Source organism: Tychonema sp. LEGE 06208 (genome assembly GCF_015207505.1).
In the GTDB taxonomy this organism is placed as follows: domain Bacteria; phylum Cyanobacteriota; class Cyanobacteriia; order Cyanobacteriales; family Microcoleaceae; genus Microcoleus.
In genome coordinates this window covers 1-47,164 of record NZ_JADEWT010000043.1, presented here as the reverse complement: position 1 = coordinate 47,164, position 47,164 = coordinate 1, and the positions used below count along the sequence as shown (strand labels likewise).

The window sequence follows — 47,164 nt, the reverse complement described above, 5'->3', positions numbered from 1 at the left end:
TGCCCTATGCCCTATGCCCCATGCCCCATGCCCGATGCCCCATGCCCCATATCGTGTTCTAAAAGCACAGAAGGCCAAATATGAGTTCCGGCAAAATACCAAAATAGGAAAGTTAAAGCCGATATCGCCATAACCCCATATACAAAATATCCGGCGACAGTATCAGCTAAATTTTGAATCGGCGCTTTGCGAGTTTGGGCTGCTTGCACCAAAGCCACCATTTGAGCTACAGTTGTTTCTTGACCGGTGCGAGTTGCGCGCATCACAATTGCGCCGGATTTATTGATAGTTCCCGCTGCGACTGTATCTCCTGGTTGTTTCAAAACAGGCATCGATTCGCCAGTCAACATCGATTCATCTACAGTTGTTTTACCTTCGCAGACTTCGCCGTCTACGGGAATTTTTTCCCCTGGTAAAACTTGCAGCCATTCTCCGACTCGGACGCGATCGGCTGGAATTTCAATGTATTGTGGATTGTAGAGTTGAGATGTCGAGTTTGGGGGCAATTCTTCCGAGTCTAAATTTAAAATCGGCAGTTTAAAATCAACTAAGCGGGCTGTTGCCGGCTGCAATGCGATTAAAGCTTGCAAAGCTGATGCAGCGCGCCGTCTGGCTTGCTGTTCGAGAGTTTTACCCAACAAAATAAAGCCCAGCAGCATCACTGGTTCGTCAAAAAAGCACTCCCATCCCATCTGCGGAAACAGCAGCGCCGCGTTGCTAGCGGTGTAAGCTGTGACAGCGCCTAAAGCTACTAAAGTATTCATGTTGGGTGCGTTTCGCCACAAACTGCGGCAGCCGTCAACGATAATCGGGCGGCCAGGTAGCAGCAATGCGAGGGTGGCGAGTCCCCAGTGAAACCAGATGTTGCTGAGAATTGGGGCTTTGGTGCCGAGTATGTGACCTAAACCGGATAGAATAATTAGGATAAGGGCGATCGACAATTGATTGATTTGCTGTCGAATTTCTTGCCGCCGCCGTTCAACTGTTGCCGCTTCGGCTTCTTGCTGATTTCCACCTAACCGAGACACAGAGGGAAATCCATTATCAGTCAACTTTTTTGCTAAAGCTTCTGCATCGACAGCCCCCGGTTGGCATTCAACCGTTGCAACTTCTACTGCTAAGTTAACGCAAGCTGAAATTACACCTGAATGCTGCATGAGTTGGCGTTCAACTGCTTTGGCGCAGCCGGCACATTTCATCCCGCTGACATCGAAAGTCACAAGTTCTGGCGGCGGGGATTCTTTAATTGGGATGATTTCTGGTTGATTTTCGGAGATTGTTTTGGGGACAAATTGCATTTTTTTTTGTATAGATGAGTAGGTTTTTGTATTTCGGAAATATTTGGATGTACTGTTCAGACAAATGCTTGTATTTTGATAGTAGATAAATTTGGCGGCATCTCCCGAAAGTGTTAGTTTTTTTTAATTCTTATTAATTGCCCGGTTGAAAGCGGATCTCTATTTGATACAATCAGTGAATTGCTTCGTTAGTATCCAGCTTTTGTCTGACGAATTTAGCTATGACACCAACACCAAAATATTATATTGTCAAACGTCTGGCCGGTAATTGCGAGATTTTGCCGTTGGCGGAGCCCTCACAAAAGATCACCCAAATCGAAGAACAAGACCCTACTATTATAGACAAGTGGGGCCCTTACGATTCTGCAGAAGATGCGATCGCCCGACGCATCGGTTTAATTCGCGCGGGAAAATGTCAGCCGCAATAAATAAACTTGAAGGACTAAAGTCCTCACTACGAACCAGGTTTGTAGTGAGGACTTTAGTCCTTCTTTGATGGAGTTTTTGTTGGTGACTAAAAACTACTTAGATTTAGAAGGTGCTGCACTCGGTTTTACCTGCGCGGTAGTCGGTTTTGGCGACGCAGAATTGGGTTTCACCTGAGCTTTGTCGTTCCCTGTTTTGCCAGTAACTTCTTTTGTCAAAACTTCTAAAGCCTTCGCGTATTGCGGATCTGCCGTCGTAGCAATTTTATCGCGATCGCGCCTCAACTCCTGTTTTTGAGCGTCGGTGAGTTCAATCACAAAATCCGGTTTAATTCCCATGTGATTGATATCAGTGCCGTTGGGAGTAAAATATTTGGCAATTGTCACCGCCAAACCCGAACCATTTCCCACCCCGCGTACCGACTGCACCAAACCCTTACCAAAAGTCTTTGTGCCCACCAAAACCGCGCGTTTGTTGTCTTGCAAAGCACCGGATAAAATCTCGCTAGCACTGGCTGAACCGCCGTCTACGAGTACAACCAAGGGTTTATCAGTAATCTCTCCCTTGTTTGCAGTTTGTCTGTCGGCCTCCCCGACTCGATCGACAGTCGAAACGATCGTACCTTCCTTGAGCCACATCCGAGCAATTTCAATACTTCCGTACAGCAACCCGCCCGGATTGGAACGCAAGTCTAGGATATAGCCTGTCACCTTTTTCTGTTCCAAATCCTTCATTGCCGATCGCATTTCCGATGCAGCATTCGCACTAAACTGATTTAAGCGAATGTAGCCGATTTCGCCGATCGGGCTTTTCTGCACCGAATGTCGCACCGGATGAATTTCAATTTTAGCGCGCTTGAGCTTAAAATCAATTTCCTTTTTGTCCCGCAAGATAGTCAGAGTCACATTACTATTTACCGGGCCGCGAATCAAAGTTACCGCTTGATTCGTATCCATACCTTCAGTGGTTTTGCCGTCAATCTTAGTAATGATATCTTTTGCCAGAATACCAGCAGTAAAAGCAGGGGTATCCTCGATCGGCGAAATCACCACCAATTTTTTAGTTTTCTCATCTTGAGTCAACTGAATCCCAACTCCTGTCAATTCCCCAGAAGTTTCCACCTGCATATTTTTGAACTCTTCAGGATCCATAAACCGCGTATAAGGATCGTCCAGCTTCTTCAGCATTTCCCGAATTGCTTTGTAAGCTTCATCGTCGCTGGTATAAGTGCGGTTCAAATAATCATTTCGCACCGCTTTCCAGTCAACCTGGTTAAAAGTGCCATCAACATAACTTTTGTCAATAATCTGCCAAACTTCATCAACCAATTCTTTAGGACTTCCCCGAAAAGAAGCCAGAGATTTAGAACTGCAACCAGTGTTCACAAGAGTTACAGCAGTGAGTGCAACTGCTGCAGCACTTAGAATAAGCCCTCGTTTTGTTATAACCATTTGTCTGACGCGCCGGAGCAAAAGATTTCAGAATAATCACGCCCAATCTAACACAGGCAAGGCTTGGTCGGATTTTGGATACATATTTATTCAACTTTGCCGAGTTGTATTCCCGAAGCCGAGGCCGCCGCGCCTGAATGCGGACGCGGGTGTAGGAAGTTGATTTGCCAATGCCTAGAATCCTTTGTATATCTGCTGCACAAGTCTCGATCCCCCTAAATCCCCCGGATAGTCGGGGGACTTTGAGAAGACTTTCTTGTCCCCCCCCTCTTCTTAAAGGGGGCTAGGGGGACTTCGATCGCTCTTGTCCCCCCCGACTATCCGGGGGAGTAGGGGGCAAGCTAAGGGGGGATCTGGCCTCAGATAGAAGCGAGATTTTTCAAAAGTTGCAGTCTCTGTGTTGACACCAATCCCATCGTGCCCGCCCCAAACCTACTCAGGTTCAACCCAGCGATCGTCCGACTTAATCAAATCAATCAATTCTGCCACACCCTGAGACTCAGGAACCTTCTTAATTTCATCCCGGCCGCGGTACAGAGAAATATAACCCGGTTGCTTCCCGACATAGCCGTAGTCAGCATCAGCCATTTCTCCAGGCCCATTGACAATACAGCCCATTACTGCTATATCCAAACCAGTGAGATGCTTCGTCGCCTCTCTCACTTTGTGCAAGACTTCCTCTAAATTAAACAATGTGCGGCCACAGGAAGGACAAGCGACATACTCAACCATCGTTTTCCGCAATCCCAAGGCTTGCAGAATGCTGTAGCAGACAGGAATTTCCTTTTCTGGGGCCTCTGTCAGCGAGACGCGGATAGTGTCGCCGATGCCGTCAGCCAACAGCGGGGCGATGCCAGCCGTGGATTTAATGCGGCCGTATTCGCCATCGCCAGCTTCCGTAACGCCCAAATGCAGCGGGTAATCCATGCCCAGTTCGTCCATCCGGTGCGCCATCAAGCGGTAAGCAGCCACCATCACCGGCGCGCGGGAGGCTTTCAGCGAAATCACGATGTTGCGGAAGTCGAGGGATTCGCAAATTCTGATAAATTCTAGGGCGGATTCTACCATGCCTTCGGGGGTGTCGCCGTAGGTAAACAGCATCCGTTCGGCGAGGGAACCGTGATTGACACCGATTCGCAAAGCTTTACCTTGATCGCGCAGGGAAATCACCAGAGGTTCCAGGGTTTCGCGGATTTTTTCGCCAATTTCCGCGAATTCCGCGTCAGTGTATTCGGTTCTGTCGGCTTTCGGCTTCTCGAACACGTAAAGTCCGGGATTGATTCTCACTTTGTCTACGTGTTTGGCTACTTCCAGGGCAATTTTCATGCCGTTGTGGTGGACATCGGCAACCAGGGGCACGGCTTGGTAGGTTGCTTGCAATTTTTGCTTGATTTCGGCTAAAGCTTTGGCGTGGGCCATGCTGGGCACGGTAACGCGGACGATTTCGCAGCCAATCTCGTGCAATCGCCGAATTCCTGCGACTGAACCGTCGATGTCGAGGGTGTCTTCGTTAATCATCGATTGTACGACGACTGGGTTGCCTCCGCCGATGGTGATGCTGCCGACTTTGACGGGACGGGTTTTGCGGCGTTTGATGCTGGTGTCGAAAATCGGCTGAGGGTTGGGGGTTTTGGTTGGATTCGGCAGAGTTTGCATAGTTGATTGGTAGAGTTTTGTTACGAAGGTCTATAAAATTGTGTCTGCTGTTTTTTAGGTTGCCATAGAAAGGGTCTGTTTGGGTAAACAGGTTTTGGGATTTAGGATTCTTAATGAGATTGCTGCGAATTTGTCGATCGAATTATGTCGGAAAAGGGCGATCGAACTAAAAGCCAACCATCACCGGGAAGGCGAACTGAAGTTGGGCCCGTGGAACTAAACCGCACTTAGAAAATACAGTTAAAATACAGGCTAGGCCGAGATAAAAATTAATATTGGTTGGCGGTGAGGGGAATGATTTGGACACCGGGGCAGCGCTTAAATGGCGATCGGTATATCATTGAAGGCAAGTTAGGTGAGGGCGGCTTTGGGGTCACGTACCTAGCGCAGAAGGCGCAAAACAGGCAGCGGGTTGTCATCAAAACGCTGAAAGATGAATTATTGAGCGATCGAAATTTTGCCTGGTTTCGGGACAAATTCCGGGATGAGGCGCTACTGCTATCTTTGTGCAAACATCCCAATATTGTGCAAATAGACAACTATTTCATTGATGGTGATTTGCCCTGTATTGCGATGGAATATGTGGCAGGGGAAGATTTGTGGAAATTGGTAGAAAAGCGCGGTATCCTGTGGGAAACCGAAGCTTTAAACTACATCCGCAAAGCAGGAGAAGCCGTAATAGTTGTTCACGAAAAAGGTTTGCTACACCGGGATATCAAGCCACAAAATATTATGGTACGCGACAATTTTGATGCAGTTTTGATTGACTTTGGTTTGGCACGGGGTTTTATTCCCGATCGCACTCAACAAATGACTTTGGGATTAACACATGGTTTTGCGCCTCCCGAACAGTACGGGGAAATGGGCAGATTTGCTGAGTACACAGATGTTTATGCTCTGGCAGCAACGCTATACTATTTGCTAACGAAAACACCACCAACTGCTGCATTTATGAGGGCTTTCAATGATCCTTTAAAGCCGCCGTTTCAGATTAATCCTAATATTAGCGATGGGGTGAATCGAGCAATTATGAAAGGGATGGAAATGGATGAGACAAAGCGCCCTCAGTCGGTTCAAAAATGGTTGGCTATGCTTCCCCAATCCCCCGGCAATCGGGGGCAAAGAGGGGGTGTTTCACCAACGATTCCTAGCCCGCAGCCACCGCCACAACCTGTAAAATTGATTTCAGCAAAAGGAGTGGATTATCGCAACCTCGATCGGCTGTTTGCTAGCGGAAAATGGCAAGAGGCGGATGGGGAAACGGCAATAAAAATGCTGGAGGTAGCGAGGAGAACAAAGGATGGCTGGCTGAGGGGTGAAGATATCGATCGATTTCCCTGTGAAGACTTACGAACTATTGACCAACTTTGGGTAAAATACAGTAACGGACGTTTCGGCTTTTCGGTGCAGAAACGCATCTATGAAAGTCTGGGGGGAAGCAGAGAATACGATCGGAAAATTTGGGCAGCTTTTGGCGATCGGGTAGGTTGGCGTGTACAGAATAACTGGTTTTGGGGTGTACAGAATAACTGGTTGTTGTATGAAGATTTAAAATTTGACACCAAAACACCAGGACAACTCCCGCGAGGTAGGATTGGTTGGTTGAATGGTAGGAGAGGGTATCTATTCTATCGCTTTGATACTTGTAATATTTAACATCTAAGCGTTACAGGGTTTCGTGAAGATTTATAACCAACGCTTGAACCACGAAACCGCGCCTGTTCTACGTTTCCTATACCTGGCACATTCGATTTACCAAATTACTAAAGAGTAGAAATTAGCTATTTTTTAATCGGCTGTAATAATAGCAGCTTGACTTTTTTTGGCAACTGCTACAACCACTCTATCGGCTGGATCTCGGTGTTCCCATTCTAATTTGACACTTTCTAGGCCAATGTCCTCATCAATTGGAACGATGCGAATAACATTAGACTTTTTTAAAGTAGCGATATAGTCATCAATACTTACTCCTAAATCTAACTTATGATTTTTGATCTTGATAGCTATTTCCCAGATTGCCGTTGATGGAACTAAACCATTTTTTTCTTGTTCCATCTGCTGACAAGCATCTTTTGCCGATTGAGAAAGTTTCTCTGGATCTAAACTCCACCAGATGAGAGCGCAGGTATCAAGGACAACTGTCATACTTCCTGCCATTCTTCAGTTGTTGGCGCAGTTAAATCTTCAAAATATTTTACTTTTCCCCGCATATCCTTAAATAATTCTTCAGTTGAAACAGACTTTTCATACTGAGAAATTCTCACAACTGGTTTATTGCCATCCATCACTAAAATTTCTTCGCCTTCAAGCTCGACAAGTCGCAAAAATTCTAGTAATTGAGCTGTTAATTGACTTTTGTCTATGGTTTTCATAGGACAATGATTGGTGTTGTGTTCAAACTATATTATATCTCAATACGGTTCACTGAGCAAAGGATGTCATTGCGATTCAAGAAAGCAATCGCAGGGACTATGAAGCTTTTGAGTTAAAGGAGGTGCGAGGCGAGCAATTCTTTTTTTCCTGATTAACTTTTACCCAATCGTACCTCATCTTTATGAGAAAAGCTATACTTAATCTATGGTGAAAGCTTTAGAGGCGATTTATCTGCCAGATGCGAATCGATGGATTAATTGGATACAAAGAGGCATTTAAGCCACATTCGATATCATAGCAAATCCTGCTTTAATATCGGGTTGATTCTTCAGTCCCCCTCTGCTAAAACTTCGTTTGACAAGAAACAATTTCAACCGCCGATCGCCTAAAATCAAAAATCAGCTACAATTAAAAATTAAAAAGCAATCAAAAAACATCGCCATGAGCGTAATTGCAGCCAAATGGACGATCGCCCAACCCACCCGCCACACCAGTAAGCTATCGCGCAAATAAACATTGCATATTCAGGGCGGGCGGGACACCCCCACAAAAGTTATATTTTTTTGACATTCAATTTAAATGCCACAACAGCTTAACCGCCATTATATAGTTTTTTTTCTCCCGCGTAGCCGATCGCCTAAAATGATGTCCGGTCAATGAATCGCAATAAAAAATGTTGGTAGTGAGGACTTTAGTCATTAATATCGTGCTTAGGTTGCACCTTGCCGCTCAGTCATATCGTTTCCGGTGGCATTGGAATAATGAAATTGAGTCAACAGTCAACAGTCAACCATTCAGTTTTTAGACCCGAATCAACAGTCAACAGTCAACAGTCAACAGTCAACAGTCAACAATTCCGGTATGAGGACAACCGGAATTGATATCATTAGCTAGTATTCAGCACTTAGTAGTTATTAGTCAGATGGCAAAAGAAAGAAGGAATAATATCTACTTTTGCAGTCTTGCCTGTTTATTTGCTAAACTAGAGGTTGCGCTCTGTCAATAAACGTTAGATTTATGCACAGGTTATTCACTGGGAAACTGCAGGTAGACTGTTTAACAATACCGATCGCAAATTTTCCAGCAAATCTATCGGGTACTAAAATTGTACAGCTTACTGACTTTCACTATGACGGGGTGCGGCTGTCGGAATGGTTGCTAGAAGAGGCAATTGCGGCGGCTAATGAAGCCGAACCAGATTTAATTTTTTTAACGGGGGATTTTATTACCTTCGATCCGGCACCTATTCACGACTTAGTGCAGCGATTGAAAAAGTTGCAAAGTCGGATGGGGATTTATGCGGTTTTGGGGAATCACGACCACTATTGGCCGGGGGCAAAAATTGAGGTTGCTAATGCTTTGAATAACGCAGGTATTCGGGTGTTATACAACGAAGCCATTTATCCTTTGGGGGCTGAGTTGGCTTTAGTTGGGTTGGCAGATTTTTGGTCGGGCGATTTTAAGCCTGAACCTGTAATGACATCAATAAATCCGGGGATTTCTCGGATTGTATTGTCTCACAATCCTGATACTGCTGAAAAGCTGCAAAAGTGGCGGATTGATTTGCAGTTTTCCGGGCACACTCACGGCGGTCAAATTGTGATTCCCGGTATCGGGCCTTTGTATGCTTGGGTGAGAAAAATTGGCTATTTGATTCCTCAACCAATCCGAAAGTGGATTCCTCTTCTGTCGGCTTGCGATAGAGTAGTTAGTCACTGGGAATGGGCTAGCGGTTTGCATCGGGTTGGGAGTAATTTGCTGTACGTGAATCGCGGTTTGGGAACTTATGCGCCAGGGAGGCTATTTTGTCGGCCGGAGGTGTCAGTAATTACTTTGATTTGTCAAGAACAGGGGGCGGTTGAAACGGCTTCTACGCGAGACTTGCACCCGACGGGAACGGGTTGAAGACTGACGGTTAAATTTAGGTTGTTTTCTTGTGTCTGCGGAGGCGGAGGATAGTTTGATTCTTGCAGAGTTTCAACCGCCGCTTGCATCTACGAGATTTTTTGGGCAATTATTATTAACTGCCTTCTCCAAAGCGATAGCCTCTACCGTAGACTGTGTTAATTAGGGTGGATTCGCCTGGGGCTTCTATTTTACGTCGCAGCAGGCGAATTTGAGCGGCTAATACGTTGCTGCTGGGTTTATCTGTTTCACTCCACAAGTATTGGTGGATTTGTTCGTGTGTTAGCAATTGACCGGGATGGCGCATTAAGTATTCTAATAACTGACATTCTTTTTCTGATAGGTCAATTGTCCGATCGCCCCGATAAGCAATTTGATTGTCGTAGTCTAGCTGTAAGTCTGCAACTTGCAGCCGCCCGACAGCCACTTCGGAGTCAAAAGTAGGGGGGCGTCGCAGCAAGGCGCGGACTCTGGCTAGCAGTTCTCGCAGTTCAAAGGGTTTAACTATATAGTCGTCTGCGCCTGCGTCGAGTCCTTTGACGCGATCGTCTAGGGTATCTTTGGCGGTGAGAAATAGCACTGGTGTATTCCGTCCTTGCGATCGCAATTGCTGACAAATTGCCAGTCCGGTTTGTCGGGGAAGCATCCAATCTAAGATTAGCAAATCGTAAGATTTCTGCATTGCTAAATTGCTGCCTGTCGCGCCGTCAATTGCCACATCAACTGTATAACCTTCGCGGCTTAAAACTCGACTCAAAGGGTCAGTCAACTCAACTTCATCATCAACTAAGAGAATCCGCATCTTGATTTTACATTTTAGTTTTTTCGACTTCGCTCAAAACAAGTTTTAGATGTCAGATTTAAGCATGAATTACAGGAAGCTTGCAGACAAGTAGGTTTTGTAGGGATTTTCCCCCTGCGGTTGCTTTGTCTGCCGTGAGGTTAAGTTTAGGAATGCTTAGGTTAAGCAAACTGATTTTTGCTATATTTTAAAATGTGGAATATTTTCTGATTCGCTGTAAGCTGCTGCTAGCCATTCCTGGATTGCAGGAATTGCTAAAATCGCATCAGCATAAGCTTTTCCCTCTGCATTGAATTTGACTCCGTAGGTGACAAAACGCAGGACGATGGGAGCAAACATAGCGTCAACAATTGTGAATTTTCCGAACAACATAGGGCCACCTGTTCCGAAGTTTTGACGGCATTCGTGCCACAGGGTAAAGATGCGGTAGATCTCTGCTTCGACACTGGCAGTCATTCCTTCTCCGGGATAGCGGTTGCGGCAGTCCATCGGCATATTTTGGCGCAGATTTTGAAACCCCGCGTGCATTTCAGCGCAGATGGAACGGGCGATCGCCCTTTGGGCGATATCTGCAGGCCACAAATGATGCGCGTAGCGATCGGCAACATACTCGCAAATTGCTAAAGATTCCCACACTTTCAAGTCGCCGTCGATTAAAACAGGCACTTTTCCCGAGGGAGAATAGCGCCGAATTTCCGCGTGGCTTGTCGGCCCGTCTAGGGGGATTCTCACTTCCGTAAATTCTAGTCCAGCTTGTTTCATCACCAGCCAAGCACGCAGCGACCAAGAGGAATAATTTTTGTTGCCAATAACAAGAGTCAATTCGGTCATAGTTTAGCTGTGAGTTATTTGCGATCGCCCGTTCAATTTTCAGTTTTAGAGTTGAATACACAAAGGATAGTCCAGTTCTGTGCAACAGCCTCTGCAAGCATCTTACATTAACAACCTCCCAGCGTTCCGCGTTTTTCAGCAAACTGCGATCGGGTGGTGTCATCGAACACGCTTAATTTCAACTGAGATGAGAAACCTGTGAGCCTGGGGATTCTGGGGTGGTTAGCGGTAGGTACGGCTACTGTATAATCCATTTCCTCTGCCTCTAGACCGCCGCCTGAGAGAATTTCATCTACTGTAACTTTCAGGGAATCCGGGTCTACACTGTGAAATTCTTCGTCAAATTCTTGACTGTCAAATTCTTGATTTTTTTCCATACTGACCGCCCTTTAAAAAAGTGACTCTATAAAAACTTACTAAATATAATATATACCAAAACAAAGGATCCAGCAATAGCGTAAATTTATTTTTAACTGTGAACTATATGTGTTATTCTGAGTTTGGCAAAAGCTGTTTATGCTTGTGCCGCGATCGCCCCTTCCCAAATTGAGCAATTTACACTTTAAAAATTGACATGATTACTGTTGCACTTCCCAAAGGCGGATTGTTAGGAGATAGCATTCGGCTGTTTAAATCGGTTGGATTAGACTTCAGCGCTTTTCTAGATTCCTCTAACCGACAACTTCAAATTTATGACCCCACCGGAACAGCAAAAGCTTTGCTAGTCAGGACGCACGACGTGCCTGTTTATGTGGAATACGGTCAAGCTGATTTGGGGATTGCCGGTTATGATGTTTTGCGGGAAAAAAAACCGAAAGTTGCTAATTTAATTGATTTACAATTTGGCAAGTGCCGGCTGTCGGTGGCGGTGAAGGAATCTAGTTCCTATCGGCGAAGTGTGGATTTGCCACCTCACGGTAGAGTTGCTTCTAAGTTCGTCAACTGTGCGAGGGAATATTTTCACAATTTGAACTTGCCGGTGGAAATTGTGCCGCTTTACGGTTCTGTGGAGTTGGGGCCGATTACGGGTATGTCGGAGGCTATTGTGGATTTGGTTTCGACTGGGAAAACTTTGCGGGAAAATGGTTTGGTGGAGATTGATATTTTGTTTGAAAGTTCGGCTTATTTGATCGGTCATCCTTTGAGTTACCGTTTGAATTCTGGGGGAGTTAATGAGTTGATTGGGAAGTTGAGGGAGCAAGTTTTGACGACGGTTTGATGTGGGTTTAAGTTAGAATATTTTTATCGGTTCGGAGTAAGGAACTTAGTCATTATTGTTAAATATGATGACTGAAGTCCTTACTAGCAACGGTTTTATTTAGCTTATTTCCGAGCTGCTATTGGCAGGTATAAGACCTAGTTTTTCCCGGCATTTATCTATATAAAAACTGACGACTGTATCTGCAGGGTTTTGTTCGATTAGTTGCTGAAAGTATCCTAGGGCGGCGACAAATTTTTGGGCTTGCCATCCTTGAATTCCTTTGTCAAATAAAGCCTGGGTAAGCTGCTTAGCCTGGGAGTCTGGACTGGATGCGGGCCAGATTTCGTAGATTTCAATAGCTTGCTGCTTGCCGCGCGGGGTTACTCTATCGATCCAGCGATAGTAATAATTATTGCTGGCTGAATGGCTGCAGGCTGCTTTCGCGTGAGAATTTGCAATCATGCTTTCTGCTGTTTTTGCTTCCAAGTCGCACTTTAATAATAGACTTTCTTTTGAGTTTGAATTCGGACTTATGTTATTTAGAAATTCTCTGGCGTGAACGATCGCATTTTCGCTAACAATAATTTGGCAGCCATATATTTTAGTTAAATTTTCTAAGCGAGAAGCTGTATTTACTACATCGCCGATGACTGTAGAGTCCATCCGGCGATCGGAACCCAAGGTGCCGATCATGCCGATCCCGGTGTTAATTCCTGTACCGATGTTGACGGGATATTCTAAATTGTATTTATGGCGATCGGCATTAAATTCCTGCAAACTTTCTTGCATGGCTACTGCGGCTTCGATCGCATTTATCGCGTGAGAAGTCGGCAGATCGAATACTGCCATGATGGCATCGCCTAGGTATTTGTCAATAAACCCGCCGTGGGACGTGATGCAATCGTTCATTTTAGTAAAAAAAGCGTTCAACCATTCAAAGGTTTCGTGTGCTGGTTGAGATTCTGCGATCGTCGTAAACCCGCGAATGTCGCAAAATAGAATAGTCAGTTCTTCTTCTGTGACATTTCCCAATTGAATCGATTCTATGCCTTTTGGGGCAATTCGTGTGAGAATCTGCTCCGGTACAAATAGCTGAAATTTTTCAGCAATATATTCGCTGGCCTCCCAAGCTGCAGCGATTTGGCGCTGGCTTTTTTCTGTGACTTGCTGGTTGAATTGGGAAGTTACAACTTGCGATCGCATTTGGCTCAACTGCAAAATATTTTTAATTTTTGCCAGCAGCAAGCAACTGTTAAAAGGCTTTGTTAAATAATCATCTGCCATCCTTTCTAACCCTTTGAGGCGAGAGGTGTCGTCACTGAGGGCAGTCAAAAAAATCACCGGTACAGTTTGTAAAGCCGTATCCTTACGCAGGATCTCGCAGACATCAAAACCGTCCATATCCGGCATCATAATATCAAGTAAAATTAAATCTGGTCGAAATGTGCGCGCGAGGGAGAGCGCTTCATCGCCAGATAGCGCTGATACTGTGGTGTATCCTTCGACTTGCAATAACTCTTGGAGTAAAGTCAGATTATCTGGCTCGTCATCAACCAACATGATGCAGGGCGACTTGTTTGACATGGAATCTGATAGGTAAAGTTTGTCACCGACCGGCAAGGACGAAAAATTGAGGTATTTAGCAAGGATTGACGGACGATCGCCTAGAAATCGGATTTTTTCCGATAATACTGCGTCCAGATTTTTAATCGGGTCAAAAACCCGATTTTTTTAGTTTAATAGCGTCCAGAACAGATTGTGTTGTATTCTTGACCTTTTCCTCTCCTGAAAAGAGATGCCCCCGCTCGATCGCCGAAATATTTGAGTTCGGTTAAGATAAATTGATTTTACATTCAATTTAAAATTTCTCTACTATTGAGTTTAGCCTTTCCCATGATGAAATGTAATAAATTACACCTTGGTGGCAGTGAATCCAAGGCAAAACACTGTGAAAAACAGATACTTCGATTGCCTTGCTGCGCTCGAAATGACAAAAAAACGCCGAACTTGGTATTATGCACTCTGCCAAAGAAACCGGGTTTTTTACCCGATTTGTGCGCTACAACGCGCGTATTTTCGCAAAAAAACCGGTTTCTGACCACCGGTGCGTCAATACTGTTTAAGAGAGAAAAGAACGGATAGTAGCCATCGCCAAATTCAGATCCAGCGGCTTGCTCAAATAACCAGAAGCGCCAGCTTCCAAACATCGATCGCGATCGCCAGCCATCGCCATCGCCGTCACCGCAATCATCGGTACCGACTCCCATACAGGATCTGCCTTAACTCGCCGCATCAACTCAAAGCCGTCAACATCCGGCAATTGAATGTCCATCAAAATCAAATCCGGCAGCAACTCCGGCGCAGTAGAAGCGGCCAAAATTCGATCGACCATCGCCTTCCCATCCGCGATAATCTCTACCCCGTAGCCCTCCAATTCCATCACCTCCGAAATTAACATTTGGTTAAAAGGCTGGTCTTCCACCACCAAAATCCGCTTGCTACCCATTGGCAAAGCGATCGTAGAAGCAGGGATTAACTTAGAATCCAAAGCACAAGCAGCAAAGCTTCCCGACTCTTGACGCATCTCCGTCAAAGGCAGCCAAACGCGGAACACACTGCCGACATCGCAAACAGATTGAAAAGAAACAGTCCCCCCGTGCAGTTCGGCCAAACGCTTAGTCAAGGCCAAACCCAAACCGGTGCCTTCGTGCCGCCTAGTCAGGGAAGAATCTACCTGTTGAAAAGGTCGAAATAGCAAGTTCCAACGGTCTTGAGGAATGCCGATGCCGGAGTCTTTCACTTCCAAACAAAAATAAGGAGTGCTGTCATTTACAGGAGAACAATCCGGTCGATAATCGCCTTGGATTTCGCTGCCGTAGGCCAAACGCCCGCTGAGTTTAACTTGTCCTTGTTCCGGTGTAAATTTGATGGCATTGGAAAGTAAATTAATCACAATTTGTCGCACTCGCCGTTCGTCTATCAAAACTTTATTAATGCGGTAATCTAGTTCTGAAGACAAAGCAATCCGCTTTTTTTCTGCCCTCGGCTGAATCATTTTAAGACAATCTGTAGCGAGTTCGTGAACGCGCACTGGCAGCAAATTTAGTTCTACTTTCCCCGCTTCAATTTTAGAAAGATCGAGAATATCGTTAATTAGTTGCAACAAGTGCTGGCCGCTTTTTTCGATCAGTTCTACATAGTTGATTTGTCGAGTGCTCAACTGTCCGGCTGTTTGGCGCAGCAGCAAGTCAGAAAATCCGAGAATGCTGTTGAGAGGCGTCCGCAATTCGTGGGACATCGAAGCTAAAAACTCAGATTTCAATTGAGAAGAATACTCTAATTGTTCGTTAACTTGGCGGAGGTTTTCTTGTGTCTGAGCCCGCTCGATCGCCGTACCCAGCGTCCGACAAGCCGCTGTGAGCACTTCTTGGTGGAGGGAGGCTTGCAATTTTTTGACGTTGCGGGACTCCAGCGTCAACACTCCGATGATGGTGCCGTCGGTAGAGGCGATCGGAAAAATGCCCAATTGTCCGATTCCCGGATGTCGAAATTGTGGCACAGCATTGGGATGTTGGGCATAGTCATCGACAAACAAAGGTTGACCGGTTTCCACCACTTTCCACAGCAAACCGATGCCGTAGGGAATACCTTTGTCGAGCAATTCTTGCATTCCGGCGGCGACTGGTTCCCCGTAACTAGCCAAAAATTGACCAGAAACTTGGTTGGAAATTGCCGCCGCTTGTCTGTCTTTTCCCGAACCGCTAATTACTTTCACGTCTCCGAAAGCAGCATTCGTCGCCTCTACCAAATAGCTAAGGGCAAACCTACCTATTTCTTGCAAACTGTGAGAGTTTTGCAGGCGTTCTGTTAAACCTAAAAGAAAGCTCAGCCTTCTGACTTCTGCGTTCAAGCTAGCTTGGGATGTTCGGTATACCGTAACGTCTCGAAAGGTAAACAGTCTCCCGCCGCTGTTGGTAATTGTGGCGAAGACTTCCAAACAAATGCCGTTGGATTGCTCGAAATAAAATGATAAATTTTGTTCCTGAGATGTTTTCAGTGCTTCCTGAAACTGTTCCCACTGCTGAAGCGACAAGTAACCGCGATCGACAATTTCGGCAAATAGCAACTCGCACTTGGGCTTTGTGGCCAGCCATTCTGGGGACAGTTCCCAAGTGTCTGCCAATTTTTTGTTAAACAAAACTAAGCACTCAGACGAGTCGAACAGAGCGATGGCATTGTCTACTTGGTTGAGAATCAGTTCTTGGTCTGCGCTCAACTGCTGCAAGTCTGTGTCCATTTTTTTTGTGTCTGTAGCTCTTAGTTTTGCGGTCATAACTGTCTGCTGGTCTGCCAATAGTTATTTTATAACTCTTTACTTAATTTGACATAATTTTACGTTTGTTGGGGGTGAGGGCGATCTGCGGGCTTTGAGATCTGAGGCACTTGCTGGTTGTGGAGGGCGATCGCGCGATCGACTTGGAGTGTCTAAAAGTGCGATCGACCGTACAATTAAATCATTATATTCAGCAAAAATCGCTTTTAAATCCCTGATTATTGTGAATAAAAATTAATTTTTGGGGTCTTCGGGGTTTGCGGTGCTCATAAAAACTAATTAGAAAAGCCAGCTAATAGTCGAACTCGAAAATTGTCAAAATTAACAAATCCATAGGCTTGACGCTTAATCACTTTGAGACGATTGTTGATTTCTGACCTACAACCACTCGTTGTTCGGTTCAAGAAATAGTTACAAATTTCATCGATATGATTGCGAAGCATTGTATATTTTGATGACTATTAAAAATAGTCAAATCCTCTCCCTCTCTCCCCCCTCAATCGCTATAGACAATCTATATGAGCAACAGCTTACTATCCCGAATCAATTCATGTATATTGCATATATCGAACGCAGTCAAATCGAGCTTGGTGCAAAGAAATCGGGATTAGGATGAGTGGCGTTCCTCTAGAAGACTACCTAAAAATATCAGCAAGTCAAAGAAGAAGCAAGCTAAGTCTGACGAAATAATTCGTAATTTGATTGAGGAAAAATTTGGAGCAGGTAAAAGAAGATTTAGCCTTGGTAGAGTCATGGCTAAATTTTCTAATACTTCTGAAACAACCATCGCCATAATTTTTCTGGTGATGAATATTTCCGCCTGGGTACGGCCGGCTTTTTGGCTTTGTTTATGTCTATTTCACAACACAAACCTTTTTTCCGGTTTTCGGTCTCGGATAATTAGGAAAAAACTATATTTTAGTATATGCTGTTTTCTGACTTTTTCAGCAATCCCTAATTAAGACTTGAGCAGTGCAATTGGACTAAAGTCCTCATTAGGAACATCAAGAAGTAATTTGTATATCATAAATCGGTTGATTTGTCAAGCAATTCCAGTGGCAGATAAATAAATCTGGCACTTGAAGGCCCACAGAGGCGATCGCAGGTGCAGCCGGAAAAGGCCAAAGTCGATCGAACAAAATTCTCTCCCCTACAAACCCAAACTGCATCAAATAAGTCGCCGGAGGCGCATTTAAAATATCCACCAACAAGCGGTAAGCCAACTGGTACAACTGCTGCCGCCAAACATCCGACAAATGCAGCGGTTGACGGTAACTCAACTCGCCCGACAATTTATCGGATTCTGCTGCGATCGCCTCAGCATAAAGCGGCCCCTTTGCTGTGTGCACCACAGGGAGCCAAAAACTGCCCTCGCCGACGGGAAAAAGCAGTTCCTCAGCCACTCGATCGCGCGCCACCGCAACATTGCGGCAAAATTTAAACACATCTTGACCCGGAAAAACCAGATCGGACGGCACATCCAGCGTCATAGGACAAACGATCGCCCCAGCGGAGGCGATCGCTCCAGAATTGAGTGCAGAAATTCCACAGATATTGACTTCGGTTAAAGGATGAGATCGAGCGATCGCCTCAAGGAGACTTGCTGCTACTTTTTGCCCGTCACCCGTCACAATCAAAACCTCAGACATTGCCAAAGCTCGGCATTTGAATCCCGCGATCGTCATCAGGATCGACACTAGGCAGATCCAAGCCCTTAGCCTTGCGATTGCGAACCGCCAGACGGTAAGTCACGCTTTGCAACTCTGTATGCAATTGGCGGTTTTCCTTTTGCAGTTGATCCAGCTTTTCCTTAATCGGCTCGATCCGTTCGGCAAACTTCTGGCGGTAAACCCCTGGCAATTCCTGAACAACTTGTTCGAGCATTCGAGAGCGATCGGTCAATTCTTGCACTGACTGCCGCAGTTGGTAAACCTCAGCATCCCGATCGGCGATTTGTTCTTGATAAAAACCCACCTGTTCTTCAACAGCTTGTAGTTGTTCGCGCATCGCCTGCATTTGAGCTTGGTGGCGATCGGAAACCGACGGCGCAGGAACAAAACTCGTATTTCCCTTCACCAGTCTGAAAAGTTCTTGAGACAACTGCTGCACCAATTGGTCGCGCATTTGCAGCTCTTCGGTGAGACGAGATACCTCGGATTGCAGTTCTTTTGAGCTTACAAGTTTAGTTAGATTCACGATGACTCTCAGCTTTTGCTATAAAATGTGTTTCTTTAAAATATCTTTCCCTTACCGAACAGGCAAGACGCACGGTCAAAGTTTTTAAGCTGTGTCGGCGCGTTGGAGCGATCGAGCATCAGCCAAGGATCAAGCTCAGTTTAACGCAGATCTGGTCTCACCGATCGCAGTCGAGAGCACTTTCCCAGCTTCGTCCAAAGTGCTGCCAAAACAGATAATTCCGTCCTCGTGACCGGCCATCGCCAGAATTTTGCGATCGGCGAGATTCTCCTCCTCAAAAAGTCTAAACATTTCTAAGGCCATTTGAGGAGTGCCGTAAGGTATTTCTTTTCTAGTAGTAGGAATTTTAAACAGCAGTTGTTGCCAGAGTTGAGGATTGTGGATGTGAATAATCGCCCCCACATCGCTAGCGTGAAGGTAAAGTGCTGCGTGAGTCAGGGACTCCGACGAAGCTGGTACTGGGCCCCGGCAGCAGAGGAAATTTTGTTCTAAGTTAAATTCGGAAACAGTACAGTAGGATTCTGGCCCTAGCTGCGGCAAGTGTGCTGTCTGGGTGCCGGAAATCACGAACTGGCAAGAATTGCCAATCCTGACGCTGACGTTCCCAAACCCGATGCCATTTTCGTAGACGGCAATTAGTCCCCAAGAGTGGAGTCGATCGCGCCAGTCCATCAAATCTGCTATGTCCCCGGCAGCTACAGGGTCTGCCTCTTTCCAGTCACAGCGGTACTTAACGACTCCTTCATCCATTGATTTTCCTGCAAATTGCGGACACGACAGACACGGCTGGCTCAAATACTTTACCGAATTTGTCAAACTGCTTTTTTGCCGGCTGGGTCTAGTCTACATTCCAGTGTCGCCGTAGTTGGCGATCGACATCAACAAAAAGTAAGCTACGAAAGAAGAGCCAATTATTCCAAATATCATAGGTTTAGCCTCAACTGGTGATTGCAAAAGTTAAATGTAAAAAGTACGCTTTCAGGCTGGGAGTTTGATTCCAGGCTCTGGCCAGAGCTAATTTCTTCTGTGAAACTATGTAACACCCCGAACAACTTATAGCTTTAGACTACAGCATTTATACTGAGCTGAGTTACTCCCTAAGAAACATTTAACGAGAAACTATGCCTTTATAGGTAACTCAAGTAAAAAGCAACCGTATATTTACGTATTTTTTTTCATTATACATACAGGGAAGCAAACGGAACAACCAAATTACATATCTTAAAGATTTTTTAACTAATTACCCAAAAAGCAAACCGATCGAGCAGTGAATGCCCGATCGGCTCTGGGTTTTCTGTGGAGCGAGCGCGCCTGCCACCTTTTAAATGTGGAAGTGATACAAGATACTGCCGTCGTCTTTAATTTCGCAATTGGCATTAAAGATTTCAGCTTGTTCGTTCAAAAAACGCTGGGCGACATCCGGCGACAGCCGCGTCTCCATCGCAAACCGCACCAAAGTGATTTCGCCGCGGTTTTCTTTGATCAGTCGGTACAAAGCACTTTGGAGCCTTTCGCTCTCTTCTCGCTGAAAAGCTGTTTTGTGCTGCCAATCTGCCACCGAAGGAATCAAACCGCGACTTACCAAAATCGCCAACAGCAGCCCAACTCCCAAAATCAGAGGCACAGTCGGATCGCTCGTGGGTGTGGCCACAATTTGCGGCGCTGTCGCGGCAGCCAAACTGCTCACCATTTCTTTTTCCGACGCTTGCGTATCCGCCATCGCGAGCTGAGTTTTGTTGTAAAAGTCTTGCTGAAGCTTCATTTGCTGCAACAGGCGAGCGCGCTCTCTTTCGTATTGGTCGAGTTGTTGTTGAGCTTGTTTGAGGTCTTGAGTGACTTTTGCCAAGCGTTGGTTGAGCGACTGATTGACTGATTGCCACCGATATCTGTTAATCAGGCGGCTTTTTTCAACCATGCCTTTCATCAACATATCCGCCGTTTGCACTGCTTGATCCCGATCGAGCGAGCGATACCCAACAGCAATCTGTAGAGGTTCTTCCGGCTTAGAAATCTTGACGCTAGCATTTTGTCGAACTTGCTGAGGCGACAGCTTAACTGCATCTGCGACTGCTTTGACAACATTATCTGCCAGCAGAACATCGGGAGTCAGTTGCTCTCCCTGCTTGAGAATTGTCGCGCCCGTGCTCGAAAATTTGACTGGCGGATTATTAGAAGCCAGAGTGCCTTGAGCCAGGAATCCCGGCAGCGGAGCTAGGCGGTAGGCTAATGCCCCTGAAATACCCATAATTACAGCAAAACTGCCTAGGGCAATCCATCTGTACTGATTTGCTGAAGATCTAAAACGTAAATTTCCCATTTTGATAGTCAAGTCATAACATTCACTTTGCTGTTGCAGCTAGTCCCAAACCAAAGAGCGATCGTCTCTTTCTTTTGAATGAAATTGACTGCGGAAAAATCACTCAGATTGTAGCGAAAAGCTCTCAGATCGGCTTTTCAGAGTTGCAAATATTCATGTTTCCAAAAAAGCAACGTACCTGTGTTTTTTCCTAACTATAACCTCAGCTTTTTTGTTTAGGAATTACTCAAAAAATTGCAGGTATGACGATGATAAAGTCAAGTTTGTTGCCAATTGGGGAGCCTCGTGCGAGAGTGAAATCTTGCGGAGCCTCGCCGTGTTTGTTGACACTTAAAACTTTCACTTTTTCGCCTGCTGCAATCCTCCAATTATTTTACTTCTTGGTGTGCGTTTTGCGGAAGCGATCGCGCGGGTGGGTTGTGGCTCGATCCTGCGATCGCCCGCAGGTTGTACGGCACTTCGTTCTCATCTGAGATGCCCTCAAACTCGATACTTCTTGTCACGGCACATTCACAGCGATCGCAATTACGATCCACCCGCGCGATCGCGATTAACAAACTGCTAATTTTGCCGAGCTTCTCAAATAAGAGCGAGTAAAACAATCAAAAAAAACTTAAATATTCTTCCTAAAAAGTTACTAGCCCAGAATTATACCACGCACTAACAGTATTTGCTAAAAATAAAAAAGTTGTGGAGCGGGCCACAAGACCTGCTCCACATCAAAAAACGATCGTAGGATAAAGTTATGAGCGATCGACCGTACCGACGAAAGTTCAGAAGCCGATCGGCAAAATAAGACCCTCGCGGGCCATGACAGCCTTGGGGAAAGCGATTTGCACATCTTCGGCGATGCGATCTAGAAAATCGTCAGTATGAGCCGGATCGTGGTGAAAAATCACCACTCGTTTCACCCTTGCTTCCTTAGCCATTCTCACCGCTTCCTGCCAAGTCGAGTGTCCCCAACCCACCTTCGGAGACTTGGGATTGTGATATTCCTCGTCGGTGTACATCGCATCGTAGATCAGCACATCAGCGTCGAGGGCCAAATTGTAGACATTCTCATCTAGTCGATCGGGAAAATGCTCCGTATCAGAACAGTAAACCACCGAACGTCCCTGCCAACTCACCCGATATCCCATAGCAGTATTCGGGTGATTCAGAGAACCAGTCCTAATCTCAATATCGTCCAGCATCATCGTCTGGTTGTGATTGAGTTCGTAGAAATTCAAATCTGCAGGCAAACCCATCAGCGGCACCGGCGAATTCGAGTGCAGAATCCGTTCCACAAAATGCCTTTTGAGACAATCTCCATCCGGCGGAATCGCCCCATAAATATCAAACCTATTGCCGCGGATAAAAGCTGGGGCGAACAGCGGGAAACCTTGAATGTGATCCCAGTGATAGTGAGTAAAAAACATATAAGCTTGCACCGGCATTTCTTGCATCAACTGGTCTCCCAGCATCCGCAAGCCTGTTCCGCCGTCAAAAATCAAGCGTTTGCCAGCTACTCGCATTTCCAAACAAGAAGTATTTCCGCCGTAGCGAACAGTTTCCGATCCTGGTGTCGGAACACTGCCCCGCACGCCCCAGAACTGTACGACAAAATCATCCATACCTTTTATTGATTCCGAGGGTTGAGGGCAATCAACGGGAGTTGCCGCTACAGAGGACAAGCTGATTTCCATTTTAAAATTCAGACTTTAAGGTTCCACATTGTCCGTGATGGCGCAGCAGATGGTCGCACAACACTAAAGCTACCATTGCTTCCACCATTGGCACAGCTCTTGGCAAAACGCAAGGGTCGTGCCGTCCTTTGGCCGCTAGCAGCGTTGCTTCACCCTCTCGGGTAACTGTGCGCTGCTGCTGGCGAATTGTCGCAGTTGGTTTGAAGGCCGCCCGCAGAATGATATTTTCACCGTTAGCAATGCCACCCTGAATTCCGCCGGAACGATTCGTCACTGTACGAATTGCCCCTTGTTCATCAGTATAGTATTCATCATTGTGTTCGCTGCCCAAAAGCATAGTCCCGGCAAAGCCAGAACCAATTTCAAAGCCTTTGCAGGCGGGCAAGGACACGATCGCTTTGGCCAAGTCGGCTTCGAGTTTGTCGAATACGGGCATTCCCAGACCTTTGGGTACGTTGCGGGCGACGCATTCGACTACACCGCCGATCGAATCTCCGTTGTCGCGAACTTTTTCGATTAGTTCAATCATTCTTTCGGCGCAGTCGGCATCGGGACAGCGGACGATGTTGCTTTCTACTTGTTCTAAGGTAACAGTGTCCGGGTCGGCGACGCATTCTAAGTGTTTGATGCGTTTGACGTAGCCGACGATTTCGACTCCAGCGGATTGAGAGAGAATTTTTTTGGCGATCGCCCCTGCTGCTACTCTACCAATAGTTTCCCTCGCCGAACTTCGACCTCCGCCTTGCCAGTTCCGAATTCCGTACTTAGCATCGTAGGTAGCGTCGGCGTGGGAAGGGCGGTAAGTTGTCGCCATTTCGCCGTAATCTTGAGGACGAGTGTCTTGATTGCGGACTAAAATTGCGATCGGAGTTCCCAGAGTTTTGCCTTCAAACACCCCCGACAGAATTTCGCAGGTATCTGCTTCTTTGCGGGGCGTCGTAATTTTGCTTTGGCCCGGGCGGCGGCGATCGAGTTCCGCTTGAATTTCCGATGCGTCTAGCGACACCAGGGGCGGACAACCGTCTATTACTACTCCCACACCGCCGCCGTGAGATTCCCCAAATGTCGATATCCGAAATAAATGCCCGAAGGTATTGCCCATAGTGCTTTCGCCTGAAACCTGATAATTTTTACTTTAACTGGAAGATATATTTTTCCAATAGAGATTTACTGTATTTTTGCAGAATATAGCATTGACTGGGGAGGCGAAAGGTCGATCGGGCCAAAGCAGAAGTTCGATCGCTTCGGAGAAGGAGAGAGGGAGAGAGGGAGAGAGGGCGAGAGGGCGAGAGGGGGAAAATTGGGCAAACCTTCCTTCTTCCTTCTTCCTTCTTCCGACGGACTTACATCCGTTACATCCGTTACATCCGTTACATAATCCGTTGCCGAACTTCCTTCTTCCTTCTTCCCTCTTCCTTCTTCCTTCTTCCTTCATCTCTAATCTTCGTGTTCTTCAAAAGGATCTCTCAATTGCTTGGCGGGAGGGCCGAAAGCCGTGTAAATCGTGAAGCCGGTGATTGCCACCAGACACATACCGAGAGAAATACCTAGAAATGCTGCTGGTTCCATATTGGGGAGCAATTATGAGTTATCCACTCTATAATATTACAAAAAATAACAATCCGTCTCAAAGTCTAGTGATTTTAGGCTGGGTAGGGTATGGCAGCATCCGGGGGAGGCGGGGAGACGGGGAGAGTCGGAGACTGCGGCAGAGTCGGGGAGTGGGGGTCTAAAAAATTGCGATCGCAATTAGCGGTGGAAGTATGTCAAACTTTTCTGTAGAGATTCATTGTAGGTGACTTATGGCACAGCGGACTTGGTTAGGAGATATACTCAAACCCCTTAACTCAGAATACGGCAAGGTAGCCCCTGGTTGGGGAACCACCCTGTTGATGAGCGTTTTCATCGGACTGTTTTTCGTGTTCTTGTTGATTATTTTGCAAATCTACAACTCTTCACTGATTCTGGAGAATGTGGATGTCGATTGGTCGAGTCTCGGCCGCTAAAATTTGAGCGCGAAACAGTCAGGCTAACAGTAAAAGCTGAGGGTAGAGGAGAAAGGGTGAAAGCTAAATTTTCCCATTTCCCCTTGCCCTTTCCCGTTAGTGGCTCGTAATTTAATGCTAATTAATTAAACAAAATACCGGAGAAAAAACATGAATATTTTTGGAATTGGCTTGCCGGAAATGGCCGTAATTTTTACCATCGCCCTGTTGGTATTCGGTCCGAAAAAATTACCTGAAATCGGTCGGAGTTTCGGAAAAGCACTGCGGGGATTTCAAGACGCTTCGCGGGATTTTGAGTCGGAGTTTACGCGGGAAGCCAAGCAGTTAGAAGAAGCAGTCGCAACTACCAAAAAGCCCGAACCCGAAAAAATCGCGGCAGCCAAGGAAGATACCGCAAACAGTTAGATGAATAACACTCAGAAGTCGGAAACACCAGCGGAGTTAATAATTCCCCAGCTAATAGTTGGCTTGGGAAATCCAGAACCAAAGTACGATCGCACGCGACACAATATCGGCTTTAATGCAGTGGATACCTTGGCTAAATCTTGGCAAATTTCCCTGTCAGAAAACCGCAAATTTCAAGGCATATTTGGCGAGGGAAATCGGCCGCGGGGACAGAAAATCCGCTTGCTGAAACCGCTGACGTACATGAACCTGTCCGGCCAATCGATTCGGGCGGCCACAGATTGGTACAAAATACCTCCAGAGTCCGTATTAGTAGTATATGACGATATGGATTTGCCGATCGGCAAACTCAGAATGCGGCTAGCAGGTTCAGCCGGCGGCCACAACGGCATGAAATCGACAATTTCTCATTTGGGCACAGACAAATTTCCCCGCTTGCGGATTGGCATCGGCAAACCTCAAAACGATCCTGCTAAAAATGACAAAGATACGATTTCCTTCGTATTAGGAAAATTTTCCTCAGAGGAAAGTCAATTAGTAGAGAAAGTGCTTAAATTAGTTGTAGAAGCTGTGGAACTTAGCCTCCACCAGGGAGTAGAAAAAGCCATGAGTCTTTACAACAATCGTACCATTGCAGAAACAAACGCGGAAACAAAAAGGTGAGTTCGAGACGTTTGCCCGAAACAACTGCATATGTCCGAGTGACTGGCCAATCTTGGCTAAAAGGCACCATTGAGGGTGAAGTAAGTGCCGGCAATTTTGAGTGGCAGTTTCAGTGGCGTTTCACCGCAGAAAAAACACTGATACTGGAACCATCTCGGGGTAGGGCATTGATTCAAGAACCGCTGCACCGTTTTCTGGAAAAATGGGATTATCAGCTTGAACCGGGCGGCGATTATTCGTTTACTGTTAGGGCTCAGTTTTAATACTCAGAAACCGGGTTTTTACGAAATACTTCGTTACCACACCCTAAAACTCTCAAAAACCCAGTTTCTTTGGCCTGGAAACACCTTGAGTCAGAAACCAAATTTTTTAAGAAATACTTCGTTACCACACCCTAAACCTCTCAAAAACCCGGTTTCTTTGGCCTGGAAACACCTTGAGTCAGAAACCAAACTTTTTAAGAAATACTTCGTTACCACACCCTAAAACTCTCAAAAACCCGGTTTCTTTGGCCTTGACGCTACGAACTAAGAAACCGGGTTTTTCCGAGATTTATGGTTTTCAACAAGTATTTTCGTAAAAAACCCGGTTTCTGGCCTCTGATGAAATGCGGGATCATCAGTTGATTTGTGGTGATTGCAGCAATTCTTGAATTAAAGCAGGCGGGGTTGCTTCTCGGTAAGCGCCGCAATAATACATCGTCAAAACCGCTTTGTAAGCCCAGTGATTGGAAGGCACATCGGTAAAAGGATTGGGCAGAGTTTCAGCCTGATTGAGCACGCAAGCATTGAGGATTTGTTCGCGGGTTGGCTGCACTTGAACTAAAGAATTATTTAGCTTGACTTGTGCGGTAGTTTGTGCTTTTACAGAAGCAGAAAAGTTGGCACTAATTAGCAGTATAGCTGCGGCAAAAATCGTGAGTTTCATAGGTAATTGGTCATTGGGAATTGATAAAATGACAACAGTCAACCGACAACCAACAACTGCCAACTAACAACTGCCAACTGACTACTGACTAATTTTTCGCATTCCCACAGCCAATACGCTCAAAAACAAAAGCCCCACTGCCCCAGCTAGCGGATTGCCGTTAATTCCTGTCACCCAATCGGGAACAGAGCCAGAATATCGCACTAACTCTCCGACGTTAATTATATAGTATCCCCAGACTAAACCTGCATGAAGCCCGATCGACAAACCCAATCGATTTTGACGGCTTCGCTTTGCCAAAACCAGAATCAAACCCAGCAGCAACAACCCCGGAAACTGAGGCCAAGTCCGCAGCATTCCCTCCACAGATTTGATAAAATGAGATAGGGCAAATACCAGGCTATTCGCCCGCACAGAAATTTGATAACTGTAATCCCGCTGCAATTCGTCCAGCAACCAACCCCGGAATACCAACTCCTCCGCAAAACCGACTCCAAGGGCGCTTAACAGCCCTTCTGCGATGATTCTCGGCAAATTATCAGAATTTTGCCATGCGACAAAGCCAAGCAGTCCTTGCGCTAAAAATAGGGTGAAAGTTATCGAAATGCCGATCGCCAATCCAGTCAAAAGCTCAAAACCGTTTTGTCGCGTATTGACTAAACCGTAACTTTTGAGCAATTGCGTTTGTCCGTAAACCTGTTTTCCCCAGCGCCACACTAGGAACAAAAATTCGACAAACAACAATCCCATTGTCAGAATAGTTGCTAGGTTACTATCTTTAACTAAGAGATAAATTGGTGCGGCGACGGGCAGCCAAATTGCTAGCAAGATTAATAGGAAAATTATCACACGTAAAGGAAATGGATAACTGGCTATTTTGATGAGGTTAATCATTGTTGTAAATTAAACAGGTTTTACATGATATCTGTAGGGACACAGCATTGCTGTGTCCTAATCCTGGTAGGGACAGGGCAATGCAATTTTTTTCCCAGGATTAGGGACAGGGCAATGCAATTTTTTTCCCAGGATTAGGGACAGGGCAATGCCGTTTTTTTCCCAGGATTAGGGACAGGAGAATGCCATTTTTTTACCAAAATTAGGGACACGGCAATGCCGTTTTTCTACCAGATATACATAGATTTGACATAACCTCTGTAGGGAGACAGAAATGCTGTGTCCTTACCAGGATTAGGACACAGCATTTCTGTCTCCCTACCCGGATTATAAACACGCCATTGCCGTACCCTAATGTACAAAGCAGACGGAAAAAGCTAGAATGGCATCATATCGGTTAAAACTTTAAGTAAAGCAAAGCTATAACATCAGGTAACAATGACTGAAGTATCGGATTTCTCAAATGTCGATCGCGAATTAGACGACACAATATTAAGTTTCGCAGACATTCAAGCAGAACTCAACCTGCGCCGCGCTAAAGATGCTCTGCGAGATATAGTAGAAAATCTCGACTTGACACCACAAGAGCGAACTGGACTGGAGCCGGAAATTGGCGGCTTGGAAACCATGCTGGACAAGCTAGAGCGCGCTTGCGTGCAAATCGCTGTGTTTGGGATGGTGGGAAGGGGGAAATCTTCGGTTTTAAACGCGCTACTCGGTCAAAATGTGTTTGAAACTGGCCCGACTCACGGGGTGACTCGTACCACAACTATTGGCCAGTGGGATGTCGGAGATGGTATTGATGACGATTTACCCGATGGCTTAGGCCCCGCTACGCTACGATTTTCGCCAGTTATTTACCGTTTATCGCAAGTAGAATTAATCGACACTCCGGGAATAGATGAAGTTGACGGCGAAACTCGCGAACTTTTAGCCCGCCGCGTCGCAAAACAAGCCGATTTGATATTGTTTGTAGTTGCTGGCGACATTACGAAAGTGGAATATCAAGCACTTTCGCAGTTGCGGGAAGCCGGAAAACCGATGTTATTAGTTTTCAATAAAATTGACCAGTATCCCGATGCAGATAGGCTGGCAATTTATCACAAAATTCGGGACGATCGCGTGAGAGAATTGTTATCTCCCGATGAAATTGTGATGGCTGCAGCTTCACCTTTAACGGCGCGGGCGGTGCGCCGTCCCGACGGAAGTATGAGCGTGCAAATGACTCGTACTTTACCACAAGTTGAGGATTTAAAATTAAAGATTTTGGAGATTTTAGACCGGGAAGGAAAATCTTTGGTGGCGCTGAATACGATGCTTTGTGCGGGGGATATTAACGAGCAGTTGGTGCAGCGAAAAATGGAGATTAGAGAAGACGCGGCTAACCGGATTATCTGGAATGGGGTAATGACTAAAGCTGTGGCGATCGCCCTAAATCCAGTTACTGTAGTTGATATTCTCAGCGGTGCGGTAATTGATGTGGTGATGATCTTAACTTTATCTAAAGTTTACGGCATTGCGATGACGGAAGCGGGGGCGGTGGAATTGCTGCAAAAGATTGCGATTAGTATGGGGGGAATTACTGCGGGGGAATTGTTGGCTAATTTGGGTTTAAGTTCTTTGAAAGGATTGTTGGGTTTGGCGACACCGGCGACGGGAGGTTTGGCCTTGGGGCCTTATCTTTCTGTGGCTGTGACTCAAGCTGCAATTGCTGGGGTTTCTTGCTACGGAATCGGTCAAGTTACTAAGGCTTATTTGGCTAATGGTGCTTCTTGGGGAGATGATGGGCCGAAGGCTGTTGTGAGCAAGATTTTGTCTTCTTTGGATGAGGATTCTATTTTAAATCGGATTAAGGATGAGTTGCGGGCTAAGTTGAATTTGGGGAGTGGGGAAAAACAGCAATCTTAATAGTCAGTAGTCAGTAGTCAGTAGTCAGTAGTCAGTAGTCAGTAGTCAGTAGTCATTAGTTAGTAGTCAGTAGTCAGTAGTCAGTAGTCAGTAGTCAGTAGTCAGTAGTCAGTAGTCAGTAGTCATTAGTCATTAGTCAGTAGTCATTAGTCAGTAGTCAGTAGTCATTAGTCAGTAGTCATTAGTTAGTAGTCAGTAGTCAGTAGTCAGTAGTCATTAGTCATTAGTCATTAGTCATTAGTCAGAAGAAGCAATTATGCAATAACAAACACCAATTCCCGATGCCCAATGCCCAATGCCCGATGCCCGATGCCCGATGCCCGATGCCCAATGCCCAATGCCCAATGCCCGATGCCCGATGCCCAATTCCTAATATTATGTTATTAACTATCTCCACAACTCGCGTCCCTGCTACAGATTTGGGCTATTTGCTGCACAAACATCCCGATCGCCTTCAATGCTTCCCGATGACTTTCGGACAAGCCAGCGTGTTTTATCCTGAAGCAAATGCAGACAAGTGTACGGCGGCTTTGCTGTTAGATGTCGATCCGGTTGCTTTGGTGCGGGGAAAGTCGAAATCGGGCGATCGCCCGCTCGAACAATACGTTAACGATCGCCCCTACGTTGCCTCATCCTTTCTCAGTGTCGCCCTCGCCCAGGTCTTTAGTACCGCCCTATCTGGGCGCTGCAAAGACCGCCCGGAACTCGCAGAAACTGCCCTTCCGTTGACAGTTAAGCTGTCGGTTTTACCCTGTCGTGGCGGCGAGAAGTTCCTGCGCCAAATGTTTGAGCCGCTTGGCTATCAAGTCACAGCAAAACCGCTGATTCTTGACGAGCAATTTCCCGAGTGGGGCGCGAGTCCTTACTTTGCTGTGGAATTGCAAAATACAGTGCGGTTGGCGGATTTGTTGAGCCATCTTTATGTACTAATTCCTGTCTTAGACGACGATAAACATTATTGGGTGGGCGATGATGAAATCGAGAAGTTATTGCGTCACGGTGAAGGTTGGTTGAACGCGCATCCCGCCCGCGAACAAATTGCCGATCGCTATTTGAAACGCCAGCGCCGCTTGACGCGCCTTGCTGTTGCACAATTAGCAGAAGAAGATAATACAGATCCCGAAAAACTCGAAGTTTCTCGTGCTTTAGAAGAGGAAGTTTTAGAACAGCGAATTAGCCTCAACGAACAGCGTTTAGAAGCTGTGATGACTGTTTTAAAAGCCAGCGGTGCTCAGCGAGTGGTAGATTTGGGCTGCGGTGAGGGAAAACTGTTACGATTGCTTTTAGCTGAAAGTGCGATCGCCCAAATTACTGGAGTCGATGTGTCTTTTCGGGCGTTGGAAATCGCCAAGGAACGATTGCAGGTCGATCGCTTTTCTCCTGCACAGCAATCTCGCTTACAATTGATCCAAAGTTCCCTGATTTATCGGGACAGCCGCTTGACAGATTTTGACGCAGCAACGGTGATTGAAGTGATCGAACATCTGGATTTAGAACGGTTGGCTGCTTTTGAACGGGTTTTGTTTGAGTTTGTGCGGCCGAAATTTGCGATCGTCACAACTCCCAATGTTGAATATAATGTTCGGTTTGAAAACTTGCCTACGGGCAAATTTCGCCACCGCGATCACCGTTTTGAATGGACGCGCGGGGAGTTTCAGGCTTGGGCGAATGGAGTTGCTGAACGGTTTGGTTTTGGGGTAGAGTTTCGATCCGTTGGAACCGAGGATTTAGAAGTGGGTTCGCCTACGCAAATGGCAATATTCACCCAGTCAAAATAATCTCGACAGTCTGTTTGTGCTTACAATATAGTTAAAGTTGAAAAAATGCAGGCTTCAGCTATGAGTAAATCTATTCAAACCCGGATCGTTGAAATTGACAATTCTCAGGGCATTCACATTCCCAAATCTTGGTTAGAGCAAATTGGTATTAGCGGAGCAGTAGAAATCGAAGTTCAGGGCGATCGGATCGTCATTCGTGCAGCCCAGAAACCTGGTGCCGGCTGGTTAGTCATTTCTGGAGCCCTAAAACCACGGGCCGGTTGGGATGAAGCGTTCGCAAAAATGGCTGAGCAACATGATGATGTCCTGCTTGATGATTTCACGACTACTGAGTGGGATGAGGTTGAGTGGGAATGGTAATCAAACGTTTTGATGTTTTTCTAGTTAATCTCGACCCCACTGTTGGCAGTGAAATTCAGAAAACTCGACCTTGTTTGGTAATTTCACCAGATGATATGAACCAGCGCATTGCCACTGTCATCATTGCTCCAATGACAACGAAGGGGCAACTATATCCCAGCCGGATAGTTTGCCAGTTTCAAGGCAAAAATGGGCAAATCGTCCTCGATCAAATTCGGACTGTTGACAAAAATAGATTAGTTAAATATCTGGGTCAAATCGGCGCTGACGAACAAAAAGCAGTTTTAGATACTTTGGTACAGATGTTTGCTGAATAATATTAAATGAAAATTACCATTCCCGAACTATCCCTAGTCCTCCTCATCGGTGCATCCGGTTCCGGCAAATCCACCTTTGCGCGCCAGCATTTCCAACCGACAGAAATCATTTCATCGGATTACTGCCGCGGCCTGGTTTCCGATGATGAAAACAATCAAGCGGCCACCGCTGATGCTTTTGAAGTGCTGCATTTAATCGCTGCTAAACGTCTGGCTGCGGGTAAATTAACTGTGATTGATGCTACGAACGTTCAGCCGGAAAGCCGCAAACCTTTGTTGGAATTAGCCCGAAAATATCATTGCTTTTTAGTAGCAATTGTGCTAGATTTGCCAGAGAAATTGTGTGCCGATCGCAATCAACAGCGTCCAAACCGCAATTTTGGGAATCATGTCATTCGCCGCCACGTTCAGAATTTAAGACGATCCCTCCGAAATCTCGATCGCGAAGGCTTCCGCTACGTTCACATCCTCCGCACCCCAGAGGACATCGCAGCAGCCCAAATCGAGCGACAACCGCTGTGGAACAACCGCAAACAGGACACAGGCCCCTTTGACATCATCGGCGACATTCACGGCTGCTGCGGCGAATTGTCACAATTGCTGCAACAGTTGGGCTATCAAATTGTCGGACAATCCAGCGCATCCGGCTTTTGGGATTATCCCACCTACGCCCATCCAGAAGGGCGTAAAGCCGTGTTTTTGGGCGATTTGGTCGATCGAGGCCCGCGCATTCTCGACACCCTCAAACTCGTCCGCAACATGGTAGCAGCAGAAACAGCATTGTGCGTCCCCGGAAATCACGACATCAAATTACTGCGAAAACTCAGCGGCAAAAATGTCAAAATCAACCACGGACTCGAACAAACCTTAGCAGAAATTGCAGATTTACCCGATGAATTGCGCGAATTAGCAGTTAGCGAAATTAGGCAATTTCTCGATAGTTTAATCGGGCATTACGTCCTCGACGGTGGCAAATTAGTCGTCGCCCACGCCGGAATGAAAGCAGAACTTCAGGGACGCGCATCGGCCCGCGTTCGAGATTTCGCATTGTACGGAGAAACCACAGGCGAAATCGATGAATTCGGCTTACCAGTCCGCTATAATTGGGCCGCCGAATATCGAGGTCAAGCTGCTGTTGTTTACGGACATACCCCGATTCCCGAAACAGAATGGTTGAACAATACTGTTGATATTGATACGGGCTGCGTTTTCGGCGGCAAACTAACAGCTTTGCGATATCCCGAAAGAGAATTTGTCAGCGTTCCTGCTGCGATGATTTACTGCGAACCTGCCAAACCGATCGCATTTCCATCCATTGCAACTCCAGACAACAGTTTTCTCGCCACAAATCTGACCGCCCAACAGCAGTTTGACGATGTGCTGGATATTTCCGACGTGCTCGGAAAACGCATGATTTCAACAAGGCTGCAACGTAACATTGCAATTCGCGAAGAAAATGCGATCGCAGCCCTGGAAGTAATGAGCAGATTTGCCGCCAATCCCAAATGGCTGATTTATTTGCCGCCCACCATGTCTCCCGCTGCGACATCCAAAGAACCGGGACTTTTAGAACATCCAGCCGAAGCCTTTAACTACTACCAACAGCAGGGCGTATCGACAGTTGTGTGCGAAGAAAAGCACATGGGTTCCCGTGCAGTTGTCATTGTTTGTCAAGATGAATCGGCGGCTAAACGGCGCTTCGGGATTCTCAACAACAGCATTGGCATTTGTTACACCCGTACAGGTCGGCATTTCTTCGATAATTATACCTTAGAAACAGAGTTTTTAACGCGGGTAAATCGCGCTCTTTCTGCCAGCAATTTTTGGGATAAATTTAAAACTGATTGGGTTTGTTTGGACAGCGAATTAATGCCTTGGTCTGCCAAAGCTCAAGGTTTATTGCAAGAACAATATGCTGCCGTGGGAACCGCATCCCGTCACGGGTTTGCAGAGGCGATTCAGCAGCTAGAAAAGGCAAAACAGCGGGGAGTTGCAGTTGATTCTGTCTTGGCTAGCTACCGGGAACGAGCCGATTTAGCCGATCGCTATGTCAATGCCTACCAGCGCTACTGCTGGCCCGTAAAATCCATATCTGACCTCAAGTTAGCGCCTTTCCACATCTTGGCAACCGAGGGAAAAGTTCACACTGACGAAAATCACTGCTGGCACATGGAACAGATAGCAGAAATCTGTAATTTTGACCTAGAATTGCTGTTAGCTACTCAATACAAAGTAGTTAGAATTGCCGATCTTGACAGTCAATTGGCAGGGATTCAATGGTGGGAAAAAATGACTGATGCTGGGGGCGAAGGGATGGTGGTTAAACCGATGGAATTTATTGTGAACAATAGCAAAGGACTGGTACAGCCTGCGATCAAATGTCGCGGTAAAGAGTATTTGCGAATTATTTACGGCTTGGAATATTCTTTGCCGGAGCATTTGGAAAAATTGCGATCGCGCGGGCTTTCCGGGAAGCGTTCTTTAGCGTTGCGAGAGTTTGCTCTCGGTGTAGAATCATTGGAGAGATTTGTGGCGGGCGCTCCTTTGAGACAAGTTCACGAGTGCGTTTTCGGAGTTTTAGCGATGGAGAGCGAACCTGTCGATCCGAGGTTGTGAATAGCAGAAGTCATTAGTCATTAGTCATTAGTCATTAGTCATTAGTCATTAGTCATTAGTCATTAGTCATTAGTCATTAGTCATTAGCATTTTGTAGGGGCGGGTTTAGCTAAGGATATATGATACAAATGACTAAAAAAGGACAAAACCAGCCCTCTCAGTCATTAGTCATTAGTCATTAGTCATTAGTCATTAGTCATCAGGAAGAAAAGCAAGAATTTGCGATTGCTACAAATCTAAAACTGAGATGATCCCCGTGTACCCCACAATAGTTACGGAAGAAATCTATTCATTTTCTCCGATTAATCGCTGCACCTCCGATATTGGTAAATTCATCATTTGCGCGACTTGCGCTAAATTCATTCCCGAATTTAACAGTTGAGAAACAAGCGATCGCAATGCTGATTCGGTTGTCAGGCGCGCTTGTTCGGATTGTTGAAAAGCTGACTCGGCTGCCAGCCGCGCTTGTTGTTCCGCCAATCGCCCTTGTTGTTCCGCCAATCGCCCCTGTTGCTCTTCCCTATGAGTCTTGAGAAACTCTCCTGTTTGAGGATTTCTCAACCTCAATTCTCCTGAAATTACGTGCAATTCCAGTCCCAATACTTCGCTGTACAGCCACAGCGTATCGAAGCTGATATTGTTGGCTTCAATTGGCTCGTACTGGTTGTTGACTAAACGCACTCCTTGCAGTATTGGGTTGAGATAATCCCCGGAAGGATCGTACTGAAAGTATTCTGTTACTCCCAGTTTTTTGTAAATCTCCGGTTTGGTTTCTTGGTCTTTTTCTTGAGTTGTTTCCGATGTTATTTCTAGAACGAACTGCGGGGTTATGCCGTTTTCTTTCCAGACTTTGTAGTTATCTCTTTGCCTGTTTTTTACTCCAAACACTACATAGACATCTGGTGCAACAACTGCTTGATTATTTCCTTGTTCGTAATATACGAAAGAATTTGCTGAGACGTATACATCAGATCGCCCTTGAAAGTACAGCTTGAGAGCTTCCACGCCGTAAGTCATGTAATCGCGGGTGATATCGCTTTCCGCCATCGGTTCTCCGTCGCTGCTGGGATATTCTATTTCTTCTTCGATTTGAGTGATAACTGTCACGGTTTAAGTCTCCTCAATGCTCGCTGATTTTATCTTAGCAGGTGAGATAGACTAATTATAAAAAAATGGCGTTTGTCCTTGACAAACGCCATTTTATAGAGTTACAAACGCGGCGTTTTATCTTGTTTAAACGACGCTAACCATTGGCGAAGTTCGTTGGCCGCAATCTCGCGCCCACCCAAACCAAAGGCTAGAGCAATTCCAACTGCGATCGCCCCTAGCAGTAGCCCGAAAGCCAAATTCACAATATCGCTGCCAATGCCCATTTGTTGCAGCGCCAAGGCCGAAACAAAAGCAATAATCGCGATGCGAGCCGTTTGGCCCAACAACCGCGCTTGGCGAGTTCCAGAACTAGCAATCAAACTAAACGCTAGGTTCGCCAAATACAAGCCGATCGCAAATACCACCAAACCGGCCAGCACCCTACCTGCAACCAGCACAATACCGCTGACAATCGCCGTCAGCGCCGGAATCCCCAGCACGTCGGTAGCAGCAACCACAGCAAACAGCATGATGCCTACCTGCACCACAATGCCGACAAATTGCGAAGGCGTGCGGGCCGGCAGATCCGGTTCTTGCAGAATCGTTGCTTCAGGATCGATCGAACTCGGCGGTAGTCGCAGCGGCTGTTTCGGCTGCACTCCCAACCAAGAAAAGATATTGTTAAACCCAATTCCGGTGAAGATATTAGTCACCAAATCGCCGATCCAGCGCCCCAAAATGTAAGCAACTGCCAGAATTATGGCTGCTGTGAAAATGTTGGGAAGCGCGCCCAGAATCGTGTTGAGCATCGCGATGGCCGGCAGCGAAATCGCTTGGATGTCCAAAGCGTTCAAAGCTGCGATCGCCGTGGGAATTAAAATCAACACGTAGACGATCGTACCGATAATCCACGACAGCGATTGTCCGCCCGAACTCCGGGAAATGCCAAACCGAGCGCCCAAACTGTCCGCCCCAGCAGCAGCCAGCAGATTCGTAACAATCCGCTGCACCACTTGAGCCAGCAGCCAGCCCACAAACCCGATCAGCAAAGCTTCCAGGATTTTCGGAATTGCCGCCAAAATTTGGTTGAGCAAATTATTAACTGGTAGCAAAGCCTGCTGCAAATCCAGTGATTCGAGCACCAACGGCAAAAACAGCAGAAAAATGAACCAGTACAGCGCATTCGCCAGAGTCTCGCTCAGCAGCAAAGGATTCTCGCTTGGTGCATTCCCCACCTGCTGATTCAAGCGCTCGTCTACGCCAAAAGTCCGCATCGCCCGCGATAGAGCCAATCTGGCAATTGTCGCCAACACCCAAGCAATCCCCAGAAAAATTAGGGCTTTAGCTAACTTCGGCAAAGCACCAGCAATTTGATTGAGAAAAGTATTGAGGGGTTGCGAGACAGCCGTTAGATTCAGCCGGTTGAAAAAGGCAACTAGGAAAAAGATAAAAATGATCCAGAATACCGCAGCGGAAATCCATTTTTCCACTTGCGGGGAGCCTTCTCCTGCGGGGCGGCCAGTAATCCAACCAGCCAGTCGGTTGTCTATGGTAGTCTTCTTGAGCAATCCCCCGACTAAAGATGAGACAAGGGCTGATACGATCAAGCCAATTAGCAGGATACCGATCGCCCAGAGGAGATTTTCCAGGTTTGAACTCACCACAAAATCGTTAAATCCGCGTTCAGCATCTGTCAGGGGATTCGGGGTGGGTTGGACTTGCGCCAAAAGGCGTAGCGTAGCGGGGCGTAAGCCATCGGACATAACCGCTATTGGACTAGATATCTGTTGAGTTATTTCTTGCCAAGTTTGATTCATTTTTTTCTCAGGTTGACGTCACATTTGACAAGGCAGATAAAAAACTGTCAGAATACGCTTCTAGCTTGCAGGTTTTCATGTCAATTCGTCAAGTTTTCGAGCAATCAATTGAAATTGGCGCTGCAGCCACCTTGGTGGAGCGCTGTATAGTCGATCGCACTTTGATGCACAAGTGGCTCAATCCCATGCTGCGCTGCGAACCAGAGGGCGAGTGGGATACTGCTGTGGGAAGCCGCAGCTTGTTCATCATAAAAATTCCGGTTTTGCAACCCACTTTAAACAGCGTCGTGTTAGAGCGACAACCCGGTTTAATTGTTTGGGGGTTTGACGGATTTTTCCAAGGGTGCGATCGTTGGGAATGCCAGCCCCACATCCAAGGAACTCTTTTGATTAACCGCTTTGAATTTCAAATCCCCAATCCTTTAATTAAATTTGGTTTCAATAGCTTTGCAGCTTCTTTGACAAAAAAAGATATGAAAGACCAACTCCGCCGACTCAAACGAGTAGCGGAGCAATTATCTCAAAAAATTAGTAATAGCTAATAGGTAATACCAATTCCAGTTGCACTTATACATGATTGTTGACTGTTGACTGTTGACTGTCAACAATTATGTATGAGTGCAACCGTAATAGATATTATTTACTTCCCAGCCCCCGGCGATGAATTTGGCTGACAAATCATTTGCCTTGCTTGACCAGCAGTATTTTGCAAAGCTGGGGAATTCTTATAGATATCCTGCATATCTTGCAAATCTTTGATGACTCGCTGATAGATTACCATCGCTTGATCTCCATTCACTTCTAAAGCGGTAGGCCCGTAATTTTGAATCACTTCGATCAGCGATATTTTGCCATCTTTAGAAGCTGCGACTAAAGCATCGCGCAGTGCCGGCGCGCTTTGCAGCCGAGTTGTCGGCGTATAAGCAACCTCGCCCAATTCTTTGAAAACAATTTCCCCAAAATAAGTATTTGCCAGCCGCATTACTAATTGGGAATCTAAAGCCACTTCTCGCGTTAATATTTCGCGCACCGCTTCGGGTTTTTGTTTCGCCAGATTCAGAACGCTTTGCAATTGAGGTGATGCTTGGCCGGTTTGTGCAAAGCTTTGCAAATCGCTCATCGGTAAAGTTACGTCAACAGCACCGTATTTTACTGTAACATTGTCTAGTGCAAAGGCTTTGCTGCTGTTCAGAAATACTGCACTTGTCGAGATTAAAAGTGCCAAACCTAATGATAAAGACTTTGACATTTTTTTAGTAAAATGGGCTGACTGTGGTTGCATTCCGTTGAGATAATTTTGTTGAAACTTAAAGTTCATGGGTTTGTGCCTCTTTACGTCAAAATACAGTTTCGATCGATCGCCTCTGCGGGTATCAGTCGAGAAAGTGGAGTCAGGAGTTCCGTAAATGACATAATATTTTACAGTCAGGTCGAGCAAATGTAACCTATCAAAAGATAGGTGTTAATTTCTCGGTTATATGTTATGTCCAGATTTGCAAAAATTCGATCGAACTTTGTAAAACTTATCGAGTGTAGCTTGGGGTGCGATGTTGTGCGATCGCCCATTTAACTTAGTTCCGATCGAGCCTTGCGAGCAATTGGCGAATTGCAGCAGCATCCTCAGCATTCGGAGCATTTGTCAGGTATAGTTCCAAGTCGTGCCGCGCCTCAGAAAAACGCCCCATTTGATAGAAAAGAATTCCGCGATCGCGCCTTTCCAACAGCGCATCGGGAAACAACAGCAAAATCCGTTCGATCGCTCCCAACACCCTCAAAGCATCACGCTGCTGCAAATAAATCGCCTTCAAATTTCCCAGCATTCGCCCCAACAACTGCCGCGTACTTACCGGGGCGAGAAAAGCCGGTTGCAACTCCATCGGTTGACCGTAAATTTGAGAAAGTCTCCCTTGACAATCTTCAGGAAATAGTATCTCGCCACCATTAAACGCATCCACAAAAATCCCAGCATCTTCAAAATCCGGCTTAATCAAAAAATGTCCCGGCATCCCAATCCCCACCATCGGAAAATCAATGCGCTTAGCAACCTCCAAATAAACCAGAGATAAAGAAATCGGAATCCCAGTACGGCGATCGAGCACTTGATTCAAAAAGCTATTGCGGGGGTCATAATAATCAGCATCATTGCCCGAAAATTCCAAATCCTCATACAAATAGCCGTTAATAGTTTGAATGATCCGCAGCGGATAATTCTGTGGCGGGAGGCGCAAACGCACTCGATCGGCGATCGAATCGAGAACATTTAAATACGCTTGAAGCTCTAAATTCGGGTATTCCTCCAAAGCCACATACAAAGCAGCTTTCGCCAGGTCGATCGAGTTGTCTGGCTGATTAATTTCTTGGTAAAAAAGTTGTCGGGCGATCGTCAAATCCATAATAATAATTTACTCAACATTAATTAACATTTTATCCGCATATCCTGTCACCCAAAAAACCCTCAACAAAACCTCTCTTTTCCTCCTCTCTGCGTTCTCTGCGCCCTCTGCGGTAAAAAAAAACAGCATATCCTGTCACCCAAAAAACCCTCAACAAAACCTCTCTTTTCCTCCTCTCTGCGTTCTCTGCGCCCTCTGCGGTAAAAAAAAACAGCATATCCTGTCACCCAAAAAACCCTCAACAAAACCTCTCTTTTCCTCCTCTCTGCGTTCTCTGCGCCCTCTGCGGTAAAAAAAAGCCGTTTTGTATGTAACGCACACCTTCAAATCCCGTGACTTTTACCAATCACCCAACTGCGGCGAAAAATCCTAGCCAGAGTCGATTCTTCCAAAGCAAAATAGATAGGTCTGCCGTGGGGACAAGTGCGCGGATTGCGAGTTTGTTGCCATTCATTCAACAAATTTTGCATTTGCAAAAGACTCAAAGAAGTGCCGTTGCGAATAGCGCTGCGACAAGCAGTAGCAACTTGAGCAGCTTGCAAATCTGCGACTTTACTGAGTTCAAAAAGCGCCGCCGCACAGTCATCTCGATCGGCTAACAATTCAGGCACTTCTCGCGCCGCCCATAGCTGTTCGCCAAATATTTCTACCTCCAAACCCAAGCGGGATAAATTCTCAATTTGCAGCGCCGATAATTGACTGAGAATTACTGGTTTTTCGAGATGTTTTAGCTGCCAAGCGGCACACAATTTCTCGTACAAAACGCGCTCGTGAGCGATGTGTTGTTCTATCAACCACATTCCGCTGGAATGTTCCGCCACAATGTAAGTATTGTGAACTTGTGCGATCGCCCTCAGTTCCATCAATCCTATTTTAGGATTTTTTGGATCTTCGCCGCCTTCATCGTTTGGCCGATCGCCAATTCCTACACTATAAGCACTTTTTTGTTCCGACGCCTTCAGCAATTGTCCCACGCGATCGGGAATATGTGGCGCTGGCAAAACTTCATCATTCAAGTGCAAAGCCCGATCGATTGCCGCGCTAACTTGTGCTTGCCAAAAACTCGGATCGTGCAGATAAATTTCCGCTTTAGCCGGGTGGCGGTTCCAGTCGATTTCTGATGGGGAGATTTGCAGGTGAACAAAACACACGGGATAGCGATCGCGCGGACAAGTACGGGCGAAGGCGCTGAGAATAGTTTGCTCTAATTCGGGCGATCGCACAACCCGCCGGTTCACCGCCACCTTCACCCAATCTGGCCGCCTGCGGTGACAGCGATCGGGCAAACCAATTACTAACTCCAGAGACTGGGAATTAGGAATTGGGAATTGGGCATCGGGAATTGGGAATTGGTAACTCGCCCCTGTTTTTGACAAAAATAATTGCGCCTGTGCGAAACTATCTGGCAATTTATTCTTTTCAGAAACTGAAGGCAAATCTAACTTTAAATATTGCAAATCGCTTGCTCGCACGCCGCGCACAAACTGAGGTAAAATTTGTTCCGCTGTACTGCTAGGAGTGACGTAGAAACAAGCAGTATTTCCTTGACGCAACTGCCAATTAACGTGCGGGTGACAAATAGCAATTTGCTGAATGATTGATTGGATCGATCGCATTTGCTGTGCCGGAGTCAAAAACGTGCGGCGTACAGGCCAATTGCCAAACAAATCAGACACAGTGACTACCGTACCAGGCGCGATCGCCACTGTTTCCACCTCTACAGCAACGCCCGTCCTGCTGTAAACCACCCGCCAGCCCGATCGAGCATTTTTAACTGCTTCCTTCTTAAACGATGAATTGGCCGGGTTTGGTGCAGACTCTCGATTTTTCCAAAAATCGCCCAATCCCAAATCGTTCGATCGGCTCAAAACCTCCAAACAGCCCAACTGAGCCAAACTGTGCAAAGCTTCCCCGCGAAATCCCAAAGTAGTAATTTTGTAAAGGTCTGCTTCCGTGGTAATTTTGCTCGTACTGTGAGGCGAAGCCGCCTGCTGCAAATTTTCCAGATCCATCCCCGTACCGTTATCTGCAACTTGCACCCGCCACTGTTCGGGCCAGACAGACACAACGATGCGAGTTGCACCAGCATCCAGAGAATTTTCAACTAATTCTCGTACCGCAGCGGCGATCGAGTCAATCACTTCGCCGGCGGCAATTAAATTGATAACTTCTGCGGGTAAGGTTTGAATAGTAACTGGCATCAGATTTTTAGCATTTCATTAATTAAATTCTACTTGATTTTGCCACTGGCTACACATTATATTTCACGAAAATTGAGAAAATCTCGATATCTGTATGCTACTTAAATTTGCTCCGATTCTACAATATTGATTGGCAATCGGATGTAAAAAGTTGTCCCTTTTTCATTGTCCGATTCATAGGTTATTTTTCCTTTGTGAGCATCAACAATCGACTTAGCAATCGCCGTTCCCAAACCAGTACCAGTCCGCTTCCCGTAGGTCACAAACGGTTCAAATAACTTGTCTTTAATTGATGAGGGAATGCCGGGGCCGTTATCGTAAATGCTAATTTCTGCCCACTCCTCGCTTTGTGTCACAATAATCTCAACTCGCCCGCCGCGCCCGCCAAAAGCTTCAACAGCATTCCCAACTAAATTTTGCAAAACGCGCAAAATCTTATTATCGTCGGCTTCCACTATTACTTCTGTTACCCGCAGCACTAAATCTACTTTTGCCGCATCAAAATAAACTCTGTTCAATTTTTCAAACTGCTGCAACGTCTGGATTAAATTGATTGGTTTTTTACTTAATGTAGAGTTACCGCGCGAAAATTCTAATACTTCTTCAGCCATCCCCAACATTCGCTGAACTTGTAATTGAATAAGTTCGCACCACTCCTGAGTTTCCTCATCGGGGTGCATTTCTTTGAGCATTTCGCTGGAGAGTTTAATTCCCGTAAAAGGACTTTTGAAATCGTGAATGATTGTACTCACCATTTCTCCGACTAATACCATTTTTTGTTTGTGTACGAACTGGCTAACATATTGATCTGTAGTATCGCGCAGGTTTTTAATAATGAAATTAAACATTTGCAGGACGGAACTGCCTTGAGCCAACTCTAGAGTTGCTATTAGTTCTTGGCGACCTATTTTTGCCAAAGTCGAGCCGCCAAATGCCACAGCTCTAGCACTGCGAGGCTCTCCGTCTAAAACTCCGAGTTCGCCAAAAAAATCGTCTGGCTTAGCGATAGCAATAGCTTGATATTTATTATTTTCAATCCGCTTGCTAAACTCGACTGCACCTGCTAAAACTAGATAGAAAAAATCGGCCGCTTCTCCTTCGTCAAAAACTAGCGTTTCCTCAGCAAAACTCTCCAATACAGCTATTTGACACAGGTGAGCAGCTTGCAGAGGTTCAAAATAAGAGATAAATCGATGAGATGCCAGATCCATGAGATAGTACCTAATGCTTAATTTAAACAGTTTATTTTTTCTATTTTCGCCGATCGGCATCGATGGGTTGATAAAAGACAATACTGCTTGAATCTGGCTCTATGTTCTGGCATCCCTGGCCGGGAAAGGGCGATCGCCGGAATGCAGAGCCAGACTCAGACAGCAGCAGCAATCTCGCGCAAATTCTTAGCTAATTGACTAAAATCCATAAATATGGTAATATTTTTGAGCTTTTCATTAGATGTGCGATCGAGTTCTGCAGCAGGCATTACAAGATTTTAACTTTAGAGAGAGCGCACAATTTAAATGTCGATCGACTGGCATTGCCAAAAATTAACGATCGCCAGATAAGACGATCGCAGCATTCTGCCCGCCAAAGCCAAAACTCAAACAAATCGCATTTCTCACCAGAGTCGATCGCCTGCAGCGAACAAAATCTAATTCAAACCCCGGTTTTTTCAGGCCGGTGCAAGGCGGCAACATCCCATCTCGAATACTCATCAAACAAAAAGCCGCGCCCAAGGCTCCCGAAGCTCCCAAAGTATGAGCAGTAGCCCCCTTAGTCGAACTAACAGCAACTCCAGGGCGAAACAATTTTTGAATTAACAGTGCTTCCTGTCGATCGTTTAAATCAGTTGCAGTACCGTGAGCGTGAACAAAATCGATATCAACGGCTGCTAAATTGCTGCGTTTCAAACATTGATTTACCGCCGCGATCGCACTTTCCCCCCCGATATCCGGTGCAATAGCATAACAAGCATCATTTGTCAAGCCAAAACCCGAAACTCGCCCGTAAATTTTAGCACCGCGACGGCTTGCCAGCTCGGCGGATTCTAATACAAATAAAGCCCCGCCTTCACCGAGCACCAAGCCTTCCCGATGTTGGTCAAACGGATAGCAGCCAGTGTCGGCCAAAGCACCCATCCGGTTAAATCCAGCCACAGTCAGCGGTGTAATCGGCGCTTCCACAGCACCTGCGATCGCCCGCTGACACTCACCAGTGCGGATCAAATCAACAGCGCGGGCGATCGACTGCAAGCCCGTCGCACAAGCAGCCATCGGCGCCAGCACAGGCCCCGTCGAGCCGATTGCCCTCGCCGCCGCGATCGCCCCCATGTGAGGCAAAAAATCCACGAATTGGGCATTGGGAATTGGGAATTGGGCATTGGGAATTGGGAATTGGGAATTGGGCATCGGGAATTCCCTTCCTTCTTGCTTCTTTCCTCTTAGCAACATTTCTAAATTTGCCTGAAATCCTCGACTCGATCCGATCGCAATTCCGCAATCGCGCAAAGGCAAAGTCAAATTAGCATCTTGCAAAGCCTCTGCTAAAACAGGCAGAATTAAACTTATTAAATCAGCAGGTTTTGTACCAACCAAAGCCAAAACTCGCGGTTCAACTTCTAAAAAAGGTTGATGTATCTCAATTCCCGACTCACCAGCCAACAGTCTTTTCCAGCTATTTTTCAGATTCCCCAAAGCTGAAAGCAGACCAATTCCAGTAACAACAACATCCATTTTTGTACTTAGCCGTAATGGAGCATCTCAGTTGGGTTTATGTAGTGTCCTCCGAAGTTCGCCTCCTTCTATAGCTCGCTTTTCAAGGACAGCAATACAACAAAAAATGCTTTATGTAAAAATGAAATGCTCCCACCTTAAATCATCAGTCACCAGTTTGTCAGTCAATCCTTCATCCTTAATGACTCATGACCAATGACCGATGACCGATGACTAATGACTAATCATATCGTTTCCGGTTGCATCGGAATAATAAAATAGAGTCAACAGTCAACAGTCAACAGTCATGTATGAGTACAACCGGAATTGATATGACCAATGACCAATGACTAATGACTAATGACTAATGACTAATGACTAATGACTAATGACTAATGACTACCTTCAGCTACCAGGTTTAAAATTTTCCAAACCCTGAGTAACAGTAGCCTTCTCAATCCGATCGCCCGCTTCAATCTTATCAACCACATCCATCCCTTCCTTCACGTACCCAAAAACCGCATAGCTACCGTCCAAAAACGGTACATCGGTCAAAGTAAAGTAAAACTGAGAAGAAGCCGAATCAGGACTTTGCGATCGGGCCATCGCCACAGCCCCGCGAGTGTGCATCAACACAGGTTTTTCAGCAACCCCAGCTTGTTCTAGCGTTTTGCTGTAAGTCGGACTCGGAGCACCTTTAGCTTTAATTTCCAGAGGAATCCTGCGTTCTGCAGATGTTTTCGGGTCAATAAAACCCCCAGTTCCCAGCCGCGCCGTAGGGAATTTAGGGTCTTTACCCTGCGGGTCGCCGCCCTGAACTACAAAAGGCTGAGGTTCCCGCACGACTCGGTGAAATACCAGCCCGTCGTAGACACCTTTCTGAACCAAATCGACAAAATTGCCCGCAGTAATTGGCGCATTTGTGCCGTCAACTTCGATCGTAATTGGAGCACCTTTGACCATCATCACCACCGTTGCTTTTCCTTCCAAACGCGGCAAATTGCTAAATTGCGAACTCACCGCCACAGCATTAGAAGGAGACGGAGGTGGAGTCAAAGAAATGCTTTCACCAGACACCGGATTCGGTGTCGGAGTGGAGTTAGCCTGCGGGGAACTACCGCATCCCCCGACAAACAGCGCACCAATTATTAAAAGTGAGAACAACCACCGCTGAATTTTGATTTGCATTTGCATTTGCATTTGTATTTTCACTTTCATTTTCCTTCAACCGGGTAAGGTGTACGGCGACGCGCACCCTAGATTTATCGACTTGGTGCGTCGCCGTCCAACCTACTAAACATTACCAATTCTGCGATCATCGACAATCCCCAATTCCCAATCTCTAAATTTCGAGATTTATCGATTTGGTGCGCCCAAGCGCACCCTACAAGACATTACGAATTCTGCCATCGAAAATGCCCAATTCCCAATCTCTAAATTCCGAGATTTCTCGATTTGGTGCGCCCAAGCGCACCCTACAAGACGACAAGACATTAACAATCGAAAATCGAAAATATCTACAGTCCTTCTAGGGGAACTTGCAAAAATCGAGCTAATTCCGCAGCTTGATTTTCCACATCAGACAAAGCAATCGGCTGTCCGACTCTAGTTAGGGGAAACTGACGGCGGTCTTTCAGCTTGAGATAAATGCTGCGGCGGGGACTGAGACCTTCTTTAATGTCCACCCGCACAGATTGCACGTCGGATGTTTTGCAAGTAAAATCAAGTTTGCGGTTTTTGCCGGGAAATCCCCAGCGAAAGATCCGAATGTTACCAGTTTTGCGATCGAACTCATTGTATCCGCCGCCGACATCCCACAGAACAGTCAGCCACAGGTAAAGTGCCAACAGCACGCCGCAGACACCGTAGAAACCCATCGCAATGCCTTGGGGGATAAAAATGAGCTCAGTCGGGTCAGCAAAAGGCAGCAGGTTGACGTGCAAGTAGCTCGAAAGGCCCGAAAGCAGGAAACCAGTCCCTCCAATGGTGACAATCGTCGCCCACCAGTAATTGCTGAAGCGGCGGGAACCCAAAACCTCGTAGCGGAGGATAGAATCGATCGAGGTCGTTGCTTTTGCAGTCATAAGATTAAACAGCCTTAAAGCCAAATTTTAATTCAACTAGCCTACCTCACTCGCACTTCCTTGGCGCGACTGGCTCCTCAACCACCCTTAACTGCGGCGGCGAAAAGCGAGTCAGTTGGCTTGGAAGTACCTCAAATTTCTCGCTTGTGGAACCGATCGCGACTGGGGGAGTACGCATCTAGTGGGGGAATTCTGGTCTTTTAGTTGAAATTTTATCAACTTATAATATATAGTTATGTTAACTTTAATTAGAAACCTTGGTCTTTTAACAAGCAAGAGGATTTTATAACTATGACAATCGCAGTCGGACGCGCCCAGACCGAAAGAGGCATCTTTGATGTACTCGACGACTGGCTCAAGCGCGATCGCTTCGTCTTCGTAGGCTGGTCTGGCATCTTGCTATTTCCCTGCGCCTACCTATCCATCGGTGGCTGGCTGACCGGCACCACCTTCGTCACATCCTGGTACACCCACGGTTTGGCAAGCTCCTACCTCGAAGGAGCCAACTTCCTCACCGTCGCAGT

47 protein-coding genes and 3 pseudogenes are annotated in these 47,164 nt (G+C 46.2%); 19 read left to right on the top strand and 31 right to left on the bottom strand.

All coding sequences use genetic code 11. The annotated features are described in order from the left end of the window. Positions 1-20 precede the first annotated feature (20 nt). Positions 21-1,298 (bottom strand): annotated as a pseudogene (locus IQ263_RS13505) (heavy metal translocating P-type ATPase); the annotation flags it as partial. A gap of 221 nt (positions 1,299-1,519) precedes the next feature. On the opposite strand from IQ263_RS13505, the gene IQ263_RS13500 reads away from it, so the two are divergent. Then, a complete protein-coding gene (locus IQ263_RS13500) occupies positions 1,520-1,726 on the top strand; it encodes a DDE transposase family protein (protein WP_194067873.1) in 207 nt (68 codons plus the stop codon). A gap of 93 nt (positions 1,727-1,819) precedes the next feature. Here IQ263_RS13500 and ctpC read toward each other — a convergent pair whose 3' ends face one another. Together ctpC and ispG are read right to left on the bottom strand one after the other, a co-directional pair. Continuing rightward, positions 1,820-3,175, bottom strand: a complete 1,356-nt coding sequence (gene ctpC, locus IQ263_RS13495) for a carboxyl-terminal processing protease CtpC (RefSeq protein ID WP_194067872.1) — start codon at positions 3,173-3,175, stop codon at positions 1,820-1,822. Positions 3,176-3,607: 432 nt separating this feature from the next. Continuing rightward, positions 3,608-4,831, bottom strand: coding sequence for a (E)-4-hydroxy-3-methylbut-2-enyl-diphosphate synthase (gene ispG / locus IQ263_RS13490; RefSeq protein ID WP_194067871.1), 1,224 nt, complete (start codon positions 4,829-4,831; stop codon positions 3,608-3,610). Between the two features lie 79 nt (positions 4,832-4,910). On the opposite strand from ispG, the gene IQ263_RS13485 reads away from it, so the two are divergent. Both IQ263_RS13485 and IQ263_RS13480 read left to right on the top strand, forming a co-directional pair. Continuing rightward, positions 4,911-5,051, top strand: coding sequence for a hypothetical protein (locus IQ263_RS13485; protein WP_194067870.1), 141 nt, complete (start codon positions 4,911-4,913; stop codon positions 5,049-5,051). A 74-nt stretch (positions 5,052-5,125) separates the two neighbouring features. Further along, positions 5,126-6,487, top strand: coding sequence for a serine/threonine-protein kinase (locus IQ263_RS13480; RefSeq protein ID WP_194067869.1), 1,362 nt, complete (start codon positions 5,126-5,128; stop codon positions 6,485-6,487). A 132-nt stretch (positions 6,488-6,619) separates the two neighbouring features. Here IQ263_RS13480 and IQ263_RS13475 read toward each other — a convergent pair whose 3' ends face one another. Together IQ263_RS13475 and IQ263_RS13470 are read right to left on the bottom strand one after the other, a co-directional pair. Continuing rightward, positions 6,620-6,988: a type II toxin-antitoxin system VapC family toxin gene (locus IQ263_RS13475; protein WP_228050023.1), complete on the bottom strand. Its 369-nt coding sequence runs from the start codon at positions 6,986-6,988 to the stop codon at positions 6,620-6,622. After that, positions 6,973-7,203: a type II toxin-antitoxin system Phd/YefM family antitoxin gene (locus IQ263_RS13470; RefSeq protein WP_194067868.1), complete on the bottom strand. Its 231-nt coding sequence runs from the start codon at positions 7,201-7,203 to the stop codon at positions 6,973-6,975. The genes IQ263_RS13475 and IQ263_RS13470 overlap by 16 nt, the downstream gene beginning before the upstream one ends. A 355-nt stretch (positions 7,204-7,558) precedes the next feature. Here IQ263_RS13470 and IQ263_RS13465 point away from each other — a divergent pair, with 355 nt between their 5' ends. Together IQ263_RS13465 and IQ263_RS13460 are read left to right on the top strand one after the other, a co-directional pair. Then, positions 7,559-7,717 (top strand): hypothetical protein, encoded by a 159-nt coding sequence (locus IQ263_RS13465; RefSeq protein WP_194067867.1) that lies wholly within the window; start codon positions 7,559-7,561, stop codon positions 7,715-7,717. Positions 7,718-8,221: 504 nt separating this feature from the next. Continuing rightward, on the top strand, positions 8,222-9,109 hold the full coding sequence (locus IQ263_RS13460) for a metallophosphoesterase (RefSeq protein ID WP_194010087.1): 888 nt from the start codon (positions 8,222-8,224) through the stop codon (positions 9,107-9,109). Positions 9,110-9,224: 115 nt separating this feature from the next. On the opposite strand, the gene rppA is transcribed toward IQ263_RS13460, so the two are convergent. The 3 genes from rppA to IQ263_RS13445 all read right to left on the bottom strand — a co-directional run bounded on the left by rppA (position 9,225) and on the right by IQ263_RS13445 (position 11,119). Then, positions 9,225-9,911 carry a two-component system response regulator RppA gene (gene rppA / locus IQ263_RS13455; RefSeq protein WP_194067866.1) on the bottom strand — a complete coding sequence of 229 codons (687 nt, stop codon included), beginning with the start codon at positions 9,909-9,911 and terminating at the stop codon, positions 9,225-9,227. A gap of 180 nt (positions 9,912-10,091) precedes the next feature. After that, positions 10,092-10,742: a glutathione S-transferase family protein gene (locus IQ263_RS13450; protein WP_194010085.1), complete on the bottom strand. Its 651-nt coding sequence runs from the start codon at positions 10,740-10,742 to the stop codon at positions 10,092-10,094. 107 nt (positions 10,743-10,849) lie between these two features. Beyond that, positions 10,850-11,119 carry a hypothetical protein gene (locus IQ263_RS13445; protein WP_194067865.1) on the bottom strand — a complete coding sequence of 90 codons (270 nt, stop codon included), beginning with the start codon at positions 11,117-11,119 and terminating at the stop codon, positions 10,850-10,852. Positions 11,120-11,316: 197 nt separating this feature from the next. Between IQ263_RS13445 and hisG the strand changes: the two genes are divergently transcribed. Continuing rightward, on the top strand, positions 11,317-11,961 hold the full coding sequence (gene hisG / locus IQ263_RS13440; RefSeq protein ID WP_194010083.1) for an ATP phosphoribosyltransferase: 645 nt from the start codon (positions 11,317-11,319) through the stop codon (positions 11,959-11,961). A gap of 99 nt (positions 11,962-12,060) precedes the next feature. Here hisG and IQ263_RS13435 read toward each other — a convergent pair whose 3' ends face one another. The 3 genes from IQ263_RS13435 to IQ263_RS13425 all read right to left on the bottom strand — a co-directional run bounded on the left by IQ263_RS13435 (position 12,061) and on the right by IQ263_RS13425 (position 16,719). After that, complete coding sequence (locus tag IQ263_RS13435; protein WP_194010082.1) at positions 12,061-13,527, bottom strand: response regulator; 1,467 nt, start codon at positions 13,525-13,527, stop codon at positions 12,061-12,063. Positions 13,528-14,062: 535 nt separating this feature from the next. Beyond that, positions 14,063-16,276: a hybrid sensor histidine kinase/response regulator gene (locus IQ263_RS13430; RefSeq protein WP_194067864.1), complete on the bottom strand. Its 2,214-nt coding sequence runs from the start codon at positions 16,274-16,276 to the stop codon at positions 14,063-14,065. A gap of 275 nt (positions 16,277-16,551) precedes the next feature. Beyond that, positions 16,552-16,719, bottom strand: a complete 168-nt coding sequence (locus tag IQ263_RS13425) for a transposase (RefSeq protein ID WP_194067863.1) — start codon at positions 16,717-16,719, stop codon at positions 16,552-16,554. An 82-nt stretch (positions 16,720-16,801) separates the two neighbouring features. On the opposite strand from IQ263_RS13425, the pseudogene IQ263_RS13420 reads away from it, so the two are divergent. Beyond that, positions 16,802-17,238: pseudogene (locus tag IQ263_RS13420) on the top strand (transposase); the annotation flags it as partial. 42 nt (positions 17,239-17,280) lie between these two features. Here IQ263_RS13420 and IQ263_RS13415 read toward each other — a convergent pair. The 9 genes from IQ263_RS13415 to psbN form a co-directional block, all read right to left on the bottom strand. Beyond that, positions 17,281-17,925 (bottom strand): hypothetical protein, encoded by a 645-nt coding sequence (locus IQ263_RS13415; RefSeq protein WP_194067862.1) that lies wholly within the window; start codon positions 17,923-17,925, stop codon positions 17,281-17,283. After that, entirely contained in the window at positions 17,918-18,472 is a 555-nt protein-coding gene (locus IQ263_RS13410) for an Npun_F5560 family protein (RefSeq protein WP_194067861.1), read from the bottom strand. The genes IQ263_RS13415 and IQ263_RS13410 overlap by 8 nt, the downstream gene beginning before the upstream one ends. Positions 18,473-18,607: 135 nt before the next feature. Beyond that, positions 18,608-19,222 carry a class II aldolase/adducin family protein gene (locus tag IQ263_RS13405; protein ID WP_194067860.1) on the bottom strand — a complete coding sequence of 205 codons (615 nt, stop codon included), beginning with the start codon at positions 19,220-19,222 and terminating at the stop codon, positions 18,608-18,610. Positions 19,223-19,793: 571 nt separating this feature from the next. Then, positions 19,794-20,789, bottom strand: a complete 996-nt coding sequence (locus tag IQ263_RS13400; RefSeq protein WP_194010076.1) for a hypothetical protein — start codon at positions 20,787-20,789, stop codon at positions 19,794-19,796. A 368-nt stretch (positions 20,790-21,157) separates the two neighbouring features. Then, positions 21,158-21,391, bottom strand: a complete 234-nt coding sequence (locus IQ263_RS13395; protein WP_194067859.1) for a hypothetical protein — start codon at positions 21,389-21,391, stop codon at positions 21,158-21,160. A gap of 171 nt (positions 21,392-21,562) precedes the next feature. Then, positions 21,563-22,474, bottom strand: coding sequence for an MBL fold metallo-hydrolase (locus IQ263_RS13390; RefSeq protein WP_194010074.1), 912 nt, complete (start codon positions 22,472-22,474; stop codon positions 21,563-21,565). Position 22,475: 1 nt separating this feature from the next. Then, positions 22,476-23,576: a chorismate synthase gene (aroC, locus tag IQ263_RS13385; RefSeq protein ID WP_194067858.1), complete on the bottom strand. Its 1,101-nt coding sequence runs from the start codon at positions 23,574-23,576 to the stop codon at positions 22,476-22,478. 33 nt (positions 23,577-23,609) lie between these two features. Next, complete coding sequence (locus IQ263_RS13380) at positions 23,610-23,909, bottom strand: hypothetical protein (protein ID WP_194067857.1); 300 nt, start codon at positions 23,907-23,909, stop codon at positions 23,610-23,612. A 2-nt stretch (positions 23,910-23,911) separates the two neighbouring features. Continuing rightward, entirely contained in the window at positions 23,912-24,043 is a 132-nt protein-coding gene (gene psbN / locus IQ263_RS13375; RefSeq protein WP_194067856.1) for a photosystem II reaction center protein PsbN, read from the bottom strand. A gap of 90 nt (positions 24,044-24,133) precedes the next feature. Between psbN and IQ263_RS29320 the strand changes: the two genes are divergently transcribed. From IQ263_RS29320 to IQ263_RS13355, 5 genes are all read left to right on the top strand, one after another. Next, on the top strand, positions 24,134-24,256 hold the full coding sequence (locus IQ263_RS29320) for a hypothetical protein (protein ID WP_255515875.1): 123 nt from the start codon (positions 24,134-24,136) through the stop codon (positions 24,254-24,256). A 20-nt stretch (positions 24,257-24,276) separates the two neighbouring features. Next, the gene (gene psbH, locus IQ263_RS13370) at positions 24,277-24,480 is read left to right on the top strand and encodes a photosystem II reaction center phosphoprotein PsbH (protein WP_006633692.1); all 204 of its coding nucleotides are present in this window, start codon (positions 24,277-24,279) and stop codon (positions 24,478-24,480) included. Positions 24,481-24,630: 150 nt separating this feature from the next. Beyond that, complete coding sequence (locus IQ263_RS13365; protein ID WP_194010071.1) at positions 24,631-24,885, top strand: TatA/E family twin arginine-targeting protein translocase; 255 nt, start codon at positions 24,631-24,633, stop codon at positions 24,883-24,885. After that, positions 24,886-25,548, top strand: a complete 663-nt coding sequence (pth, locus tag IQ263_RS13360; RefSeq protein WP_194010070.1) for an aminoacyl-tRNA hydrolase — start codon at positions 24,886-24,888, stop codon at positions 25,546-25,548. Beyond that, entirely contained in the window at positions 25,545-25,811 is a 267-nt protein-coding gene (locus IQ263_RS13355) for a DUF3146 family protein (RefSeq protein ID WP_194010069.1), read from the top strand. Before pth ends, IQ263_RS13355 begins: the two co-directional genes overlap by 4 nt. Positions 25,812-26,166: 355 nt before the next feature. Here IQ263_RS13355 and IQ263_RS13350 read toward each other — a convergent pair whose 3' ends face one another. Further along, positions 26,167-26,475, bottom strand: coding sequence for an S-layer protein (locus IQ263_RS13350; RefSeq protein ID WP_194067855.1), 309 nt, complete (start codon positions 26,473-26,475; stop codon positions 26,167-26,169). A gap of 81 nt (positions 26,476-26,556) precedes the next feature. Then, complete coding sequence (locus IQ263_RS13345; protein WP_194067854.1) at positions 26,557-27,369, bottom strand: CPBP family intramembrane glutamic endopeptidase; 813 nt, start codon at positions 27,367-27,369, stop codon at positions 26,557-26,559. A gap of 438 nt (positions 27,370-27,807) precedes the next feature. On the opposite strand from IQ263_RS13345, the gene IQ263_RS13340 reads away from it, so the two are divergent. The 5 genes from IQ263_RS13340 to IQ263_RS13320 all read left to right on the top strand — a co-directional run bounded on the left by IQ263_RS13340 (position 27,808) and on the right by IQ263_RS13320 (position 34,348). After that, complete coding sequence (locus IQ263_RS13340; protein ID WP_194067853.1) at positions 27,808-29,277, top strand: GTP-binding protein; 1,470 nt, start codon at positions 27,808-27,810, stop codon at positions 29,275-29,277. A gap of 281 nt (positions 29,278-29,558) precedes the next feature. Further along, positions 29,559-31,055, top strand: a complete 1,497-nt coding sequence (locus IQ263_RS13335; RefSeq protein ID WP_228050022.1) for a 3' terminal RNA ribose 2'-O-methyltransferase Hen1 — start codon at positions 29,559-29,561, stop codon at positions 31,053-31,055. Between the two features lie 60 nt (positions 31,056-31,115). Next, a complete protein-coding gene (locus tag IQ263_RS13330; RefSeq protein ID WP_194067852.1) occupies positions 31,116-31,415 on the top strand; it encodes an AbrB/MazE/SpoVT family DNA-binding domain-containing protein in 300 nt (99 codons plus the stop codon). Continuing rightward, complete coding sequence (locus tag IQ263_RS13325; protein ID WP_194067851.1) at positions 31,409-31,732, top strand: type II toxin-antitoxin system PemK/MazF family toxin; 324 nt, start codon at positions 31,409-31,411, stop codon at positions 31,730-31,732. Before IQ263_RS13330 ends, IQ263_RS13325 begins: the two co-directional genes overlap by 7 nt. 6 nt (positions 31,733-31,738) lie before the next feature. Continuing rightward, positions 31,739-34,348, top strand: coding sequence for a polynucleotide kinase-phosphatase (locus IQ263_RS13320; protein ID WP_194067850.1), 2,610 nt, complete (start codon positions 31,739-31,741; stop codon positions 34,346-34,348). Between the two features lie 285 nt (positions 34,349-34,633). Here IQ263_RS13320 and IQ263_RS13315 read toward each other — a convergent pair whose 3' ends face one another. Together IQ263_RS13315 and IQ263_RS13310 are read right to left on the bottom strand one after the other, a co-directional pair. Next, positions 34,634-35,455: a Uma2 family endonuclease gene (locus IQ263_RS13315; RefSeq protein WP_194067849.1), complete on the bottom strand. Its 822-nt coding sequence runs from the start codon at positions 35,453-35,455 to the stop codon at positions 34,634-34,636. A gap of 101 nt (positions 35,456-35,556) precedes the next feature. Then, positions 35,557-37,254 (bottom strand): mechanosensitive ion channel, encoded by a 1,698-nt coding sequence (locus tag IQ263_RS13310; RefSeq protein ID WP_194067848.1) that lies wholly within the window; start codon positions 37,252-37,254, stop codon positions 35,557-35,559. Positions 37,255-37,331: 77 nt separating this feature from the next. Here IQ263_RS13310 and IQ263_RS13305 point away from each other — a divergent pair, with 77 nt between their 5' ends. Further along, on the top strand, positions 37,332-37,796 hold the full coding sequence (locus IQ263_RS13305; RefSeq protein ID WP_194067847.1) for an SRPBCC family protein: 465 nt from the start codon (positions 37,332-37,334) through the stop codon (positions 37,794-37,796). A 98-nt stretch (positions 37,797-37,894) separates the two neighbouring features. On the opposite strand, the gene IQ263_RS13300 is transcribed toward IQ263_RS13305, so the two are convergent. The 7 genes from IQ263_RS13300 to IQ263_RS13270 form a co-directional block, all read right to left on the bottom strand. Then, positions 37,895-38,572: an alpha/beta hydrolase gene (locus IQ263_RS13300; protein WP_194067846.1), complete on the bottom strand. Its 678-nt coding sequence runs from the start codon at positions 38,570-38,572 to the stop codon at positions 37,895-37,897. 253 nt (positions 38,573-38,825) lie between these two features. Continuing rightward, a complete protein-coding gene (locus IQ263_RS13295) occupies positions 38,826-39,647 on the bottom strand; it encodes a SirB1 family protein (RefSeq protein ID WP_194067845.1) in 822 nt (273 codons plus the stop codon). Positions 39,648-39,970: 323 nt separating this feature from the next. Continuing rightward, the gene (gene mutL, locus IQ263_RS13290) at positions 39,971-41,848 is read right to left on the bottom strand and encodes a DNA mismatch repair endonuclease MutL (protein WP_194067844.1); all 1,878 of its coding nucleotides are present in this window, start codon (positions 41,846-41,848) and stop codon (positions 39,971-39,973) included. Positions 41,849-41,949: 101 nt separating this feature from the next. Continuing rightward, entirely contained in the window at positions 41,950-43,059 is a 1,110-nt protein-coding gene (locus tag IQ263_RS13285) for an ATP-binding protein (protein WP_194067843.1), read from the bottom strand. Between the two features lie 333 nt (positions 43,060-43,392). Next, positions 43,393-44,577, bottom strand: a complete 1,185-nt coding sequence (locus IQ263_RS13280; protein ID WP_194067842.1) for a beta-ketoacyl-ACP synthase — start codon at positions 44,575-44,577, stop codon at positions 43,393-43,395. A gap of 384 nt (positions 44,578-44,961) precedes the next feature. Then, positions 44,962-45,750 (bottom strand): peptidylprolyl isomerase, encoded by a 789-nt coding sequence (locus IQ263_RS13275; protein WP_442922537.1) that lies wholly within the window; start codon positions 45,748-45,750, stop codon positions 44,962-44,964. A gap of 323 nt (positions 45,751-46,073) precedes the next feature. Further along, entirely contained in the window at positions 46,074-46,640 is a 567-nt protein-coding gene (locus IQ263_RS13270) for a photosystem I assembly protein Ycf4 (protein ID WP_194012996.1), read from the bottom strand. Between the two features lie 291 nt (positions 46,641-46,931). Between IQ263_RS13270 and IQ263_RS13265 the strand changes: the two are divergent. Next, positions 46,932-47,164 (top strand): annotated as a pseudogene (locus tag IQ263_RS13265) (photosystem II D2 protein (photosystem q(a) protein)); the annotation flags it as partial.

Coding starts and splice junctions, on each gene's coding strand:
- IQ263_RS13500 (WP_194067873.1), top strand. CDS start 1,520: ATGACACCAACACCAAAATATTATATTGTCAAACGTCTGGCCGGTAAT.
- ctpC (WP_194067872.1), bottom strand. CDS start 3,175: ATGGTTATAACAAAACGAGGGCTTATTCTAAGTGCTGCAGCAGTTGCA.
- ispG (WP_194067871.1), bottom strand. CDS start 4,831: ATGCAAACTCTGCCGAATCCAACCAAAACCCCCAACCCTCAGCCGATT.
- IQ263_RS13480 (WP_194067869.1), top strand. CDS start 5,126: ATGATTTGGACACCGGGGCAGCGCTTAAATGGCGATCGGTATATCATT.
- IQ263_RS13475 (WP_228050023.1), bottom strand. CDS start 6,988: ATGGCAGGAAGTATGACAGTTGTCCTTGATACCTGCGCTCTCATCTGG.
- IQ263_RS13470 (WP_194067868.1), bottom strand. CDS start 7,203: ATGAAAACCATAGACAAAAGTCAATTAACAGCTCAATTACTAGAATTT.
- IQ263_RS13460 (WP_194010087.1), top strand. CDS start 8,222: ATGCACAGGTTATTCACTGGGAAACTGCAGGTAGACTGTTTAACAATA.
- rppA (WP_194067866.1), bottom strand. CDS start 9,911: ATGCGGATTCTCTTAGTTGATGATGAAGTTGAGTTGACTGACCCTTTG.
- IQ263_RS13450 (WP_194010085.1), bottom strand. CDS start 10,742: ATGACCGAATTGACTCTTGTTATTGGCAACAAAAATTATTCCTCTTGG.
- IQ263_RS13445 (WP_194067865.1), bottom strand. CDS start 11,119: ATGGAAAAAAATCAAGAATTTGACAGTCAAGAATTTGACGAAGAATTT.
- hisG (WP_194010083.1), top strand. CDS start 11,317: ATGATTACTGTTGCACTTCCCAAAGGCGGATTGTTAGGAGATAGCATT.
- IQ263_RS13435 (WP_194010082.1), bottom strand. CDS start 13,527: ATGTCAAACAAGTCGCCCTGCATCATGTTGGTTGATGACGAGCCAGAT.
- IQ263_RS13430 (WP_194067864.1), bottom strand. CDS start 16,276: ATGACCGCAAAACTAAGAGCTACAGACACAAAAAAAATGGACACAGAC.
- IQ263_RS13425 (WP_194067863.1), bottom strand. CDS start 16,719: ATGCTTCGCAATCATATCGATGAAATTTGTAACTATTTCTTGAACCGA.
- IQ263_RS13415 (WP_194067862.1), bottom strand. CDS start 17,925: ATGTCTGAGGTTTTGATTGTGACGGGTGACGGGCAAAAAGTAGCAGCA.
- IQ263_RS13405 (WP_194067860.1), bottom strand. CDS start 19,222: ATGGATGAAGGAGTCGTTAAGTACCGCTGTGACTGGAAAGAGGCAGAC.
- IQ263_RS13400 (WP_194010076.1), bottom strand. CDS start 20,789: ATGGGAAATTTACGTTTTAGATCTTCAGCAAATCAGTACAGATGGATT.
- IQ263_RS13390 (WP_194010074.1), bottom strand. CDS start 22,474: ATGGAAATCAGCTTGTCCTCTGTAGCGGCAACTCCCGTTGATTGCCCT.
- aroC (WP_194067858.1), bottom strand. CDS start 23,576: ATGGGCAATACCTTCGGGCATTTATTTCGGATATCGACATTTGGGGAA.
- IQ263_RS13380 (WP_194067857.1), bottom strand. CDS start 23,909: ATGAAGGAAGAAGGAAGAAGGAAGAGGGAAGAAGGAAGAAGGAAGTTC.
- psbN (WP_194067856.1), bottom strand. CDS start 24,043: ATGGAACCAGCAGCATTTCTAGGTATTTCTCTCGGTATGTGTCTGGTG.
- IQ263_RS29320 (WP_255515875.1), top strand. CDS start 24,134: ATGGCAGCATCCGGGGGAGGCGGGGAGACGGGGAGAGTCGGAGACTGC.
- psbH (WP_006633692.1), top strand. CDS start 24,277: ATGGCACAGCGGACTTGGTTAGGAGATATACTCAAACCCCTTAACTCA.
- IQ263_RS13365 (WP_194010071.1), top strand. CDS start 24,631: ATGAATATTTTTGGAATTGGCTTGCCGGAAATGGCCGTAATTTTTACC.
- pth (WP_194010070.1), top strand. CDS start 24,886: ATGAATAACACTCAGAAGTCGGAAACACCAGCGGAGTTAATAATTCCC.
- IQ263_RS13350 (WP_194067855.1), bottom strand. CDS start 26,475: ATGAAACTCACGATTTTTGCCGCAGCTATACTGCTAATTAGTGCCAAC.
- IQ263_RS13345 (WP_194067854.1), bottom strand. CDS start 27,369: ATGATTAACCTCATCAAAATAGCCAGTTATCCATTTCCTTTACGTGTG.
- IQ263_RS13340 (WP_194067853.1), top strand. CDS start 27,808: ATGACTGAAGTATCGGATTTCTCAAATGTCGATCGCGAATTAGACGAC.
- IQ263_RS13335 (WP_228050022.1), top strand. CDS start 29,559: ATGCCCAATGCCCAATGCCCGATGCCCGATGCCCGATGCCCGATGCCC.
- IQ263_RS13330 (WP_194067852.1), top strand. CDS start 31,116: ATGAGTAAATCTATTCAAACCCGGATCGTTGAAATTGACAATTCTCAG.
- IQ263_RS13325 (WP_194067851.1), top strand. CDS start 31,409: ATGGTAATCAAACGTTTTGATGTTTTTCTAGTTAATCTCGACCCCACT.
- IQ263_RS13320 (WP_194067850.1), top strand. CDS start 31,739: ATGAAAATTACCATTCCCGAACTATCCCTAGTCCTCCTCATCGGTGCA.
- IQ263_RS13310 (WP_194067848.1), bottom strand. CDS start 37,254: ATGAATCAAACTTGGCAAGAAATAACTCAACAGATATCTAGTCCAATA.
- IQ263_RS13305 (WP_194067847.1), top strand. CDS start 37,332: ATGTCAATTCGTCAAGTTTTCGAGCAATCAATTGAAATTGGCGCTGCA.
- IQ263_RS13300 (WP_194067846.1), bottom strand. CDS start 38,572: ATGAACTTTAAGTTTCAACAAAATTATCTCAACGGAATGCAACCACAG.
- IQ263_RS13295 (WP_194067845.1), bottom strand. CDS start 39,647: ATGGATTTGACGATCGCCCGACAACTTTTTTACCAAGAAATTAATCAG.
- mutL (WP_194067844.1), bottom strand. CDS start 41,848: ATGCCAGTTACTATTCAAACCTTACCCGCAGAAGTTATCAATTTAATT.
- IQ263_RS13285 (WP_194067843.1), bottom strand. CDS start 43,059: ATGGATCTGGCATCTCATCGATTTATCTCTTATTTTGAACCTCTGCAA.
- IQ263_RS13280 (WP_194067842.1), bottom strand. CDS start 44,577: ATGGATGTTGTTGTTACTGGAATTGGTCTGCTTTCAGCTTTGGGGAAT.
- IQ263_RS13275 (WP_442922537.1), bottom strand. CDS start 45,750: ATGCAAATGCAAATCAAAATTCAGCGGTGGTTGTTCTCACTTTTAATA.
- IQ263_RS13270 (WP_194012996.1), bottom strand. CDS start 46,640: ATGACTGCAAAAGCAACGACCTCGATCGATTCTATCCTCCGCTACGAG.